Raw genomic sequence first — 51,361 nt, 5'->3', positions numbered from 1 at the left:
GTAAAAAGGAGGAGTAACGATGGCGAAGGCAAAATTTGAGCGGGTAAAACCGCACGTAAACATTGGGACGATAGGTCACGTAGACCACGGGAAGACCACCTTGACCGCAGCAATTACTACGGTGCTGGCGAAGAAGGGATTAGCCCAGCAAAAGAGGTACGATGAGATTGACAATGCTCCGGAAGAAAGGGAAAGAGGAATTACCATTAATACAGCGCATGTGGAGTATGAGACCGAGAAACGGCACTATGCCCACGTAGACTGTCCGGGACACGCGGACTACGTAAAGAACATGATAACTGGAGCGGCGCAGATGGACGGAGCTATCCTGGTTGTGTCTGCAGCCGATGGTCCGATGCCGCAGACGCGGGAGCACATTTTGTTAGCCCGTCAGGTAGGAGTTCCCTATATTGTAGTATTTTTAAACAAAGCGGACATGGTAGATGATCCTGAGTTAATGGAGCTTGTAGAGATGGAAGTGCGGGATCTTTTAAGCACGTACGAGTTTCCCGGGGATGAAGTACCGGTAGTAGCGGGGTCGGCGTTGAAGGCATTGGAGTGCGGTTGCGGGAAAGAAGATTGTCCGTGGTGTGGGAAGATATTGGAGTTAATGGACAAGGTAGACGAATACATTCCGACACCGCAGCGGGATGTAGATAAGCCGTTCTTGATGCCGGTAGAGGACGTATTTACCATTACCGGACGTGGAACGGTTGCGACCGGTCGTGTAGAGCGGGGACGGATAACTATAGGAGAAGAAGTGGAGATAGTAGGATTGATGGATGCTCCGCGGAAGACGGTAGTAACGGGACTGGAGATGTTCCGGAAGGTATTAGACGAAGCGGTAGCAGGGGACAACATAGGAGCGTTATTACGGGGAGTAGACCGGAAGGAAATCGAGCGGGGGCAGGTATTGGCGAAGCCTGGTACGATAAAGCCGCACCGGAAGTTTTTTGCGGAGGTATACGTATTGACGAAGGAAGAAGGGGGACGGCACACACCGTTCTTTAATGGATACCGGCCGCAGTTTTACTTCCGGACGACGGACGTAACGGGAGTAATCCATTTACCAGAAGGTGTAGAGATGGTAATGCCCGGGGATAACGTAAAGATTCATATTGAGCTTATCACACCGATTGCTATTGAAGAAGGATTGAGATTTGCTATTCGGGAAGGTGGCAGAACTGTAGGCGCGGGCGTTGTTACCGCGATCGAAGAGTAATAAAGCCTCTCCCGGCAAAAAACAGGAGGCGGGGGAATTTATTCCCCTTCCTCCGGTGTTTTATGTAAAAGGGAAATAAAAGGAGGGGTAATGCGTGAATAAACAAAAAATCAGAATTAAACTAAAAGCTTTTGAGCATACCATCTTGGACCAGTCCGCTGCGAAAATTGTTGAAACGGCCAAGAGGACGGGTGCGAGCGTATCGGGACCTATTCCGCTTCCCACCGAAAGAAGCTTGTATACCGTGCTGCGTTCGCCCCATATCGATAAAGACTCCAGAGAGCAGTTTGAATTAAAGGTGCATAAACGCTTAATTGATATTATCGATCCCACCCCAAAAACTATCGATGCGTTAATGCGGATCGATTTGCCGGCGGGAGTAGATATTGAGATTAAGCTGTAGGAGGTGAAACAAATGCCGAAAGGAATTTTAGGAAGAAAAGTCGGAATGACCCAAATTTTCACCGAAGACGGCAGGGCAATACCGGTGACGGTGATTGAAGCTGGGCCTTGCGTGGTTGTGCAGAAGAAAACAATAGCTAATGATGGCTATAATGCTATCCAGCTTGGTTTTGGGGAAATAAAGGAAAGCAAGGTAAATAAGCCATTAAAGGGGCATTTTAATCGGGCGAATGTTAAGCCCATGCGGTATTTAAGAGAGATTCGGGTAGAAAACATTGATGCTTATGAAGTAGGACAGGAGATAAAGGTAGACATTTTTACCGTTGGCGAGAAAGTTGATGTTACTGGAATATCAAAAGGTAAAGGGTTTGCCGGTGGGATTAAACGGCATGGTTTTCACCGGGGACCAATGGCTCACGGTTCAAAATACCACCGTCGGCCCGGTTCACTGGGTGCAAAAGGACCGGCTCGGGTATTTTTAGGCCGGAAGTTGCCCGGACGACTTGGTATGGAGAGGGTAACCATTCAAAACTTAGAGGTTGTTAAGGTAGATCCAGAGAGAAATTTACTGGTTATAAAAGGTTCGGTTCCGGGTATTAGAGGAAGCCTTTTAATCATCAAAGAAGCAGTAAAAGGAAAATAGAAGTTTTGGTTAAGAAAGGGGGATAAAGATGCCCAAAGTTCCGGTTTACAACATGGAAGGAGCCCAGGTTGGAGAAATTGAACTAAAAGACGAAATTTTCGGGGCTCCGGTGAACAAAGCGGTCTTATATGAAGTTTCATTAATGTACCTGGCAAATCAAAGAAGGGGAACTCACGATACAAAAACTCGGGGTGAAGTATCTGGCGGTGGCAGAAAGCCCTGGAGACAAAAAGGAACTGGCCGTGCCCGGCATGGTAGTATTCGGTCACCCCTTTGGCGGAAGGGTGGTATCGTTTTTGGTCCACATCCCCGCGATTACAGTTATTCGGTACCTAAAAAGGTACGCCGGGCGGCGTTGAAGTCAGCGCTTTCCGACAAAGTAAATGAAAATAACCTTATAGTAGTAGATAGTTTAACTTTTGCTGCACCAAAAACCAAAGAAATGATTAGAGTATTAAATAACCTCAAGGTGAACGGCAAGACTTTAATTGTCACCGCAGGTTATGATGAAATAGTGGAAAAATCGGCCCGCAATATACCGGGAGTTTCTGTAATGACAGCTCCCAGCCTCAATGCATTAAGCCTCCTTAATCACGACAAGCTGATCATGACCCGTGATGCGGTCCTAAAAGTGGAGGAGGTGTTTTAGGTGAAAAATCCAAGGGATATAATCATTAGGCCGTTAATAACCGAAAAATCTATGGATTTAGCCCAGGAAAACAAATATACTTTTATTGTTGATAAAAATGCCAACAAAATTGAAATTAAAAATGCAATTGAGGAACTATTTAAAGTAAAAGTTGAAAAGGTAAATACCATCAGGGTTAAAGGAAAAATGAAACGGGTTGGTCGTTTTGTTGGCCGGACCCCTGAATACAAAAAAGCAATTGTTAAGTTAAGAGCCGGTGATAAAATCGAACTGTTTGAAGGCGTATAACCGGTAGTAGATAAAAGGAGGGAAAAGGATGGCTGTAAAAACTTACAAACCCACCTCCCCCGGTCGGAGATTTGTTACCGTTTCGTCCTTTGAAGAAATTACCAAAACCGAGCCCGAAAAATCTTTGATAGTTCCCTTAAAGAAGCATGCGGGACGGAATAATCAGGGACGGCTGACGGTTCGGCACCGGGGCGGCGGTCATAAACGGATGTATCGAATAATTGATTTTAAGCGAAATAAAGATGGGATTCCGGCAAAAGTTGTGGCGATTGAATATGATCCCAACCGGACTGCTCGAATTGCGTTGTTAGCATACGCTGATGGCGAGAAGCGTTATATAATTGCTCCCCATGGATTAAAAGTGGGCGATGTTTTAATGTCCGGTCCGGATGCGGACATCAAAGTGGGTAATGCCCTGCCGCTTGCCAATATTCCGGTAGGTACTTTAGTTCATAACATCGAGCTTTATCCGGGAAAGGGTGGACAGTTGGTGCGCGCGGCTGGAACGGCGGCGCAGCTCCTTGGTAAAGAGGGCAGGTACGCAATTTTACGCCTTCCCTCGGGCGAAATGCGGAAAGTCCTTTTGGAATGCCGGGCAACCATCGGACAGGTGGGTAATTTAGAGCACGAAAATATTACCATTGGTAAGGCTGGAAGGGCTCGCTGGCTTGGAATTAGACCTACGGTTCGCGGTGTTGTTATGAACCCGGTAGACCACCCGCATGGCGGTGGTGAAGGTCGTTCACCGATTGGACGTCACCCGGTTACTCCTTGGGGTAAACCTACCTTGGGGGTTAAGACACGGAAGAAAAATAAAGCAAGCTCTAAGTTAATTATTAAGAGACGGAAGTAACCATGAAGGGAGGTAGCCAGCTTGGGTCGTTCACTCAAGAAAGGACCATATTGTGATCCAAAACTTCTGAAAAAAATTGAGGAGTTAAATGCTAAAGGTGAAAAGCGGGTCATTAAAACCTGGTCAAGACGGTCTACTATTTTTCCACAGATGGTAGGCCATACCATTGCCGTATATGATGGAAGAAAGCACGTTCCGGTTTATATTACCGAAGAGATGGTTGGACATAAGTTAGGGGAATTTGCTCCTACCCGTACCTTCAGGGGACATGGAGACCATACGGAAAGGTCTACTGCCCTCAAGTAGTCAAGAGAGGAGGGATTTTCATGGAAGCACGTGCAGTGGCAAAATATATCCGGATTTCACCGCGAAAAGCCCGGCAGGTAATTGATTTAATTCGGGGCAAGGATGTGGAGGAAGCGCTGGCGATTTTGCGGTATACCCCGAAAAAAGCTTCGTATTTTATTGAAAAGGTTTTAAGGTCGGCAATTGCCAACGCCGAAAACAATCATGATATGTCTAAAGAAAATCTTTATGTAGCCAAAGCCTATGTGGACCAGGGACCGACATTAAAGCGTTATAACCCGCGGGCTCAGGGTCGCGTGGATCTCTGGCGGGTAAGGACCAGCCATATAACTATTGTCGTTGCGGAAAGGAAGGAGGGCTAAGGTGGGTCAGAAAGTTCATCCAAAAGGACTGAGAATAGGTATTATCAAAGACTGGGATGCCAAGTGGTTTGCTGATAAGAAACATTACCAGGAGCTTTTGCATGAGGACTTAAAAATTCGTAAATACATTAAAACCAAATTTTATCAAGCTGGAATTTCTCGAATTGTAATTGAGCGGGCTTCCAACCGGGTGAAAGTTACTATTCATACTGCCCGGCCAGGTATGGTGATTGGTAAAGGCGGAACAGAAATTGAAGTATTGCGGAAAGAGTTAGAAAAGATGACCGGCAAGCAAATAAATATCAATATCGCCGAGATCAAAGTTCCGGAAATTGATGCCCAGCTTGTAGCAGAAAATATTGCTGCCCAAATTGAAAAGCGGATTTCCTATAAGCGGGCAATGAAACAGGCGGTATCCCGGGCTTTGAAAATGGGTGCCCAGGGTATTAAAGTAGCTTGCAGCGGTCGCTTAGCCGGCGCGGAAATCGCCCGTTCCGAATGGTATAGCGAGGGCAAGGTACCCTTAACAACCCTGAGGGCGGATATTGATTACGGTTTTGCCGAAGCGTTAACCACCTATGGAAAAATTGGCGTAAAAGTGTGGATTTATAAAGGTGAGGTATTGCCTGAGGTTAAGAAGGAGAGCGTTAGTACAGAAGGAGGCGAATAACCATGTTAATGCCAAAACGGGTTAAATATAGACGTCCCCACCGCCCCAGCCTCAAGGGTAAGGCCAAAGGAGGAACCCAGCTTCATTTTGGGGAATACGGCTTACAGGCAGTAGAAGGGGCCTGGATTACCAGCCAGCAGATTGAGGCTGCGCGGGTAGCTATTTCCCGTTATATCCGCCGGGGCGGTAAAATCTGGATAAACATCTTTCCGGACCACCCGATTACCAGAAAACCTGCTGAAACCCGGATGGGTAGTGGTAAGGGTGCCCCGGAATACTGGGTGGCAGTAGTAAAGCCCGGTAAGATTATGTTTGAGCTTGCTGGGGTATCGGAAGAAGTTGCGCGTGAAGCGCTGAGACTTGCTTCCCATAAACTGCCCATCAAAACCAAATTTGTGAAACGGGAAGTAGGTGGTGAAGCCCATGAAAGCTAAAGAATTAAGAGAATTAACCGATGCGGAATTAGTGGAAAAATTGGCGAGTTTAAAAGATGAGCTTTTTAAACTTCGGTTTCAGCTTTCCACCGGTCAATTGGATAATCCATCCCGAATCCGTGAGGTGCGGCGGGATATAGCACGGGTTAATACCATTATCCGGGAAAGAGAAATTGCCAGACAAAAAGTGGAGAAGTAGAAAGGGGGCGTAGAAGATGGAAAAGAAAAAAGTCCAAAAAATAAAAATCGGACGGGTCGTTAGCGATAAAATGGATAAAACGGTGGTAGTTGCCGTTGAGGAGTTGGTCAGCCACCCCCTTTATAAAAAGACCATTCGCCGAACAAAGAAGTTTAAAGCCCACGATGAACATAACGCCTGCCGGACTGGCGACATAGTAAAAATTGCCGAGACTCGGCCCCTCTCCAAGGAAAAGAGATGGAGAGTTGTGGAGATTATCGAGCGGGGCAAAGTGTTAGGCGAAGAGGAAAATCTTGAAACTATTGAAGGTTAAGCAGGTTCTACCTGAAAGGAGGTAGTAGCAAGTGATTCAAGTACAAACCATATTGAATTCCGCCGATAACACCGGCGCGAAAAAATTAATGTGCATCCGGGTTTTAGGAGGATCCAACCGGAGATATGCAAGTTTAGGTGATATAATCGTTTGCTCCGTTAAGGAAGCAACACCCGATGCCGTTGTGAAAAAGGGAGAGGTGGTTAAAGCAGTAGTTGTTCGGACCAAAAAAGAAGTGCGCCGGCCGGACGGTACGTATATTAAATTTGACGAAAATGCTGCAGTAATTATTAAGGACGATAAGAGCCCACGGGGTACCCGAATTTTTGGACCGGTAGCCCGGGAACTGCGGGAAAAGGATTTCATGAAAATCATCTCCCTGGCTCCGGAAGTCCTTTAAGGAGGTGGGATTATGCCAAAATTAAAGGTTAAAAAGGGCGATACGGTCTTAGTCATTGCAGGTAAAGACAAAGACAAAAAGGGAAAAATTGTGCAGGTTTTGCCCAAGGAAAATAGAGTTGTGGTTGAGGGCGTAAATATCGTTAAAAGACATACCCGTCCCAATCCCAAACTTCCCCAGGGTGGTATTGTTGAGAAAGAAGCCCCGATTCACGTAAGTAACGTGATGGTGATCTGCCCCAGCTGCGGCAAGCCCACCCGGGTCGGGAAGAAGTTTTTAGCGGATGGCAAGAAGATTAGAGTTTGTAAAAAATGCGGCGAGAGCCTTGACAGGTAAGCCGTGGCGAAAGGAGGTTATACCGTGCCCAGACTTAAGGATAAATATCAAAACGATGTAATACCGGCAATGATGGAAAAGTTTGGATATAAAAATAAAATGCAAGTGCCAAAACTTGAAAAAATAGTGATAAACATCGGCTTAGGCGAAGCCCTGCAAAATCCTAAAGCTGTGGATGCTGCAGTTGCCGATCTTATGGCTATCACCGGACAAAGACCGGTCCTTACCAAAGCCAAGAAATCGGTGGCCGGTTTTAGAGTGCGGCAGGGAGCTACTATTGGCGTAAAAGTTACCCTGCGCGGTGACCGGATGTATGAATTCATGGACAAATTTGTCAATATAGTACTTCCCCGGGTTCGGGACTTCAGGGGTTTATCGCCAAAATCCTTTGATGGTCGGGGAAATTACTCGGTAGGTTTACGGGAGCAGCTTATTTTCCCGGAAATTGACTATGATAAAATTGATAAAGTTCGGGGTATGGAAGTTACTTTCGTTACTACCGCTAAAACCGATGAAGAGGCTCGGGAATTGTTACAATTAATGGGAATGCCCTTCAGCAGATAAGGAAAGGGGGACGTTTATGGCCAAGAAATCGATGATTGCCAAAGCGCAAAGGCCGCCAAAATTTAAAGTAAGAAAATACAACCGGTGTAAAATCTGTGGAAGACCGAGAGCGTACTTGCGTGATTTTGGCATGTGCCGGATTTGCTTTAGAAAACTTGCCCACCAAGGAGAGATTCCGGGCGTTAAGAAAGCCAGCTGGTAAAGAAAGGGGGTAAATACCATGGTTATGACCGATCCCATTGCTGATTTTTTAACTCGGATTAGAAACGCAAATATGGTCTATCACGAGAAGGTAGAAGTGCCATCCTCCAAGGTAAAAAGGGCAATTGCGGAGATTTTAAAAGAGGAAGGCTTTATTAAGGATTACGAGTACATTGAGGACGGCAAGCAAGGGATTTTACGGATATTTTTGAAGTACGGCCCCAATAAAGAGAGGGTTATTTCAGGACTAAAGCGTATTTCCAAGCCCGGACTTCGGGTATACGCTAAGAAAGACGAACTACCCAGGGTTTTGGGGGGTCTCGGGATTGCTATCATTTCGACACCGAAAGGAATAATGACCGATAAAAAAGCCCGCAAAGAAGGCTTAGGCGGCGAAGTTATTTGCTATATTTGGTAGTAAAATCCAGGGAGGTGATTTTGTGTCCCGCATAGGCAGAAAACCAATCCCGGTTCCACAAGGGGTTGAAGTAAAAGTAGAAGGAACCACGGTTACCGTAAAGGGTCCGAAAGGGAGCTTGACCCGGGAATTTCACCCGGATATGAAAATAACTTTTGATGGCTCGCAAATCCTGGTAGAAAGACCTTCCGATGAAAAAGAACATAAAGCCCTCCATGGCCTTACCCGGACTTTAATTAATAACATGATCATTGGCGTTACCAACGGCTATCAAAAAAGCCTTGAGTTGGTTGGGGTAGGCTACCGGGCGGCAAAACAGGGACGTAAACTGGTTTTAATGGTCGGTTATTCTCACCCGGTGGAAATGGATCCGCCCGAAGGGATTGAGATAGAAGTTCCCGCTCAAAACCAGATTATTGTCAAGGGAATTGATAAAGAACTGGTTGGTAATTTTGCAGCAACTATCCGTGCTGTCCGGGAGCCTGAACCGTACAAAGGAAAGGGAATTAAGTACACCGACGAAGTAATTCGGAGAAAGGCTGGTAAAACCGGCGGTAAAGGCAAGAAGTAAAACGTTTTTAGAAAAGGGGGGTAGTCGATGATTACCAAAACCAACCGGAATCTGGAAAGAAAACGGCGGCATTTACGGGTTCGGAAGAAAATTCATGGAACTCCGGAAAGACCGAGATTAAACGTATATAGAAGCTTAAAACACATTTATGCCCAGATTATCGATGATGTCAGCGGGCGTACCCTGGTTGCAGCTTCCACCCTCGATCCGGAATTGCGAGGGAAAATTGGGTACGGCGGCAATATTGAAGCAGCAAAAGCTGTTGGCCGGCTGATTGCTGAGCGGGCCAAAGCGAAAGGGATTGAAAAGGTCGTTTTTGACCGGGGCGGATATCTTTATCACGGACGGGTTAAAGCTTTAGCGGAAGCAGCCCGGGAAGGTGGCCTGCAATTTTAAGGAAAAGGAGGGATGACGATGGCAAGAATTGATGCCAGTCAACTGGAGTTGAGCGAAAAAGTTATTGCGATCAACCGTACAGCGAAGGTTGTTAAAGGTGGACGGCGTTTTTCCTTTAGCGCCTTGGTGGTAGTTGGCGATCAAAAAGGGCATGTGGGCGTGGGCCTTGGTAAAGCTCCGGAAGTTCCTGATGCTATTAGAAAAGGCATTGAAGATGCCAAGAAAAATCTGATCAAAGTTCCTATTGTTAATACTACAATTCCCCATGAAATTATTGGTGAAGCCGGTGCGGGTAAGGTGTTATTAAAGCCAGCAGCACCTGGTACCGGCGTTATTGCCGGTAGCGCAGTACGGGCAATATTGGAAATGGCAGGTGTGCGGGACATCCTAACCAAATCCTTGGGTTCCAATAATCCCCACAATATGGCCCATGCTACCATTGAAGCACTGAAGTCGTTAAAAACCGTGGAAATGGTAGCAAAACTTCGTGGAAAAACCCCGGCCGAAATCTTGAAGGGCTAGGAGGGATAACTCATGGAAAAGAAGCTGAAAATTACCTTGGTAAAAAGCGTTATTGGACAAAGTGAACGGCAGAAGGCAACGGTAAAGTCCCTGGGATTGAGAAAACTCAACCAGTCCGTTATCAAAGCCGATACTCCTGAAATCCGCGGGATGATAAATAAAGTGAGCCATTTATTAAAAGTTGAGGAAATTTAGGAGGTGGGAAAATGCGGTTACATGATTTAAGGCCTGTGCCTGGTTCGCGGCAAAAACCCACCCGGAAAGGTCAGGGAATAGGTTCTGGCCTTGGAAAAACTGCTGGACGTGGACAAAAAGGACAAAAGGCACGTTCGGGCGGCGGCGTCAGACCAGGCTTTGAGGGTGGCCAGATGCCCCTTTACCGGAGATTACCCAAACGCGGCTTTCACAATAAATTTGCCAAAGAAATCATTGCCATTAACGTGGACCGCTTAAATAAATTTGAAGATGGGACAGTGGTAACTCCAGAACTCCTGCTGGAAACTGGTATAATAAAGAAAATAGGGGACGGTGTAAAGATTTTAGGCGGCGGCGAACTAAAGAAAGCGCTTACCGTTAAAGCACATGCCTTTAGTGAATCGGCAAAAGAAAAAATTACCGCTGCCGGCGGGCAAGCGGAGGTGCTGTAAATGCTTGATGCCCTCCGCAATGCCATGAAGGCTAAAGAATTAAAGAGTAGATTGCTCTTTACCTTATTGATGCTTTTGGTCTTTCGTATCGGAGCTCATATACCGGTACCGGGAATTAACCTGGCCCGCATGGAAGAATTAATCCAATCGGGTACAATTTTGGGGTTTTTCGATGTTATTTCCGGTGGTGCCTTTAAGAAATTTACCATTTTTGCCATGAGTATTACCCCGTATATTAACGCTTCGATTATTATGCAACTTTTAACGGTGGTAATACCATACCTGGAAAAGCTGGCTAAAGAAGGGGAAGAAGGTCGGCGGAAAATTACCGAGTACGTTCGGTATGGAACCGTCATCTTAGCCTTTATTCAAGGCTTCTTCATGGCAATTGGTTTAAGATCGGCCTTAAACAACCCCGGAATCTTAACATATTTATACGTTGCCCTTGCTCTTACCGCGGGAACAGCGTTTTTAATGTGGCTTGGGGAACAGATTACCGAAAAGGGCATCGGTAACGGGATATCGCTAATAATTTTTGCCGGGATTGTTTCCAGGATCCCTGGTTCCATTAAAACGATTATTGATTACGTTTCTGCCGGTACGGCAAACATTTTAAACGTTTTAATCTTAGCCGTAATTGCTGTAGCCGCAATTTACGCCGTTGTGGTGGTTAACGAAGCCCAGCGGAGAATTCCGGTGCAGTATGCAAAAAGGGTTGTCGGCCGCCGGGTTTACGGCGGGCAAAGCACCCACCTGCCCATCAAGGTTAATCAGGCAGGGGTTATTCCGATAATTTTTGCTTCTTCACTTTTGATGTTTCCGATTACTATTGCGGGATGGTTTCCCCAAAACGGTTTTGCCCAGTGGGTTTTAAAATATTTTGGCTGGGGAACTGTAATTAACACCATTTTATACGCTTTACTAATTATTGGCTTTACCTATTTTTACACTGCGATTATCATGAACCCCTTGGATATTGCCGAAAACCTTAAGAAATACGGGGGCTTTATCCCTGGAATTCGTCCTGGAAGACCAACGGCAGAATATATCGATAAGGTCATGAGCCGGGTAACCTTTGCTGGTGCAGTATTCTTGGCCTTTATTGCCATACTGCCCAATATCGTGATGGCAATAGCCCGGATTCCCAATGTAACCTTTGGTGGTACTGCTCTCTTGATTGTTGTTGGTGTGGCGCTGGATACTATGAAACAGTTAGAATCTTACCTTTTAATGAGACATTATCAAGGTTTTATTAAGTAGCTGGTGAGAAAATTGATTACCGTTAAAACAGAAAAAGAATTAAGGCTTATGCGGGAGGCGGGGCGAATTGTCGCCCTGACTCTTCAGGCCTTGGAAAAAGTGATTGAACCGGGGATAACTACCTTAGAACTTGATAAAATTGCAGAAGAAACAATTAAAAAATTAGGCGGAAAGCCAGCTTTTAAAGGCTTATATGGTTTTCCGGCAACTATCTGTGCTTCAATTAATGAAGAAGTGGTTCACGGAATCCCTGGTTTAAGAAAATTGCGGAATGGAGATATTATTAGTATTGATATTGGAGCTGTTGTGGACGGATATTATGGCGATGCTGCAAAAACCTGGCCAGTGGGGGAAGTTTCTCCCGAGGCTAAAAAGCTCATTGAAGTGACCGAAGCATCGCTTTACGCCGGGATTGAGGCAGCCGTGGTTGGCAATAGGGTTTCGGACATTTCCCATGCGGTCGAAAGCTACGTGGTTCGCCACGGGTTTTCCGTGGTGAGACAATATGCGGGACATGGAATTGGCAAAGCGCTGCATGAGGAGCCGAACGTGCCCAACTACGGTAAGCCGGGTCGTGGTGCTCGGTTGGTCCCGGGAATGACATTAGCAATCGAACCGATGGTTAACATTGGAACCTATGAGGTCTTCACCCTTCCGGACAAATGGACGGTGGTAACCCGGGACGGTAAATGGTCAGCCCATTTTGAACACACCATTGCTATTACCGAAAATGGGCCCATGATTCTAACCTTGCCGTAAAAAGGAATGGGTGGTGAAGGTCATGCATTTAGACAAAATCCGTCCCGGCCAAGTAGTGCTGTCCACAGCCGGCCGTGATTGCGGAAACTTCTACATTATCTATCGGGTTATTAATGACCGTTATGTTGAAGTGGTTGATGGTCAGCACCGTCGTATTGAAAATCCCAAAAAGAAAAACGTCCGTCATTTGAAATTTTTAAACTACCGTTTTCCAGACGAGGGTAAACTGAGCAATCCGGAGATCCGGAAATTTCTTAAATCGTTTGACGAAAAGGGCGAAGAACTGGATGGGTGAGGAGGTTGATTGCTTAATGTCGAAAGATGATGTCATTGAAGTGGAAGGCACGGTAGTGGAGCCCCTTCCAAACGCAATGTTTCGGGTCGAGCTGGATAATGGGCATAAAGTGTTAGCCCATGTTTCCGGGAAAATACGCATGAATTTTATTCGAATCTTGCCAGGTGACCGGGTAACCGTTGAATTATCACCCTATGATTTGACCCGGGGTAGGATTATCTACCGGCACAAGTAGGGAAATAAAGGGGGTTTAAACATGAAAGTCAGACCCAGCGTTAAACCGATCTGCGAAAAATGTAAGATTATCCGCCGGAAAGGGCGAGTAAGGGTTATTTGTGAAAATCCCAAGCATAAGCAGAAGCAGGGATAATTTCTTAGGAGGTGCGGTAATGGCTCGGATTGCTGGTGTGGATCTTCCGAGAGATAAAAGGGTCGAAATTGCCTTAACTTATATTTACGGTATTGGTCGACCAACAGCTAATGTTATCTTAAAGAAGACCGGTATTAACCCCGATACTCGGGTTAAAGATTTGACCGAAGAAGAAGTGGCAAAGCTTCGGGATGAGATTGAAAAGAACTACAAGGTCGAAGGAGAATTAAGACGGGAAGTTGCGTTGAATATTAAACGGCTTATTGAAATTGGCTGCTACCGGGGTATTCGTCACCGGAAAGGCTTACCGGTTAGAGGACAGAGAACCCGAACCAACGCTCGTACCCGGAAAGGGCCCAGAAGAACCGTTGGGGTAAAACGGAAGAAGTAAGCTTAAAGGAGGGATATGATGGCTCGCCGGACAAAAGCCAGAAAAAAGGAAAAAAAGCATGTTGAGCAAGGAGTAGCCCATATCAAGTCTACATTTAACAATACAATTGTTACCATAACCGATCCCCAGGGGAACACCCTTTCCTGGGCAAGTGCGGGAACCGTTGGCTTTGAAGGAACCAGGAAAGGCACTCCCTTTGCCGCACAGTTAGCTGCGGAAAAAGCTGCTAAAGAAGCGATGGAATTTGGCGTAAAGACTGTTGAGGTTTATGTGAAAGGACCAGGCGCAGGTCGGGAAGCGGCAATCCGCTCGTTGCAAGCTGCTGGCCTGGAAGTTAGCCTTATTAAGGACGTAACCCCGATTCCTCATAACGGGTGTCGTCCACCGAAACGTAGGAGAGTATAGGAGGTAGATAACGAAATGGCGAGATATACGGGTCCTGTTTGCAAGCTTTGCCGCAGGGAAGGAATAAAGCTTTTCCTGAAAGGAGATCGCTGCTATACCGATAAGTGTGCCATTGCCAGGAGAAATTATGCTCCCGGTCAGCACGGACATACAAGGAAAAAGCCCACCGAGTATGCCCTGCAACTGCGGGAAAAGCAGAAAGCAAAGCGAATTTACGGAGTATTGGAAGCGCAGTTCCGGCGTTATTTTGAAATGGCCGAAAGACAGCCGGGGATTACCGGTGAAAACTTGTTGGTAATTTTGGAAAGACGGCTCGATAACGTGGTTTATCGGCTCGGACTGGCTGCGTCCCGCGCTCAGGCCCGGCAGTTGGTACGGCATAATTTCTTTACGGTAAATGGACGGAAAGTTAACATACCATCCTACCTGGTCAAAGTTGGCGACGTAATTGCTTTAAAAGAAGAAAAGAAGGACTCTCCGATAGCCAAGGAAATTATGGAACGGGCCGCCAGCAAAACTTTACCGGCTTGGCTTTCCTACGATGCCAACAATGCTGTCGGTAAGGTTGAAGCACTGCCAAAACGGGAAGATATCGATATCCCCGTCGAGGAGCATCTCATTGTTGAGCTCTACTCCAGATAAGAGCTTGACGGGTATTCCCTTTAAAGGAGGGTCCCTTTGTGCTTGAAATTGAAAAACCGAAAATTGAAACCGAGGAGTTAAACGACCGTTACGGCCGTTTTGTGGTTGAACCTTTGGAACGGGGGTACGGGATTACCCTCGGCAACTCAATGCGGCGGATACTTTTATCTTCCCTCCCGGGAGCTGCTGTTACTTCCATAAAGATTGAAGGGGTACTCCATGAATTTTCAACGGTTCCCGGGGTAGTGGAAGATGTAACGGAAATTATCTTAAACATTAAAAATCTTACGCTGAAGCTTCACGGGGATGAGGAACAGGTTTTGAGAATCGAAGCTGAAGGTGAGGGTGTCATTACCGCCAAAGATATAATTGCCCCACCGGAGGTAGAAATTTTAAACCCCGACCTTGTAATAGCCCATATAGCAGAGGGCGGTCGTCTTTTTATGGAAATGACTGTAGCCCGGGGTCGGGGTTATGTACCGGCGGAGCGGAATAAAAAGGGCGAGCATGTTATTGGCGTAATACCGGTAGACTCCATCTTTTCTCCAGTGCTCAAAGTGAACTTCCAGGTAGAAAATACGCGGGTTGGTCAGATTACCGATTATGATAAGCTCACCCTGGAAGTTTGGACCGATGGAAGCATTCGACCCGATGAGGCGGTAAGCCTTGCCGCTCGCATCATGGTTGAGCACCTGCAGCTTTTTGTTAACTTAAATGAACGGGCTACCGGTGTGGAAATTATGGTTGAAAAAGAAGAGGACGCCAAGGAAAAATTAGCGGAAATGCCCATTGAAGACCTGGATTTATCGGTACGCTCGTATAACTGCTTGAAACGGGCAGGAATCAATACGGTAGGCGAACTAATTCAGAAGACCGAAGCGGATATGATGAAAGTTCGCAATTTAGGGAAAAAGTCGCTTGAAGAGGTTATTTCCAAACTCAACTCCATGGGCCTTTCCTTGCGGAAAGAGGAAGAATAAGGGAGGGAAGCAGATGTACCATTATAAGCTTGGCAGAAGGAAAGACCACCGGGAAGCGATGCTAAGAAACTTGGTGACTTCCCTCTTAAAAGAGGGGAAGATAATAACCACCGAGGCCCGGGGGAAATCTGCTAAAGCGGTAGCGGAAAAGCTTATCACTTTAGCTAAAAACGACACCCTGCATAATCGCCGTCAGGCTTTAGCTTATTTATACGAAGAAAATGTCGTAAGAAAACTTTTTAAAGAAATTGGTCCAAAGTATGCCGATCGTCCCGGGGGCTATACACGGATAGTGAAAATTGGACCCCGGCGGGGCGATGGTGCAATGATGGTTTTGGTGGAGCTCCTTTAATTATGGAAACGGTCATTGTAACCAATAACTTGAGCTATCATTATGCTGCAGAAAAGGAGAGGTATGCGTTACAAAACGTATCCCTCTCCTTTTTGCAAGGGGAACTGGTAGCCTTAGTTGGACCAAATGGCTCCGGAAAAACTACCTTTATAAAATTGTTAGCCGGGCTTTTGGAGCCTAATGAGGGTTATGTAGAAGTTTTAGGTAGAAATCCCAAAAAGCTAAAAGAGGAAGGACTCTTAGGAACCCAGATTGGTCTTGTTTTTCAAAATCCCGACAACCAGATTGTAGCGGCGGTGGTAGAAGAGGACGTGGCCTTTGGGCCGGAAAACCTGAATTTGCCGACCGGGGAAATAAAAAAGCGGGTGGAGGAAGCACTTAAGTTAACGGGGCTCTGGGAACTTCGACAGAGGGCTTCATATGCTTTATCGGGAGGACAAAAGCAAAGGCTGGCTATTGCTGGAGCCTTAGCTTTAAAGCCGCGGATTTTGCTTTTAGATGAACCCACCTCCATGCTTGATCCGGCGGGTAGGCAGGAAGTTTTAAATTTATTATTAAAGCTCAACGAAGAGGAAAAACTTACGATTATTTTTATAACCCATTACATGGAAGAAGCTTTAAGGGCAAAACGCCTAATAGCCTTTGACCGGGGAAGGGTTGCTTTTGACGGAACACCCAATAACTTCTTTAGACAAAAACCTTTAGTTCGGCGATTAGGGCTTGATATACCCCCACTTTATAAACTTCTGGAGCGGCTTTGGGCGGAGAAAATTTTCGTACCCGATACGGTGACAACCCCGGAAATGCTGGTGGAGGAAATATGCCGATTACGTTAAAGGATGTAACTTTTGTTTATAATCCCGGAACGCCAATGGAGGTTATTGCCTTAAATACCATTAACTTAAACTTTAACGAAGGAATTATAACTGGGATTATCGGGCCAACGGGTTCCGGAAAATCAACGCTTCTCATGCTTTTAAACGGTCTTTTAACCCCAACCCGGGGTAACGTGGTGGTAGACGGTCTTGTAACTTCCAAAAAAGCAAACTTAAAAACAATACGCCAGAAAGTGCAGCTTATTTTTCAGTACCCGGAACATCAGCTTTTTGCTGAAACGGTATTTGATGAACTCACTTTTGGCCCAAAAAATTTTGGAAGGGAATTAACCGAAGGGCAAGCGGCGGAACTATTAAGACAAGTAGGTTTGGATGAAACCTATTTAAAAAGGTCGCCTTTTGAATTAAGCGGTGGCGAAAAACGAAGACTGGCGATAGCTTCGGTTTTGGGTATATCCCCCAAATACCTGATCTTAGATGAACCGGCGGCTGCCCTGGATCCGGTGGGGAAAGAAACCATTTACCGGCTTTTATTGTCTCTAAAAAAGCAGGGGGTTACGGTAATTATTGTTTCGCACAACATGGAAGAAGTGGCCTATCTTTGCGACCAGATTTTAGTTTTAGACCGGGGCAGGATAGCGGCTTTTGGAGAAAAAAACGAGGTATTTCATAAGCTTATGGAAAAAAATATACCCGGGTTAAGCTTACCGGTGTATGCCCAGGTCATAAAACTTTTGCAAAGCCGGGGTCATAAAGTAAAGATGACCGCTTCTTTGGAGGAAACTGTGGGGGAAATAATAAGGGTGGTGCGGGGCGATGCTTAATGTCAATACCATTGGTCAATACATTCCCGGGAATAGCTTCATCCATCGTTTAGACCCGCGCACCAAATTCTTTAGTTTGCTTGTGGCGGTTTTCCTGGTGTTTTTTTTAGACAACTTACTGTTTCTCGGGTTTTTGCTCTTCGGGGTAATATTGGTTACCTTTTTAGCAGGTATTAAACCGAAAATGTTTTGGCAGGCGCTAAAGCCTGTAGTTTTTATCTTGGTTTTGGCGTTAATTCTTCAGCTTTTTTTTACGCCGGGCGAAAAGTTAATTACCTTAGGTCCTTTGAAGATAACCCGGGAAGGATTGGTGAACAGCGGTATAGTATTTTTACGCTTGGTGGTAATGCTGCTATCGGCATATCTTCTGACCGCTACCACCTCACCGACGGAGTTAACTAATGGATTGGAAAGCCTTTTAAAACCTTTTGGCCGATTTGGTTTGCCGTATGGAGAAATTGCATTAATGTTAACCATAGCGCTCAGGTTTATACCGACGCTAACGGCGGAGGCGGAGCGGCTAATTAAAGCCCAGGAGTCCCGGGGAGCTGATTTTAACACCCGGGGGTTTTCTAACAAAGCCAAAATGATGCTTCCCCTAATTATTCCCCTATTTATTAATGCTTTTAAACGGGCCGATGAGTTAGCGGTAGCGATGGAGGCCAGAGGTTACCGCATAGGCGCCCCCCGCGGGAAATTAAAGCCGTTAAAATTTGCGGCCAAAGACTATCTTTTTCTGTTTTTAAATCTTTTACTTACCGTGCTATTTGTAATTTTAAAGCTCTGGGGTGGTTTTCCTGCCAAATTTTAAGCTAACCATTGCCTACGACGGCACTAATTTTGCAGGATTTCAAAAGCAAAAAAATACCCCGCAGACGATTCAAGGCATTTTAGAGGAAAAGCTTCATAAAATTTTAAAAGAACCGGTAAAAGTAATTGGGGCTGGGCGAACCGACGCTGGAGTTCATGCTCTGGGGCAGGTGGTAAATTTTTCGGCGCCCTGGAAAGCGCCGGTAGATAAAATTCCGGAAATTTTAAATAATACCCTTCCAACCGCAATTCGAGTTTTAGAAGCTGAAATAGTACCGGACGATTTTCATGCACGATATTCAGCCCGAAAAAAGGAGTACAGGTATTATTTGTATTACGGTCCTCCTTCACCCTTTTATGAACGGTATGCCTGGGCTTTGCCCCAAAAACTTGACCGGGAAAAGGTAGCTGAAGCCCTGGAATATTTAATCGGTACCCATGACTTCTCCGGCTTTGGAGCAGCGGGAAGTAGCGGTAAAAACCCGATTAAAACCATGTTTGAGGCAAGTTACCGGGAGGACGGTTTTTTAGGGTATTTTACGTTTGTGGCCGATTCTTTCCTGTATAAGATGGCCAGAATTTTAACCGGTACGCTGGTTGAAATTGGCTTAAATGGCCATCCGGAAAGGGTTAGAGAAATTTTAACCACCGGAAATAAAAAGCTTGCCGGTAAAACTGCCCCAGCCCACGGTCTTTTTCTTGTGAAAGTTTTTTATTGAAAGAGGGGAAAGCCTTGACGTATCTGGGGGGCCTGTTAATTTTTAATCTTTTGCTTATTTTAGGGGGAGCATTGACTTTTACCAATGCGGTGGAATGGTTTGGCCGCCGTTTTGGTTTTAACCAGGGAGCGGTGGGAAGCATTTTTGCGGCGGTAGGGACAGCGTTGCCGGAAACAATGGTTCCGGTTATTGCTATTTTTTTTGGCAGTCAAACGGACCACAGCACTGAAATTGGTATTGGAGCGATTTTAGGTGCACCGTTTATGCTTATTACCATTGGTTTTATGGTAACCGGCACCGCTGCTTTACTTTTCAGTCGCCGGCGGACTTTCGGGAGCGAGGTTGTTTTGGAACGTGGGCTTTTTCTAAGGGATATCAAAAGTTTTCTTTTATTTTATACCCTTTCGTATTTGGCGGCTTTTGTACCCCATAGTTTTATGCAAAGATCTATTGCTTTAATATTAGTTTTTGGCTATTTAATTTATGTCTATAAAACGGTTAATGAAGATAGCGGTGAGATCGGGGAAGTGGATCCGTTAATCTTTACTCCCCAGAGGACAATTCCCAGGATTCGGGCGATACTTTTGCAGCTGATAATAAGCCTCTTGATGATTGTGGTGGGGGCTAAGTACTTTGTAGCTAATTTGACCCAATTGGCTCACTTAATAGGAATATCGCCAATGGCTTTATCTTTAGTTATTACACCCATAGCTACGGAACTTCCCGAAAAGTTCAACAGTGTAGTGTGGATGAGAAGCGGGAAAGATACTCTGGCGTTAGGAAACATTACCGGGGCGATGGTTTTTCAAAGCTCGGTTATAACCTCAATTGGGATAATCTTTACTTCGTGGCGTTTATCGACGGATGTAGTTTTAAGCGGTATATTGGCTTTTTTTGCGGCGGTCGCGGCGCTTTTTCTGGTTAATTTCCGGCGGAGATTAAGTGCCTGGACTTTAATATTTAACGGCTGTATTTATATTTTTTACTTAATTTACATTTTTAATCGAAGAATTGCTTGACAGGCCAGGGGTATTCCCATAAAATTATAATGGTATAGGTATTTGCCAGTGACGAGCCCCCATTGGCAATACCGCGATAGTTACGGCAAAAGGAGGGAACAAGGTGAGAACCACATACATGGCTAAGCCCAATGAAGTGGAAAGGAAATGGTATGTTATAGATGCTGCTGGAAAACCCCTCGGACGGGTAGCCAGTGAGGCTGCTAAGCTTTTAAGAGGTAAGCACAAACCGGAATTTACTCCTCATGTAGATACTGGTGATTTTGTTATTATTATTAATGCCGAAAAGGCTGTTTTAACCGGGAAAAAGTTAGAAAAGAAAATGTTTTACCGTCACAGCCGCTATCCAGGCGGTTTAAAAGCTATTCCCTACGGAATCTTAATGAAAACTAATCCGGTCCTGGCTTTTGAAAAAGCTGTAAAAGGGATGCTTCCTCACAACCGGCTGGGAAGAAAGCTTTTTAAGAAGCTTAAGGTATATGCCGGGGAATCACATCCGCATCAAGCTCAAAAGCCGGAAATCTGGCAATTTTAGATACGGGCGAAGGGAGGCGTTTTAGATGGCAGTAGTTAATTTCTACGGTACGGGCCGGAGAAAAGAAGCGGTCGCCCGGGTTTTTGTGGTTCCCGGCGAAGGGAACATTACCATAAATGGCAAATCCTTGGAAGAATACTTCCCGAGAAAAACCCTGCAGATTATTGTTAAACAACCCTTGGAACTCACCAATACTGTTGGGAAGTTTGATGTTAAGGCAAAAGTTCATGGTGGCGGCATTTCCGGTCAGGCAGGTGCCGTGAGACTTGGTATTGCGCGGGCCTTGGTTCAGGCTGATCCTTCGTTAAGACCGACGCTGAAAAAAGCAGGCTTTCTTACCCGGGATCCCCGGATGGTCGAGCGGAAAAAATACGGTTTACGGAAGTCCCGGAGAAGACCTCAGTGGACCAAGAGATAATGGGGAAAAACCAGGCAAATCTGCCTGGTTTTTTTATGTTTTTTCTTGATTGCAATTTTAAAATTTGCCAAACAGGTTACTTAAGGGTATATAGTTAAAATATTCATAAAATCAATAAAAATAGGTAATGGAGTTTTTCGATAAAGTAAAAGGGAAGGGTTAACCTTCCCTTAAGCTTTTTAAGGCATCCTTAAATAATTTTAAATGCAATTCCTCATCTTCAATAATTCTATAGAGAACTGGCCGGGCGTAAGGATCATCAATAATTTCTGCATGCTTCTGATAATTGACGATTGCGGTTTTTTCTGCGTGAATATCGGCTATCAATTGTTCTCGTATATTTTGGGAATAATTAACGTAGTGTCCGCTCCAGTAAGCGAAATTATTACCAAAACTACCCCGATAGGTAGGATTTCCGCCAAAGGCGATAATCAGCTTTGCGAGTATTTCAAGGTGGTGCATTTCAACTAAGGCTACCCCTTCAAAAAGTTTAGCAATTTGCGGATTTGTTTTTTCGCTTTCAAAGTGATGATACAGGTACTGGGTAATGGCGGTAAGTTCTCCGGCGGTACCTGCATAATCGTCCATTAAAATTTCAGCATACATGGTATTGGGATTTTTAACCTTCACCGGAGGATAAGGGGAGTTTAGCTGAAAGTCGTTATTTTTGTGATTCATTTTATCCCTCCTTTTTCCTGCTATTATATTTTATGGTTAAAAAGGGTTTTTGGATAAAGGAAAGACGGTTTTATAAGCTAATTGCACCGGGATAGGCGGACTTTATTGAAATTTACATTAATAATGCCTTTCGGCTTGGCATATAATTTACAAGCCGGAGGTGCATAGAAGATGATTATTTTTAAAGTATATCGCATAACTCGGCAAAAAGTTCTGGCGGTAATGGTGGGAATTATAATTTTAACGGTATTAAGTTCAGTTTTTAGAAATATTTTGTTAAATAAGGAAGTACGGGTCTTAGCGGTGGCGGTTGCCAATAGGATTATTGTCATAGATCCAGGGCATGGAGGTCAGGACCCTGGGTGTAAAGGGCAACAGGGGGCGGTGGAGAAGGATATTACCCTTGATATAGCTCGCCGGGTGGCGGCTAAATTACAAATGGCAGGTGCCCAGGTTTATCTTACCCGTTCTGGTGACTATGATTTGGCTGATCCGGGGATTCGGGGGTATTCGATCCGGAAAAAACAAGACTTAGCCCGGCGCATCCAGTTTGCCGAAGAAAAACATGCGGAGGTATTAATAAGCATTCACGTTAATAGTTTTCCGGAGCGCAAGTACCGCGGTGCTCAGACTTTTTATCAGGAAGGAGATAGTGGAGGAAAAAGGTTGGCGGAGCTTATTCAGGACAGCTTTAAAACAATTTTGGCAAATACCAACCGGGTGGCTAAATCCGGCGATTATTTTATAAACCGTAACTCCCAGATGGCTTCGGCAATTGCCGAGGTAGGGTTTTTATCAAATCCTGAAGAGGAACGGCTTTTGTTAGACCCCGATTACCGGGAAAAAGTAAGCTTTGCCATTTATTTAGCTGTTTTAAAGTATTTTAAATAGGGACAGTCCCTATCTTTAAACTTTAACGGTGGTTTAAGGGACTGTCCTATTTTATACTTTAAGAAAAGATTGACGGATGATATCGAAAGTGTATAATTTATACTGTGTACATACAAAAATTGCAGGATGGCGAGCCACGGCAGGAGTAAAAAATTAATGCTTGGTTTAAACTAACAAAAAACATTGAAAAACGGAGGTAAGAGTTGTGGAAAAGAAAGGTTTATCCCACACTGCGTACGGTGGTATTCCGGGAGACCAGTATGAGCCTTATGTTCCACCTACTACAAGGCTTCCGGAAATGACCGTTGTCTCACTTATCATGGGTATTTTACTGGCCTTATTATTTGGTGCTACCAATACTTATTTGGGACTTAAGGTTGGTATGACTGTTTCAGCCTCAATCCCCGGGGCGGTTATTGGAACGGCAATTATCCGGGGACTTTTAAGGAAGCAAAATATTTTAGAAACTAACATTATTCAGGCAATTGGTTCCGCCGGGGAAAGTATTGCCAGCGGCGTAATGTTTACTTTACCGGCATTAATTATTTGGGGGTTTAAAGACCAGTTTACTTTGGCCAAGATTGCAGTGGTGGCAACCCTTGGTACGATTCTCGGGGTTTTATTTGTGGTACCTTTAAGAAAGAATCTAACTGTGGACGAGCACGGTATCCTTCCTTATCCCGAAGGTATGGCCACCGCAGAAGTGCTGGTAGCGGGGCAGGTTGGTGGCCAATCGGCTTCCGGGATTTTATGGGGAGGTTTAATTGGCGGTATTTATAAACTATTATCCGGAGCTTTTGGCCTTTTTAAAGAAGAAATCGAATGGAATATTCCGGGATTTAAAAACGGAGTTTTTGGCTTCGATATTTTAGCCTCTCTAATGGGTGTTGGCTTTATTGTAGGTTTAGAAATTGGTCTTTACATGTTTGCGGGGGGATTACTGGCCTGGTTTGTTTTAATTCCGCTTATTTCTTACTTTGGAGCCGGTGTACCTAACCCCATTTTCCCGAGTACCGTACCCATTGCCCAAATGGATGCCTGGGCCATTTGGTCCAAGTATATCCGCTATATCGGTGCCGGGGCGGTGGCTGCGGGAGGTTTTATCAGCCTTGGCCGGTCCCTTCCCATGATTATTAACTCTTTTAAAGCTGCTATGGGAGGATTGGCAAAAGGCCAAAGTGGTGAGCAAAAGCGGACCAACCAAGATATTAGCGTAGTGGCTATTTTCTTCGGGGTTTTAGGGGTCTTCATCACAGCTCTTATAGTTCCCCAGATGAAAGTTACCTGGATGGGTGCCCTTTCCATTGTGCTCTTTGGCTTTTTCTTTGCAGCAGTTTCGGCGCGGATTGCCGGTTTGGTTGGGGTATCTAACTTGCCTGTTTCCGGCATGACCATAGCAGCCCTTCTGGCCAGCACCCTCTTATTAAAGGCAATTGGTATAGTGGGAACAAAGGGTATGATTGCGGCGATTACCACCGGCGCAACAATTTGCGTAGCTATTTCTATTGCCGGAAGCTTGGCTCAGAACTTAAAAACAGGATACATTATTGGCGCTACTCCCAAATACGTCCAGATTGGCGTCTTAATTGGTGGTATTGCCAGCACTATCGTTGTTGGCTGGGTAATCTTAATGTTGAACCAGGCTTACGGCCTTGGGACCGATAAAATACCCGCACCTCAGGCAACCCTCATGTCGATGGTGGTAAAAGGGGTCATGACCGGAACCCTTCCCTGGGCACTGGTTTTGTCGGGAGTAGTGATTGGGATCATTTTAGCGGTATTAAAGCTCCCTATTTTACCGGTAGCTATTGGTCTCTACTTGCCGTTACACCTTAGCACCGGTGTTCTGGCAGGTGGGGTTATCCGCTGGTTTATTGATCGGGCTTTCTCCGGAGAAACTTTAAAAGAAAAAGTGGAAAAAGGCATCTTATTTTCTTCCGGTTTAATAGCCGGCGATGCGCTGATGGGAATAGTCATTGCCTTTTTAGCCTATAAAGGCCTTTCGGAAAAAGTTGCCATCTTTTCTAAGCTACCAATAGCAGGTAACCCCTGGTGGGGCCTGGTCATGTTTGTGGTCTTGGGGTTAATTTTATATCGCTACGTTGCAGGCAATAAAAAAGAAGCATAAGGAAAGTTCAGGGAGGCTGTCGCAATAGACAGCCTTCTTTATTTTATTTTTGGCTAAAATTACATATAATAAAATTTAAGAAAACTTTTATGGAGTGGTGATATGCCGAACCTTTGTTTGTCCTGTGTTTGCTTTGATTGTGCCGAATACGGCAGTTGCGAACTGTGTGAGGGATATTGCCAGGAACCAAAGGATTATTGCCTCAAGGAATTAGAGTGGGAGGATTAATTATGCATAATCTTTATGGAATTGTAGCTCCGCACCCGCCGATAATTATCCCGGAAATTGGGCGGGGAGAAGAAAAGACTTGTGAAAAAACTATAAGCGCTTTAAAGGAACTAAGCGAAAAAGTAAAAAATATAAATCCGGAAACATTAATAGTAATTTCTCCCCATGCTCCGCTTTTCAGCGATGTGGTCGCGGTTAATATTAATGAGAAGCTGAACGGAAATTTCGGAAGTTTTGGTGCACCCCATATCACCTTTTCCTACCAAAATGATCTCGAATTGGTTCAAGCTTTACTTACAGCAGCTAAGCAAGAAGGGCTGGCGGTTGCCGGGATTGATGAGAGCCTGGCTCGAGCAGTGCGGGTTCCCGCTTCTCTCGACCACGGAACAATGGTACCGCTTTATTATTTAGATCCGGAGCAAAAGTATAAACTTGTCGTGATAAGCCAGGGGCTTATACCTTTTTCCGAGATTTACCGTTTGGGCACAATAATTAGAGAAGTAGCTGCAGAACTTAAGCGCAAAATTGTTATCATAGCATCGGGGGATTTATCTCACCGTTTAACTTTGGATGCCCCAGCTGGTTACGATCCTTCAGGGCGTTACTTTGACCGGCTGATGGTAGATATTTTTACCCGTGGTGACCCTTGGGAACTTTTAACTATTGATAAAAGCTTTGCCGAGCAAGCAGGAGAGTGCGGTCTTCGTTCCTTTATTATGTTATTTGGTGCTTTTGAAGGATATCAGGTAAGAAGCAGGGTGCTTAGCTACGAAGGGCCTTTTGGGGTCGGTTATATGGTGGCGGAAGTCGAAGCCCGGGGGGAAGATAAAGAGCGCTACTTTTATCCCAAATTAATTGCCAAAAAACAGGAGGAAATAAAAAAGCGCCGGGAAAAGGAGTCTCCCTATGTGCGGCTTGCCCGGGAGGCTTTAGAAACTTACGTACGTACCGGTAAAACCATAACTCCGCCGGATCCACTACCGGAGATTTTTAAGCGGAAAGCGGGGGTCTTTGTTTCCATTAAAAAAGACGGAGAACTGCGGGGATGTATCGGTACGATAGCGCCTGCCACCGAAAACCTGGCAGAAGAGATTATCAGAAACAGTTTGGAAGCCGGACTAAATGATCCGCGATTTGAGCCGGTGGAAGAACACGAATTGGATGAACTCACCTACTCGGTGGATATTCTTTATCCTCCCGAAGAAGTTAGGGATTTATCGGAATTAGATCCCAAAAAATACGGAGTGATAGTTTCTAAAGGATTTCGTCGCGGGCTATTACTTCCCAATTTAGAAGGCGTGGATACGGTAGAAAAACAGCTTGCAATTGCCAAAAGAAAAGCAGGGATAGCGCCGGACGAGCCGGTGAAAATTGAAAGGTTTTTGGTAGAGCGGTATTTTTAGAGGTGGCCTTATGAAAGAAGCTGTTTTTTACGAGGTAATATGGGATTCTTTAGTTCAATGCCGTCTTTGTCCGCACCGTTGCCGCATAGCAGACGGTAAAAGCGGGCGCTGTCGGGTGAGAAAGAACGTAAACGGGCGTTTATTTACCTTAAATTACGGCCAAATAACCGCTTTAAACATCGATCCCATTGAAAAAAAGCCCCTATACCATTTTTATCCAGGAAGTAGTATCCTTTCCGTAGGAACTTTTGGCTGTAATTTTCGTTGCGGTTTTTGTCAAAACTATGAAATATCCCAAATTGCCGAAACCGGTGAAAAACTTCTACCGGAAGATTTGGTAAAACTTGCTCAAAGATATAAATCTCAAGAAATGATTGGGGTCGCTTATACTTATTCGGAGCCCGTAGTCTGGTATGAATACATAGAGGCTTCAGCTCCTTTAATTAAAGAGCTTGGTTTTAAAACCGTTTTGGTAACTAACGGTTTTATCAATAAAGAACCTTTAAAAAAAATTTTACCTTTTATTGATGCCCTTAATATCGACTTAAAAGGGATAACCGAGGAGTATTACCGTGATATTTGTCAGGGGAGCGTTACTCCGGTTTTAGAGGCTATTGAAACATCCAAAGCTTTTGGAGCCCATGTGGAAATTACCACGTTGCTCGTTCCAGGGCTTAATGATGCGCCCGAACAGATTGAGGAATTGGCAAAGTTTTTAGCAAATTTGGACCGGGATATTCCTTTGCACTTTTCCCGGTACTTTCCGCGTTATAAGTTTAACTTACCGCCTACCCCGGTGGAAAGTTTAATCCGGGCCCGGGAGATAGCAGGGAAATATCTAAACTACGTTTACCTTGGCAATTTGCCCGATGCTTCCAATGATACTTTTTGTCCTCATTGTGGGGCATTATTAATTCGGCGGGATTATTTTGGGGTGGATACTCCTGGACTTTCAGGAGATACCTGCCGGCAATGTAAAAATAAAGTTAAAATTATTCTTTAGGGAAGGATTTTTTATGGATAAAGTTGTATTAATTAATAATAAACTTTGATTATATGAAAAACTTTACAACGTTGGAGTAGACTATGAAGGAACAGTCTTTGATTAAATCCTTTATTACTGCAGGAAAAAGTGCAAAAAAATTTTTAATATCCCAGCTATTTGTGAATTTTGGTTATGGTGTTTACCAGGTGTTATTTAATTTATACTTAAAGCAACTGGGCCTGGGGATGGATGTTGCTGGTCAGGTGGTGGCAGCAAGTTCTTTGGCCCAGGCGTTATTTATGATTCCGGCGGGTTATATCGGCGACCGGTATGGACGGCGCCGCTTTATTTTCTGGGGAAGTTTTGTTGCTGGAATAATGCTTATTTTCCAAGGAATCTTTGAAAAACCCGGATTAATTATTTTGGCGGCTTTTCTTTTTGGGTTGGGATTTTCGGTATTAGTGGTAAATGGTGTGCCTTATTTATCAGAAGTTTCCCTACCGGGAGAAGAAGTAAAATTAATAGGGCTTCACTATTCTTCAATTATGATCGCCTCAATGCTCGGCAATTTTGCAGGCGGAATGTTATCCGACCTTTTATCCGGAATGCTATCCCTTAAAGCCAGCTACCGGGCCTCGCTAATTTCAGGGGCTTTAATTTTTTTGGCGGGAAATTTATTTTTAACCCATCTGGAAAAGGGTCGCAAGTTAGAGATAAAAGATGATTTTTGGGCAACAATTAAAGGAATATCTGCGGATACTGAAGAATTTTCAGTGTTTAGAACAATTTTTATTTTTTCGCTTTTAATTGGTACCGGCTCGGGTCTCTTTATGCCCTATTTAAACCTGTATTTTGCAAACCGTTTTGGAGTTTCCAATACTTTTATTGGTCTCATTTTAGCCGGAGCCCAGGGGTTAACATCTTTAGCTATGGTAATGGGAACTAAAGCTTCCCGCAGGTTTGGTTTGGTGCGGGCGTTTGTTTTCTTTAACCTAATATCCTTACCGTTTGCCGTTTATTTGGGATATGTGCCCTACCTATCTTGGGCGGTACTTGTGTTACTAACGCGCCACGCTTTAATGAATGCGGGGACTCCCTTGTTTCAAGCATTAAACGTGTTGATAGTGGATCCGTCCCGGAAGGGACTTATTTTAAGTTTAAATCAAGCTACTTTTTCTTTGGGCTGGGCCATTGGGGGACCTATTAGTACGATTTTTTACCGGCTTGGCGGTTATCCGTTAATTTTTTGGGTGGTAGCAATATTGTATTGTTTGGGTACGCTTTGGTATTATTTTGAGTTTAAGAAATATTCGTACCTTGGGAAAGCGAGTTAAGGGAAAGGATTATTCCGGAAAGAAACTTTCCGGAATTTTTTTTAGCAAAAATATTGCATAAATATACAAAAGTATGTAATATTATAAATATATCGGAAAAGGAGGGGCAGCTTTGAAAGTTGCAGTGGTTGGTGCTACCGGTTATACCGGTGCTGAACTGATCAGGTTATTATCTATGCATCCGGAAGTTACCGGGCTCTTCCTCTTTAGCCGGGGAGAAGAGGTGGAAGTGGAGAAGCATTTTCTCGGCCTTGGTTTCGCCGGCAAGGTGAAGCCTTTAGAAGAACTTTCAGGCTTTAATCCTGATTTTGCTTTTTTAGCTTTACCTCACGGAGAGAGTGGCCGTTATGCTCAAGAATTAATCCGACGAGGGGTCCGGGTTATCGATTTGTCGGCGGATTTTCGCCTTCCTCTGGAAGTTTACGATAAATGGTACGGGCCGCATCCGGCTCCCGAGCTTTTGGAAATAGCAGTATATGGTCTTTCGGAATATTTTTGCGAAAAAATAAAAACTGCCAGGCTTATAGCCAATCCAGGCTGCTATCCGACGGCGTTTTTGCTGGCGGTTCTTCCTTTAGCCGAAAAGGATTTGCTTCAAGGTGTGATCATCAGCGATATGAAGTCGGGGGTTACGGGTGCAGGAAGATCGGCTAAAAGGGAGATGCTTTTCGGGGAAGTAGCGGAAAACTTTCGCCCTTACGGAGTTGGGGGTAAACACCGGCATCTGCCGGAAATGGAAAATTTCTTAAATATGTTTGCCAGAGGCTTAAGAGTTATTTTTACCCCCCATCTGGTTCCTATGAAACGGGGGATTTTAGGGACTATTTATCTGAATCTTACTACGGATTTTTCTTTGGAAGAGTTAAGAAAGATTTACCTGGCAAAATACCAGGACAAACCTTTTATAAAAATCCTTCCGGACGGCCAGTTACCGGAAACCCGGGCGGTTTACGGAACCAATAATGCCTTAATTGCCGTTAATAAGGAGCCGGGAGGAATGGTTATCGTGACCGTTGCCATTGACAACCTGGGCAAGGGGGCTGCGGGGCAGGCGGTGCAAAATATGAATTTGATGGCCGGACTTGACGAAACCTGCGGACTTAAAAATACGGGAATTTACTTTTAGGAGGGAGTTAAAATGAAGAAAATTCAAGGTGGAGTTACCGCACCCGAAGGTTTTTTGGCGGCCGGGGTTCATGCGGGGATAAAAAAGAGCAAAAAAGATGTAGCGGTGATTTTTTCCGAAAAACCGGCGGTAGGGGCTGCGGTTTTCACGACCAATAAAGTGAAGGCAGCACCAATACTTTTATCTATGGAAAATATCAAAGACCAGCTTATTTCAGCCATTGTAGTCAATAGCGGCAATGCCAACGCCTGTACTGGCGAAGAGGGAATGCTGGCCGCCCGCCAGATGCTTGATGAAACAGGAAAATGCCTGGGAATACCTATTTCGCAGGTACTGGTAGCTTCTACCGGGGTAATCGGCGTGCCGCTTCCTGTTAATAAGGTGCTTAATGGAATAAGGATGGCCTGCCAGGCTTTATCTAAAGAGGGAAGCGGAGCTGCGGCGGAAGCGATTATGACCACCGATACGGTTCCCAAAGAAATTGCGGTAGAATTTGAAGTTTACGGGAAGACGGTGAAGGTCGGTGGTATAGCTAAAGGTTCAGGAATGATTCACCCTAACATGGCGACAATGCTGGCGTTTATTACCACCGATATTGGTATGGAAAAAGAGCTTTTACAGGAAACATTGCGGGAAGTGGTAGACGAAAGCTTTAATATGATTTCGGTGGATGGCGATTCCAGTACCAACGATATGGTGGCGGTTTTAGCCAATGGACTTTCTGGAGTCTGGGTAGAAAGTAAAGAGGAAGAAGCTTACTTAAAATTTAAGAATGCTCTGGAATACGTGGCAATTTATTTGGCAAAAGCTATTGCCCGGGACGGGGAAGGAGCGACCCGGCTTATCGAGGTACGGGTGGTTAACGCTGAAAGCCTTCAGAAAGCCCGGAAAATTGCGCGAACAGTTACCTCTTCTAACCTCTTTAAAGCAGCGGTTTTTGGGGAAGATGCTAACTGGGGGCGGATAATTACTGCGGTTGGGTATGCCGGAGAAGAAATAACGGTGGAGAAAATCGATATTTACCTGGGTAAGGTAAAAGTATTGCAAAAGGGAGTGCCCCTTCCTTTTTCGGAGGAAGAGGCTAAAGAAGAATTGGCTCGCGAGGAAGTAATAGTAACCATTGATTTAAACGAAGGCGATGCAAATGCGGTAGCCTGGGGTTGTGATTTAACCTACGATTACGTGAAAATCAATGCCAGTTACCGGACTTAGAAGGTGGGAAAAAGATGGAAAAATACTTGGAAAAAACTAAAGTTTTAATAGAAGCTCTTCCCTATATTAAAAAGTTTTACGGCAAGACAATAGTCATTAAATACGGCGGTCATGCCATGGTCAGTGACCAGTTAAAAGAAGCGGTTATTAATGATTTAGTATTGATGAAATTTGTGGGGATTAACCCGGTGGTAGTACACGGCGGTGGCCCGGAAATCAGCCGCATGTTAAATAAGCTAAACATAAAGTCAAACTTCATAAATGGGTTGAGGGTTACCGACGAAGCTACCTTAGAAGTAGTGGAAATGGTGCTGGTGGGAAAGGTCAATAAAGAGATTGTTGGACTTATTGAAAAAGCCGGAGGCAAAGCGGTGGGCCTTTCGGGAAAGGATGCAGGACTCCTTAAAGCCCATAAAAAACTTGCGAAAAATCCGGAGCCCACGGGGGAAGAGTACCTTGATCTCGGTTATGTAGGGGAAATTTCGGAGGTAAATCCGGAAATTCTCTTAACTTTAATTGATAAGGGGTACATTCCGGTAGTAGCACCGGTGGGTTCCAATGGCAACGGGGAATTTTATAACATAAATGCCGATGAAGTGGCGGCTGAGGTGGCCGTAGCTTTAAAAGCCGACAAACTGATTGTTTTAACCGATACTCCCGGAATTTTGCTTAATGAAAAGGACGAAAATTCTCTTCTTTCCAAGGCCAGTATTGCTGAAGTGAAAGAGCTAATTAACCGGGGAGTAATCCGCGGCGGGATGATTCCCAAAGCCGAAAGTGCCATAAACGCTATAAAGCGGGGCGTTGGTTCGGTGCACATTATCGATGGCCGTATTGCCCATTCATTGCTATTAGAAATTTTCACCGATGCTGGGGTGGGCACAATGCTCACTCCCTGAAAATGGGAGGTAGCGATGGAGTACAAGGAGCTCATTGAAAAGGAAAGTAAATACTTAATGCAAACTTACCGGCGAAAACCGGTTTATTTGGTTTCCGGTAAGGGTTCCTATGTTTACGATGATGCGGGGAATAAATACTTGGATTTGGTTGCGGGCATTGCGGTAAATACCCTGGGTTATGCTCATCCCAAGTTAACGGCAGCGGTCGAAACGGCGGTTAAAACTTTACACCATACCAGTAACTTATTTTACACCCGGCCCCAGGTGGAACTGGCCCAAAAGCTTGTGGAAAATTCTCCCTTTGACCGGGTATTTTTTGCCAATTCCGGGGCGGAAGCGGTGGAAGGGGCCATAAAGCTTGCCCGCAAATACTGGTGGCAAAAAGGGGAAGAAAAATACGAAATTATTTCTGCCGTTAACTCTTTCCATGGAAGAACCATGGGGGCCCTTTCGGCTACCGGTCAGGAAAAATACCAGAAACCTTTTCGACCTTTGGTGCCCGGTTTTGTTTACGTGCCCTATAATGATTTGAATGCCCTGGAAAAAGCTCTAACTTCCAAAACTGCAGCGGTTATTTTAGAGCCGGTGCAGGGGGAGTCGGGAGTAAATCCGGCTGACCCCGCGTATTTGCAAAAAGTAGCAGAACTTTGCCGGGAAAAAAATATCTTGCTTATCTTTGATGAAGTACAGACGGGGGTTGGCCGGACGGGCAAATTATTTGCTTTTGAACACTTCGGGGTGGTGCCGGATATCATTACCCTGGCCAAAGGCCTTGCCGGAGGGGTACCCATTGGGGCGGTGTTGGCCAAAGAAGAAGTGGCCAAGGCTTTTGAGCCGGGGGACCATGCTTCGACCTTCGGGGGAAATCCCCTGGCCTGTACCGCAGCTTTGGCCGTTCTTGAAGAAGTTTTAGCGCCGGGATTTTTAGAGGAGGTTTTGGATAAAGGTAAGTTATTTTATAGCCTCTTAGTGGATGCACCGGGTATCAAAGAAGTGCGGGGATACGGACTTATGCTGGGAATTGAGCTGAATTTCCCGGGAGCAGGCCGGGTTTCTGATATACTTTTAGCCAAAGGAGTGTTAATAAATAACATTGGGGAGTGGATTTTAAGGATTGTACCTCCGCTAATAATTACCCGGGAAGAAATCCGGGAAGCTTCGGAAAAAATTTTGCTGGCCGTAAAGGAGGCGGGCACAGATGGAGCTTTATGATTTTGCCTTTGCCGAGAAATTAGAAAAGATGATAGCATCCTACCGGGGACGGGATTTTCTTTCAATGAACGATTTGACCGGGGAGGAGATAGAGGAAGTATTGGATTTAGCTTCGGAGTTAAAAATACGGCAAAAAAAGGGAATTTCGACTCCGATTTTAAAAGGGAAAACCTTGGCCATGATTTTTAGCAAAAATTCCACCCGGACCAGGGTTTCCTTTGAAGTGGGTATGGTGCAGTTAGGAGGATATCCTCTTTTTATAACCGCTACCGATTCGCAATTAAGCCGTGGTGAACCGATTGCCGATACTGCCCGGGTCTTATCCCGGATGGTGGATGGTATTATGATTCGAACCTACAGTCATAGCGAAGTAGAAGAACTGGCCCATTATGCCGATGTGCCGGTTATTAACGGTCTTACCGATTACGAACATCCCTGTCAAATCATGGCGGATTTACTGACAATTAAAGAACATAAGGGGCAGTTAAGAGGTTTAAAGGTGGCCTGGGTAGGGGATGGCAACAACGTCTGCCATTCGTTAATGATTGGTGCAGCCAAGGTAGGTATGGAAGTGGCCGTGGCAACCCCACCGGGCTATGAACCGGATCAAAAAGTAAGTTTAATTGCCCAAAAGGAAACCAGCAGGTGGGGAACAAAATTATTATTAACCCACGATCCGGTGGAAGCGGTTACCGGTGCCGATGTGGTGGTAACCGATGTTTGGGCTTCGATGGGGCAGGAGGCGGAAAGTGCTGAGCGGGTTAAAGTCTTTCAACCCTATCAGGTTAACGGTGAACTGGTAAGCCATGCCAAGCAGGACTTTATCTTCCTCCACTGCTTGCCTGCCCACCGGGGTGAAGAAGTGACCCCCGAAGTGATCGATGGTGAACATTCGGTGGTCTTTGCTGAGGCGGAAAACCGGCTGCACGCCCAAAAGGCTATCTTGACTTTACTCTTAGGATAATTTAGGATTTAATGCGTATAAAAATGCAACGGGAGGCATAAATATGGCGGAAAAAGTAGTTTTGGCTTATTCCGGTGGCCTGGATACCTCGATTATCATTCCCTGGCTTAAAGAAAATTACGGTTACGAAGTCATTGCCATGGTGGCCGATGTGGGCCAGGGGGAAGAATTAGAGCCTTTAAGGGAAAAGGCAATTAAGAGCGGCGCTGCCAAAATATATATTGAAGATGTTAAGGAAGAGTTTGTCCGGGATTTTGTTTTTCCCATGCTGAAAGCAGGAGCGGTGTACGAAAATAAATACCTTCTGGGAACTTCGGCTGCCCGTCCGCTTATTGCTAAAAAGTTGGTGGAGATAGCTGAAAAGGAAGGGGCGGTGGCGGTAGCTCACGGGGCAACCGGTAAGGGTAACGACCAGGTACGTTTTGAACTTACCGTTAAAGCGTTAAATCCGGATTTAAAAATCATCGCTCCCTGGCGGGAATGGGAGATAAAATCCCGGGAAGATGCCATTGATTATGCCGAAAAGAGAGGGATTCCGGTACCGGTTACCAAGAAGCAGCCTTACAGCATGGATAGAAACCTCTGGCATCTTTCCCACGAAGGGGGTATTTTAGAAGACCCGGCCGTTGAACCGCCGGAAGATGTGCTCTTACTTACCAACCCTCCGGAAAAAGCACCGGACCAGCCGGAGTATGTAGAAATAGAGTTTGTTAAAGGAGAACCGGTAGCGGTAAACGGGGAAAAACTTTCGCCGGTGGAATTAATTTTTAAGCTTAATGAGCTTGGCGGAAAGCACGGAATAGGTATTGCCGACATGGTGGAAAACCGTTTGGTGGGTATGAAATCCCGGGGAGTATACGAAACTCCCGGAGGGACCATTTTAACCTTTGCTCACCGGGAGTTAGAGAGCTTAACTTTAGACCGGCAGACCATGCACTTTAAGCAGATGGTAGCCTTAAAGTATGCCGAACTTATTTACGATGGCTTATGGTTTACGCCTCTAAGGGAAGCTCTGGAAGCTTTTGTGGATAAAACCCAGGAAACGGTTACCGGAAAGGTCAGAGTTAAGCTTTACAAAGGAAATATTTACCCGGCCGGTATAACTTCTCCTTACTCCCTTTATGTTAAAGATTTAGCTACCTTTGGTGAAGATCACCTCTATAACCAGAAGGATGCCGAAGGATTTATTAATTTATTTGGCCTTCCACTTAAAGTAAGGGCTATGACCCAGAAACCATACCAGAAGTAGGTAAAGGAGAGGAAAATGAAGCTCTGGGGTGGACGCTTTGAAAAGGATACCGACCGGGAAATGCGGGATTTTCATGCCTCAATCCACTTTGACTGGCGGCTTTACGAAGAAGATATCAGGGGGAGCATTGCCCATGTGACGATGCTGGCCCGGCAGGGTATAATCACCAATGAGGAAAAAGAGAAAATTATTGGGGCACTTACAGAAATTTTAGAGGAGATAAAAGCCGGGAAGGTGGATTTTTCCCCTGAGGCCGAAGACATTCACCTTAATATTGAAACGCTATTAATTAAGAAAATCGGGGACGTGGGGAAAAAAGTCCACACCGGTCGTAGCCGTAACGACCAGGTGGCTTTAGACACCCGGCTTTATGTAAAAAAAGAAGGTACGGCTATTATTGCTCTTATAAAAGAGCTCCAGGAAACTTTAATTAATCTGGCCGAAGGGCATTTAAACACTATCATGCCCGGTTATACTCACCTGCAGCGGGCGCAGCCGGTGACCCTGGCCCATCATCTTTTGGCATATTTCTGGATGTTTGACCGGGACCGAAGCCGTTTTTACGATTGTTTAAAAAGGGCTGACAAGTCGCCGCTGGGAGCCGGAGCACTGGCCGGTACCACCTTACCTTTAGACCGGGAGTTTGTTTCCGAACTTTTAGATTTTAATGGTGTCTGTGAAAACAGTCTTGATGCGGTATCGGACCGGGACTATATCTTAGAATTTCTCTTTGCGGCGGCCACTACGATGATGCATTTAAGCCGCTTTTCTGAAGAAATTGTTCTTTGGAATAGCAAAGAATTTTCCTTTGTGGAAATTGATGACCGGTATGCTACCGGCTCTTCCATGATGCCCCAGAAGAAAAACCCCGATGCGGCCGAACTTATCCGAGGTAAAACCGGCAGGGTATACGGCAATCTTATGGCGGTATTAACGATGATGAAAGGTTTGCCCTTAGCTTATAACAAGGATATGCAGGAAGATAAGGAGCCGCTTTTTGATACCGTCGATACCTTAAAGGGAAGCTTAAGGGTTTTTACCGGAATGCTGAAAACAATTAAATTTAACCAGGGGGCTATGTATAAGGCGGCCTTAAAAGGATTTCTTAATGCTACCGACCTGGCCGAATACCTGGTGGAAAAAGGAGTGCCTTTTAGAGAAGCTCACAGGATTACTGGAGAACTGGTGTTAAAAGCCGAAAAAACTGGAAGGGAACTGTTGGAGCTTTCCTTGGATGAGCTTAAAGAGATGTCGCCGTTAATCGAAGAGGATATTTACGAAAAGCTTAAAATTGAAAATGTCTTAGCTAAAAGGAAGCTTCTCGGGGGGCCTGCCCCTCAGGCGGTAATTGAACAGTTAAGACAAGCCCGGGAAGCATTAGCAAAATAACCACCCGCACGGGTGGTTATTTTTTTCTAAAAGATTTTCCGCTTTAATGTATGGCATTCCACGAGAAAGTGATTCCCCGGTATTTCCCAGTGCCAGTATGTAGGTGGGACAACATCTTCTAAAGGAGACTCTTCAATTAGCTGATCGTAGAGCCTGGAAGTTCTCCGGATATAAAGTCTGGGCCATTTAACTGCTTCTTCCGGGGGATAATCGTGCAGCGGATGGTCAACGGTAAAAATTGCTCGACCGTCATCCTTTAAAAGCCGGGAAATTAACTTGAGATGTTGACGAAAAAGACGGTCTCTTAAGAATTCCAACAAATCATGGATGGAATAAAAGCCGGCCATGAAATCGGCTGCTTTTAACGGATAAATTATCTGCGTAATAACACCGGCGGATACAACCAAATCAAAGCTCTGTTCGAATCCTTCGGGGAGTTTTGGATTATCGTTTACCGCTTTTAAGGCATTTAGGAGTGTGTCCAAGGAAGTATCCCGGATTACCAGTTGAATATTGGCTAAAATACCGGTTAAATCAAATTCTAAAATTTTAATTTTTTCCGGATAAATGGGTTTTTGCCTTTGTAATCCCAGTTCCATTGCCGTTACATCAATATCGAGAAGAAAAGTTTGGTCGAAGGTTTTACTGAGTTCATTTAAATCTATGTCATTGCAATTTCCTGCACCCAGGATAATAGCCCGTCCGGAAGATTTTGCCTTTAAGATTTCGGCCATCAGTTTTTCCCGGTGGGGAGCATATTCGTTAAAAAAGTTTCGCGTATCTTCATTGGCGATTTCTTGAAGCTTTTTGTAAAACATCAATTCTCACCTTGTAATGGGACTTTTTTAAAAATATTTTAAAATTTTTTGCGTACTTTTGGCAAAGATTATTTTTTTAAATCATATGATGAAATCTAATTAGGTTAACTTTAGCCTTTCCTACTCTCTTCGTAACCCTGCGGTATTATTTTTGGCTGTTGTTTTAATTATTACGGGTGGTTACTATTCGGTTCAGCGCTTAATGTTTCGGTAGTTTACCGGATACTGTTTTCTGTAACAAAATCGTAACAAATTCGGCACGGTTTGCTAAAGATTTGGTGGTAAATTTAGAAGCAGGAAATAAGAAACGGGAGGTGAAGTAATGAAGAAAAAAATTATAGCAGGCTTAATTGTTGTTTTACTGCTGGCCATAGCCGTTCCGGCAATTGCTGCAGTTACCAATCCGCAGTTAGAGGAACTTAAAGGATTGTACCGTCAGATGGCTGAGGTCCAGAAAAAGATGGTGGATGTGCGGGTGAAAGCTGGGCTATTAACTAAAGAGCAGGGTGAAGTGATTAAAAAGAACATCGATGCAAGACTTGACTATCTGGAGAAAAATCCTGCTGCTGTTACTCCCGGACCTGGTGCCGGTGGTTACGGCTTTGGCCCTGGAGCTGCCTGTCCTAACGCTTTAGCTGGATATGGCGGCTGCGGATTTGGCGGGGGCTTTGGTGGCTGCGGATTTGGCGGCGGTGCTTATGCTCCAACTACCCCTCCGGCAACCAATTAGTTTATTAGGTAAAGAGAGCCTTCCTTTACGGAAGGCTCTCTTTTTATGCTTAATAAAAAACCCGCCAATTTTGGCGGGAAAATTCGGGTTGTGTACATTAAGAAAAAGAAACGTTAAACTAAGGAAGCTTGCAGTGCATATTGTATACCAAAAACATCATAAATACCAGAGGGTTCTGGTAAAGTTTTTTTTAAAGTACGCTGAAAAGCAGGGGCCAAGCGCTAAAGTTTTAATGGTTTTTATTTATCAGGGCGAGAATTTCATAATAAAAAATTGTCATCGGTGGCACCTCCTGCTCTAAGTATATTGTATACAAAAAATCACTCAAAAACAAGTGCTCTTATTCACAAAAAGTGTTAAGGAAAAGTTAAAAGTTTTGCCTAAAAAGTTTGAAAATTATTCACAAACCCCTTATAATAATGAGGAAAATATGAGCAAAGGGGAATGAGGAAGTGGGCAACACGGTACTTTTTGAACAAAACGGCAAAGTGGGGATAATAACCTTAAACCGTCCGGATGTTGTCAATGCGGTTAATGAAGAAATGCAGGTGGAATTGGCCGAAATTCTCCTTCAGGTTAAAAATAACGAAAATATACGAGCGGTGGTCTTAACCGGTGCCGGTCCCGGTTTTTGTGCCGGTGGCGATGTGAAAAGGATGCTTGCTAACTTTGCCAAAACACCTGCGGACCAGCGGGTTACTTTAATGGAAAACTTGGTCCACAACTGGCTGACCCTTCTTATAAATCTGGAGAAGCCGGTAATATCGGCAGTTCATGGCTATGCCGTAGGGGCAGGACTTAGTATAGCTCTTGCCACCGATATTATTATTGCTGCCCGGTCCACGATTTTTTCCATGGCTTTTTCCCAGGTGGGGCTTCTGCCGGATTTATCGGGGCTGTTTTTCTTAGCCCGGACTCTGGGGGTACACCGGGCGAAAGAGCTAATCTTTACTGCCGACCGGTTTTCAGCAGAAAAAGCTTATGAACTGGGGATAGTAAACCGGGTGGTGGATGATGACCTTTATTTGGATGAGGCGATGAATTTAGCGAAGCAGTTAGCCGATGGTCCTACCCGGGCCTACGGCTATGCGAAAAAGCTTTTGCATTTAGCTCCCTCACTGGATTTAAACACCTTCTTTGAATACGAGCGGCTTTATCAGTCTTTAGTGGCGGAAACCGAAGACTTTCGGGAAGGGGTTAATGCCTTTATTGAAAAAAGACCTCCCAAGTTTAAAGGAAGATAAACTAAAAATTTATAAGGGCGGGGGATTAGGCATTGTTTTATATTGCTTTACCGCTTGTTTTATTTTCTTTTGGATTTTTTCTGGGATATTTTAAGTGGTCTTCTTTTTTAAACCGCTTACTTATAAAAATGTTTAGTCTTTCTTTATTTGTCCTTCTTTTTGTGATTGGAGCAAAACTTGCCACCAACCAGGAAGTTTTAAAAAACCTTATGGTTCTTGGACTTAAAAGTTTTGGGATTATGCTTTTTGCGGCTTTGGGAAGTATGCTTTTAATCTACCTTTTTGAAAGAAAAGCTCAGGTAGAAGGAGTGGAAGAAAATCTTTCTGCGAACCACGATGACCTTAAATTTGTAGGCATACTGGTTTTAACGGTAGTTTTAGGAGGAGTAGGGGGAGCGTTTCTTTTACCGGAAAAATTTCTTAACCTAAGTGACAGTATCATTACCTTTGCCCTTGCTTTTTTGTACCTGGGAACCGGCGTTAGCTTTGGCGGAGACCGGGAGCTCATAAAAAAGGTTCGCGAAAAAGGGGTAAAAATAATTTCCTTTCCTCTATTAGCTCTTTTAGGAAGTGTTGCTGGGGGAGTGGCTTTTGCCCTGATATTTAATATAAATCCAGGAATCGCGGTTTCCTCGGCAGCGGGGATGGGGTTTTACAGCGTAACTACCGCCATTTTAGCCAAAAACCTGGGGATTGAAGCCGGGACGATTGGGTTTTTAGCCAATGTTTTACGGGAGTTATTTACCATCCTTTTAACCCCTTTTTTAGCACGCCTTTTTCCGTACTTTCCGCTTGCGGTGGCCGGAGCTACTTCCATGGATACCACCTTGGGAGTAATTACCCGGGTCCAGGGACCCTATTACGGGGCTATCGCCCTTTTATCAGGGACGGTATTAACAATTATTGTGCCAATAGTCCTGCCTTTTTTAACCCTGCTTTAAAATTTAAATAAATTTCACTTTCAAAGGGGTATTTAAAAATGGCTCAGCAAACTTCCCCTCTTTGTCCTTACTGCGGTTTTTTAAATGAAGAGGGAGTTAAAATTTGCAAAAACTGCGGCAATAACCTTGATCTAAACCAGGTAATCATCGACCCGGTGGCTGTGATGTGGCAAGGGGTTCAAGTCAGCCGGCGGCTTTTGGATAAACCTTTACCCGATAAACCGGGGATTATTTTAGGATTAATTTTTACAGGGATACTCTGGCTTATTGTTTGTATTTTTACTCTTTACCAGTTTATTAAGAGCTTTAGAGAAATGATCGCCGCAGGGGAATCGCTAGAAATTATTTTAAGTGAAGGACTTAACGGCTTTATGCTCTTAGGAGTGACTGTTCTTATTACTTATTTTTGGTTAAGAGTGGTGAAAAAAATATTTACCGGTAAGAATAAAAAGGGATTTACAGAAAAATGAAGAATATAATCTAAAAAAGGAATTCAGGAGGTTTTAAAAATGCATCTTGGAAAACTAAGCTTAGGAGAAGTTTTAGAATTTGCCGTAAGTGTGGAAAGAAACGGCCTTGCCATGTACCGGCAGTTTGCGGTTACCTTTGCCGGAACGGAGTTAGAAAAACTTTTTGATGAGCTGGCCGATGAAGAAGTAAAGCACGAAGAAGATTTTAAGCGGATGTTTGGGGATGTCAAAGCGGAAAACCTGCCGGAGACCTACTTTGATGAGTACCGGGAGTACATGGAAAGTATAATTAACCTGCATCTCTTCCAGGGTAAAAAAGTAGAAGAGGTGGCAGCGAAAATTACCGATGCCAACGAAGCTTTAAAATTTGCTTTGGAGTTTGAAAAAGATAGTTTGTTGTTTTTCCTGGAACTTAAAAATTTAGTTGATGATAAAGATAAAGCGATGGTTGATAAATTAATAAACGAAGAACGGGGACACGTGTTAAAGCTAAGTAAAAAGCTGATATCTTAAAATCCTTGGCAGCAGGATTGTTAATCTTTCCTGCTGTTTATTTTTTCACCTAAAGGAGGGCGAAATATGAAATTTACTTTGAAAAATTTTTTCCGTTATTACTGGTTTTCTTTGCTAATCCTCATCGCCATTTTTGGCGTAAGTTTTTACTTATATCCAATGCTTCCGGCTAAAATTCCGACCCATTGGAATTTATACGGGGAGGTTGACGGCTGGAGTTCTAAAGGTTTTGGGGTTTGGTTTTTACCCTTTTTTACCCTTGGGTTATTTCTCTTATTTATAGTCATTCCCTTTATTGACCCCCGGCGGGAAAATTACGAAAAGTTTTTTGGGGCTTATGTTTTATTTATTAACGGTTTTCTAATATTTATGGGGGCTATGCATGTTGCGACGCTTTTGGTAGGTCTTGGCTATCAGTTGCCGATTGGGAAACTGGTGCCGATAGGTATTGGCCTGTTATTTATTTTAATTGGCTTTACCTTTGGTCGGGTTAAATCCAATTATTTTTTTGGCATCCGTACCCCCTGGACATTAGAAAGTCCCACGGTCTGGGAAAAAACCCATAAAGCTTCTGGCAAATTTTTTATAGCTTCCGGAATCATAATGGCTTTAGCAGCTTTTTTACCGCCGATGGTGGAGTTATTAATGTTTATTTTACTACCCCTTTTTACCACGGTAGCGGTAATGATTTATTCCTATCGGCTTTACGAGCAGGAAAAAAAGAATAACAAATAAACGGCGGGAAGTAAAGCCGTTAACAATGGTAATGGTTTTGCGGTTATTGCTTTCTTAATGGTAACTAATACAGGGGGAGTTCGGGTGAATTACCTGTTATTTGTTTTTGTTTCGCTAATAATTACTCCTGTTGCGTACCTTATCGGATATCGCTTAAGGCCGGTGATCCCAAAAAGAAAAAGGCTATCAGTAGGATTTATGCTACCTGTTATTGTTTTAATTGTAATAGGTATAATAGACTTTTTATTTTTTCAGTCCCCTAAAATTACTCAAACAGGCATTGGTAATTCTATCGCTGTAGGTTTTCCCCTGGGTTTGGCTGGACCGCCGTTTACAGAAAAAAATGGGAAAATTATGTGAAAATTAAAGGAAATAATTAATATAATGTGGAAATAAGGTATTTGGGGGTAGGACGATGGCAGATATCGAAAATAAAAAAGTCTTTACTAATACCAAAAAGAGTCACCAATTACGACAATTCGTGTGGGCCTTACAGGTGATAGTGACTGTGGAAATTTTAATAGTGGGAATTGCTATTTATATGATGATGACCAAAGGCTGGCTATTTTACCTGGTACTTGCCCTAATGCTGGCGTTATATCTTTATGTTTCAAACTTAAACCGTCTAATGCTTGGGTCGGCGCATGTTTTAACTCCTGATGAACTTATTATTTGTCTGGGTCCGAGGTTTAAATGTCGTTTGCCGCTTTCTTTGGTGATGGAGGCTAAGGCGGTATCTTTGGCTTCAGCTCCTCAGGGAGATTTATTAAATGTAAGTGTTTTCCGGGAAGATGAGCGGCTGTATTGTCTTTCACGCAATAGTGATGTCATCCAATTAAACCTTTCGGAGCTAATTATGGTTAAAGCCCCATCTTCTGGTCCTGATAAAAGCCGGTGGGGGTTTATACGAGAAATTTTAATTAACGCCGATGAGCCGGAAGGGTTTTTAGAAACCATTACAAAGATTGTCCGCCCGGAGAAAGAATTAGACCAAATTAAGTCCCGCCAGGATACGCTTAAATCCGTCCAGGATAAAACCCGGCAAATAATATCTCTTACACCTCCAAATCTTAAATCAAATAAAATCCCAATTCTGGAAATTAAACATTTAACCAAATATTACGGTGATTACCCGGCGGTTTTGGATTTAAACTTGGAGGTGTATCCCGGGGAGATTTTTGGCTTTCTTGGAGCTAATGGGGCAGGGAAGTCAACTACCATCAAAATGATGACGGGCCTTTTATGCCCTTCGAAAGGCACGATTCTGGTGCGGGGGGAAGATTTGTGGAAACCTGGAGCTTTAGTGCGGCGCCAAATTGGCTATATACCCGACACCCCTTTGGTTTACGAGCGGTTAACGGCAAGGGAGCTTCTTATTATGGCGGGGCGACTTTACAACCTGCCCGAGGAATGGACCAAAAAGAGAGTGGAGGAGCTTTTAGCGATTTTAGACCTGGAAGCTAAAAGTGACTATATGGTTAACACTTATTCCCTGGGAATGCAGCGAAAGGTATCGGTAGCTCTTGCCCTTCTTTCCGATCCGGAAATTATTATAGTGGATGAGCTTACCAATGCTTTTGATGCCCCAACTTTAGCGAAAATTAAGGATATTCTTTTAAATCTAAAAAGCCAGGGAAAAACCGTATTTCTTTCAACCCATGTGATGGATGTGGCGGAAAAACTTTGCGACCGGGTGGGAATAATCCATCGGGGTCAGCTTAGAGCCCTGGGGACGGTGGAGGAGCTGTGTGAGTCGTTTGCAGTTTCTGGCGGCCTGGAGCCTTTATTTTTAAAGCTAATTGGTGAAGAGACCACTGGTTAAAGGAGTAGAGGATTAATGGTGCTTTGGCGGACTTTAGTCGAAATAAAACTAAGGGAAACCTGGAATGACCGGATTCGGTTTAATCGCTCGGGTCTTTTAATAATATTGTTGGAATTAGTAACCCTGATTTCAATATTCGTTGGCATGAGAGTTTTTCTTAATGATGTGGGGTATGGTTTAAAGTCGGAAGGGGATTTAGTGGCCCTTGCCGCCTTGACTTTGCCCATAACCTTTGGAAATGGTTATCTTTTGGCGGAGCGGATGTTGTTTGGCTTTAAAGCCCGGGTGGACCGTTTGATAGTTAGACACCCGCAGGAGATTATTAAAGCAACGGTCGTTACTGCTTACCTGGCTAATCTACGTCCTACTTTACAAACTCCCACCTTAATGGCCCTGGCCCTGGCCCGGGTCTGGTTTCCCCATTGGCATTTGGAGCTTTTGGTTTTGTACTTTCTTATTCCCCTTATTGGTACCGGCTTGGCCCTTTTAGTTTTACTGGTGGTTAAACGGTTTTTTTTGAGGCTTAGCGGTCTTTTGTTAATAGTTACTCCTTTTCTGCAAATTGCCGGGCTGGCGGTGGCCCTGTGGCTTGGCACAACCCTGGTAAAAGGGAAAAGGGTGAAAGTATGGGCGTTTTTAAATTTGCCGGAACTAATATGGTGGATACCAATTCTTCTGGTGGTCGGGGGAGTTATTCTGTATATGGGGTTAAAGTCGGCAGCTTTATGGGAAAAAGCTTTTTTAGAACAAGAAGAGCGGGGAACCGGGAGGTTTGGGAAAAAGCAAACGGAGTTCATCCTGAAGTTGCTTTCGGTCTTTCGCTTACCCGCTCCTACTCAGGCGGTAATTTTAAAAGAATGGCTTTTTCTCTGGCGAAATCCTTTAACCACGATTCGAATTCTGGCCTTGCTAATTTTATCCCTGCTGCCTCTTATAAATTCCTGGCTTGGGGCCATGGTAAATAGTTTATCTCCCTTGATAACAACTTTTGCCATCTGGTATTTTTGCTTTGGGGAGTTAATTGCGACTGCCTACCAGGCCGAGGGCCGGCGGGTAGGGCTATTATGGCTTGCGGCTATTGCTCCCGGACAATTAGCTACCGGAAAGTTTTTGGCCTATCTTCCTTTGATCTTTTTTGCCGGAGTGACTGCGGGTCTTATGAACGGCGTAATTGGTTTAAAAGGACATGCGGCATTATTAAGCATAGTTTTCTCCATCATCGGAACTACCGTGGGTCTCGCCCTGTCCCTGGTTCCTGCGGGCCTGACCATGAACAAAGTTGATTATGCCGGAAGTTCGCTAACCGATATGGCGATGGAGCAGGTTCCGTTAACGTTTTATAGTTTACTTTCAGCAGTGATGATGGGAGGGATTTTAGTTGCTTTTTATTTTATTGTTAGTTTAACTCCTTGGCCGGAGGCCGTTTTAGGAGCTGCTGTTGCGGGAATTTTGGGGATGGCTATGACCGGGCTTTTCTTAAAACGAAGATATAGCTTATAGATTATGACAGGATAGGAGGTGGTAATTGGCCTTTAGAAAACCCCAAGGTATGGTAAAAGACCTTTAAGGAAAAAAGGAAAAGTTAAAGGCAAAGGAGTGGAGGAATATGGGCTTAACTAATTTAATTAAAGTCATTTATGCTCCCGGGGAAGTTTTTCAGGAAGAGTGGCAGAAAACAAATTTTTGGTTAAGTGGAATTATCATTGCAGTGTTAAATGTGTTTGCGGCTTGGCTTATTATGCCAGTCATGCTTGAAACCACGAAAAAAATGTTAGTAGATAGAATACCGCCGGAACAACTTACCGTAGCCCTTCAAGGGGCAAAGATTAGCGGATTAATTGGAGCTGGAATAACACCGTTTCTTATCTGGCTTTTAATTGGGCTGGTTTTATCTTTATATTCCCAGTTTGCGGGAGTAGAAGGGAAAATGGGGCTTTATCTTAAAATTGCGGTTTTAAGCTGGGTTCCGATCTTAATCGGAAATCTTGTCCGGGCCGGACTTATTTACTATCTGAAGCCTGAAAATTATCTTGATGTAAAAACTTCGTTTTTATTACTTTTGCCGGGAGAAGTAAAGATGGATTTTATCCACATATTTCTGTCTAAAATTGACTTTTTTACCCTTTGGGGTATAGTATTGTTAGGCTATGGTTACGGGAAAGCTTTTAATACCGATACTAAAAAAAGCATCGCTTTTTGGTTAATAATTTTTATTTTAATTTCAATTATAAGCGCGTTTTTTGGCGGACAAAGTTTACAGAAAATGGCTTAGGAGGGCGTTATGAAGAAAAAAATATTAGCTATAGTTGTAATCGTCTTGTTTATTGGCGGGGTCGCAGGCTTAAATGTTGTTAAAATTAAAAAAAATCCGGGAATAGCCGTTAAGACTACCAAAGTAGCCGAAGGGGATATTGTCAAATATGCTTTTGCTGAAGGTACCATTGAACCTAAAACAACGGAAAACATCTATGTTTATACACCGGGCACTGTAAAAGAGGTCCTGGTAAAACCGGGGCAAAAGGTAAAGGCGGGGCAGGTGGTTTTAAGACTTGACGATACTGAACTTAAAAATCAGTTAAAAGAAGCCGAAAACCAGGTAGAATTACTTGAAGTCCAGCTAAGTGACGCCAAAAAGGCCGAAAAACTTCCGGGGATGAACCAAACCTCTACCAAAAGCTTGGAAGTCCAGCTAAAGTCGGCCCGCGATCGGGTAGAGATGTTAAAGGAGAAAATTGCCCAGACCCAGCTTAAAACTAAGCTTTCGGGGGTAGTCTTAGCGGTAAATGTGGAAGCGGGACAAACCGCCAATCCAGGTGTTCCAGTAATTGTGGTGGGGGATTTATCAGGTTTTAAGGTAAAAGGAATGGTAAACCAATTTGATGCTGCCTTAATTTCCCCGGGGCAAAAATTTACCGCCCAAGCGGAAGGTTTGGAGCGGGAGTATACCGGGATAATTGAAACGGTAGAACCGCAGGCGGTAAAGACGGTATCGGCCCAGGGGGAAGAGATTAAAGTAGGGTTTAACGGTAAAATCACCGGGGATATTACAGGGCTAAAGCCAGGCTATAAGGTAGACTTAAAAATCGAAGCGGGGCGGAAAAACGGAGTTTTAACCCTTCCCTTTGAAGCCATTGTGGAGCGGGAGACGAAAAAATATGTGTTTATAGTGGTGGGAGATAAGGTAAAACTTCAAGAAGTAAAGCTGGGGCTTAGCGATGATTTAAAAGCCCAAGTTTTATCCGGAGTCAAAAAAGGTGACCTTGTAGTGGTAAACCCGCCGGCTGAGCTAAAAGATGGGGATAAGGTGAAAGTTAAATGATTCGGGTCGAAAACTTAACTAAAGGCTATCTTCTCGGCAAAAGTCGGGTAGAAGTTTTAAAAAACATTAACTTTACCGTAAGCGCCGGCGAGTTTGTGGCCATCATGGGACCGTCGGGTTCGGGTAAATCTACCTTAATGAATATTCTGGGGTGCTTGGACCGTCCGGATAGCGGAAAATACTATTTAGACGGGGTAGATGTAGGAAGTCTCTCCGATAATGAGCTGGCGGAAATCCGGAACCGAAAAATTGGCTTTGTGTTTCAAAACTTTTATCTTCTACCGCGGGAAAACGTCTTAAAAAATGTCGAACTACCTCTTCTCTATCAAGGAGTAAAACCTGGAATAAGGAAAGAAAAAGCTATTGAAGCTCTAAGAAAGGTTGGACTTTCCCATCGTTTAGAGCATAAGCCCAATGAAATCTCCGGCGGTGAGCGTCAAAGGGTGGCCATTGCCCGGGCGTTAGTTACCAATCCTTTATTAATTTTAGCCGATGAACCAACGGGAAACTTAGATACTAAATCCAGTACGGAAATTATGAATATTTTAACCGGTTTAAACCAGGAAGGGGTAACAATTATTTTGGTCACCCACGAACCGGATGTGGCTTCCTTTGCTAAAAGGTTAATTAGAATTCGTGATGGCGAAATTGTCGAAGACCGGGCAATAGAGAGGGGGCAAGGCGTTGGAGCTTAAAGAGAGTTTAAGGGTTGCGCTTTCTTCCCTATGGGCCAACAAAATGCGCTCTTTTTTAACTGCCCTTGGGGTAATTATTGGTGTGATGGCGGTGGTGGCGGTGCTGTCCATCGGTCAGGGAGGGAAAGAAGCAACTCTCGGGCAGATGAAAAGTATTGGTTCCAACCTGTTTATTATGTACGCCAAAACCATTGGCCAGGAAACAATCCGTCCGGATCAACGTTTGTCGTTAGATGACGTCCGCGCGGTAGAAGCGGGGGCCCCGGCAGTGAAAAGAATAGTTCCTTCCAGCTATGATATGGCCAAAGGAGCTTCTGGCAGCAAAAAAATTGACTTAATTGTGGTGGGGACGATTCCAGAGTATAAAGAGGTGCGGAATATTCAGTTAGTTAACGGTAGATTTTTAATTGAGGAAGATGTTAAGTATTTTCGGAAAGTGGCCGTAATTGATGAAAAAGGAGCAAAAGAACTTTTTGGTACCGCGGATGCTACCGGAAAAACCATTAAAATCAGAGGTTTACCTTTTACCGTGGTGGGTGTTTCTAAAACCGAAACATTAAGCTTTAATATGGGAATGCCCAATTACCGGATATATCTCCCGCTTACTTCCTGGCAGCGGCTTTTTAATACTACCCGGGTAGACCAGTTAGAAGGGGAAGCGGTATCGGCCGATAAGGTTAAGGAAGCTATTGAACAGACCAAGCGCATATTAAATAAACGCCACCGAACGGAAGATTTATACGAAGGTTTTAATATGGAAGAACAGCTGCAGGTGGCCAATAAAGTGCTGGGATTAGTTACCCTGATTATTAGCTCTATTGCCGGGATTTCCTTATTTGTTGGCGGCATTGGTGTTATGAATATCATGTTAGTATCGGTAACGGAGCGAACCAAAGAAATTGGGATACGCAAAGCCATTGGAGCCAAAAGACGGGATATATTAATCCAATTTCTAATTGAAGCGCTCCTTTTATGTTTGCTTGGCGGGATTATTGGATTAATCTTGGGGGTGATAATTGCTTTTGTTGTGGCAAAAATTGCCGGCTGGCCTTTTATCGTTACCTGGTGGAGCATGGTTTTGGCCGTATTTTTCTCGACGCTGGTAGGAGTGGTATTTGGTATATATCCTGCCAATAAGGCAGCTAAACTTGATCCCATTGAAGCGTTAAGGTATGAATAGAAAGCAAAACTGTTTATAGTATTTTGTATACTTTTTGTAAAGGCTAGACAGAAAAAGAGTTTTTAAGATAAAATTTTCTTAAAATTGCGGTAGAATGGAGGGATGGTAGTAAAGGGGTAAGTTGGGTTGCTTGCTTAAAAGATAAAGATTAAAAACACTACGGGAGGATGGAAGATGAAGAGAAAAGGATTTACAACTTTATTGTTGGTTTCCTTGCTGGCGTTTTTGTTAGTTTTTACGTCGGCATGTGGGACTAAATCTACCGGAGAAAAGAAAAGTGAGGATGTAATCAAGATTGGTGTAAACTTAGAGCTTTCGGGTAATGTGGCTTCCTTTGGTCAATCTGCCTTGAACGGGTTTACCCTTGCCCTGGATGAAATCAATGCTGCCGGGGGCATAAACGGCAAAAAGCTCGAAATTATCAAGTATGACAATAAATCAGATAACACCGAAGCGGCATCGGTGGCCACCCGATTAATTACCCAGGATAAAGTACCAATTATTTTTGGAGCGGTTACTTCCGGTAACACGATGGCTTTCATTAACATTGCGGAAGCTAATAAAGTGCCGGTGTTAACCGCGACGGCTACCAACCCCGATGTTACCGTAGATCCGAAAACCGGGAAAGTACGGGAGTATGTTTTTAGGACCTGCTTTATCGATCCCTTCCAGGGGACCGCAATGGCTAAATTTGCCACAGAAGAATTAAAAGTAAAAAGAGCTGCTATTTTAAAGGATAATACCTCTCCTTATTCGGTGGGCTTGGCTAAATTTTTCACCGAAGGCTTTAAAGCCGGCGGTGGTGAAGTTGTAGCCGATGAAAACTTTACTGTAAACGATCAGGATTTCCGCTCGATTTTAACAAAAATTAAAAATTTAAATCCGGATTTCATCTATGTTCCAGCTTATTACGAGCAAGTTGGTCAAATCGTGAAGCAAGCCCGGGAAATGGGAATAAATGTAGCCTTTGGTGGTAGCGACGGCTGGGATTCGCCCAAGCTTATAGAAATTGCCGGGAAAGATGCGTTGAAAAATTGCTACATTACAAACCACTACTCCCCGGATCGGGATGATCCCAAGGTAAAAGAGTTTGTCAAAAAATATAAAGAAAAATACGGCAACGTACCTGATGCCTTAGCGGCTCTTGGGTATGACACTGGCTATGTTTTAGCTGCGGCTTTAAAGAATGCGAAAGAAATTACCCCGGAAGCTATTAAAGATGCTCTCAAAAATGTCAAAGATGTAGAAGGGGTAACGGGTAAAATATCGATTGATGAGCAGCACAATGCTAAAAAAGGTTTAGTGATTTTAGAGTTTGTTGATGGTAAGCAAACTTATAAGAAATTTATTGAACCTTAAGATAAAGGCCGGCATTTGCCGGCCTTTAAATGTAAATAAAGAAAGGAGTAGCGGAAAAAATGTTTAACGCAGTAAGATACTTACTTTGGATAGAGTATTTAATTCACTTAGTTGCGGTGTTCATGCTTGTTGCAGCGGTTGGAGGAATTGTCTTAAGTACTTTAACCGGTTTTTCGATAACTAAAAATGTTTTGCTACTTATTGGAAATGCATTATTAATTATGATCATTAAAGAGGTTTTATGGACGGTCATAAAATTTTTTAAAAAAGAACGCTTTAGCATTGCTTCATTTATTATGATAGGTATTATTTCTGCTATCAGACAAAACCTTTTTGTAGAAGCGCAAATTTCATTAAATAAAAGTCATGGTTGGGATCCGTTGCTTGAGATAGGTGCGAATACTTTGATTATCTTGGTGTTGTCTGTAGCTTATTACATTGTTAAAAAAGCCGAAGCCTGTTCAAATGATTAGTAAAGAAAATGTATTTCCAGAAATTAGCTCTTGAAAAAAGGTAAAGGAATTTGGTATATTAAAAAAGCGTCACGGCATCAGCGGCAAGGACCGGAAGCAAAAAAGCAGGTAAAAACCGCTTGACAGGGGACGCAGAGATATGATAAATTAAGAGACGTCGCTGACGGCGGGAAACGCCGAAAGCGACAGGTACCTTGGCAAGGGAATAACGGCAAGCGGCCCGTACTCGGTAAGGGTACGGAAGGGAATAAAAGCTTGGATTGACCCTTTCATAGGACCTGACCTGTGCAAACAGGTTTTTATAACGGGGTCCCCAAAAAATCGCAAGATTTTTTGGGGTAAAACTTCGGGGT

The 51,361-nt window shown here is 44.1% G+C and carries 68 protein-coding genes; 66 read left to right on the top strand and 2 right to left on the bottom strand.

Annotated elements, in window-relative coordinates; genetic code table 11:
* The first annotated feature begins 19 nt into the window (after positions 1 to 19).
* The 39 genes from tuf to rpsI all read left to right on the top strand — a co-directional run bounded on the left by tuf (position 20) and on the right by rpsI (position 21,011).
* Positions 20 to 1,222: an elongation factor Tu gene (tuf, locus tag CARFE_RS0109860; protein WP_011345209.1), complete on the top strand. Its 1,203-nt coding sequence runs from the start codon at positions 20 to 22 to the stop codon at positions 1,220 to 1,222.
* Positions 1,223 to 1,316: 94 nt separating this feature from the next.
* The gene (gene rpsJ / locus CARFE_RS0109855; protein ID WP_011345192.1) at positions 1,317 to 1,625 is read left to right on the top strand and encodes a 30S ribosomal protein S10; all 309 of its coding nucleotides are present in this window, start codon (positions 1,317 to 1,319) and stop codon (positions 1,623 to 1,625) included.
* 12 nt (positions 1,626 to 1,637) lie between these two features.
* Positions 1,638 to 2,267, top strand: a complete 630-nt coding sequence (rplC, locus tag CARFE_RS0109850) for a 50S ribosomal protein L3 (RefSeq protein ID WP_011345191.1) — start codon at positions 1,638 to 1,640, stop codon at positions 2,265 to 2,267.
* A gap of 28 nt (positions 2,268 to 2,295) precedes the next feature.
* Positions 2,296 to 2,916 (top strand): 50S ribosomal protein L4, encoded by a 621-nt coding sequence (gene rplD, locus CARFE_RS0109845; RefSeq protein WP_011345190.1) that lies wholly within the window; start codon positions 2,296 to 2,298, stop codon positions 2,914 to 2,916.
* Positions 2,917 to 3,204, top strand: coding sequence for a 50S ribosomal protein L23 (gene rplW, locus CARFE_RS0109840; protein ID WP_011345189.1), 288 nt, complete (start codon positions 2,917 to 2,919; stop codon positions 3,202 to 3,204). It abuts the gene before it with no gap.
* Between the two features lie 28 nt (positions 3,205 to 3,232).
* Complete coding sequence (gene rplB, locus CARFE_RS0109835) at positions 3,233 to 4,057, top strand: 50S ribosomal protein L2 (RefSeq protein WP_011345188.1); 825 nt, start codon at positions 3,233 to 3,235, stop codon at positions 4,055 to 4,057.
* A gap of 21 nt (positions 4,058 to 4,078) precedes the next feature.
* Positions 4,079 to 4,363 carry a 30S ribosomal protein S19 gene (rpsS, locus tag CARFE_RS0109830; protein ID WP_011345187.1) on the top strand — a complete coding sequence of 95 codons (285 nt, stop codon included), beginning with the start codon at positions 4,079 to 4,081 and terminating at the stop codon, positions 4,361 to 4,363.
* Positions 4,364 to 4,383: 20 nt separating this feature from the next.
* On the top strand, positions 4,384 to 4,725 hold the full coding sequence (gene rplV / locus CARFE_RS0109825) for a 50S ribosomal protein L22 (RefSeq protein WP_011345186.1): 342 nt from the start codon (positions 4,384 to 4,386) through the stop codon (positions 4,723 to 4,725).
* A gap of 1 nt (position 4,726) precedes the next feature.
* Entirely contained in the window at positions 4,727 to 5,395 is a 669-nt protein-coding gene (rpsC, locus tag CARFE_RS0109820) for a 30S ribosomal protein S3 (protein ID WP_011345185.1), read from the top strand.
* 2 nt (positions 5,396 to 5,397) lie between these two features.
* Complete coding sequence (gene rplP / locus CARFE_RS0109815) at positions 5,398 to 5,829, top strand: 50S ribosomal protein L16 (protein ID WP_011345184.1); 432 nt, start codon at positions 5,398 to 5,400, stop codon at positions 5,827 to 5,829.
* Entirely contained in the window at positions 5,819 to 6,028 is a 210-nt protein-coding gene (gene rpmC / locus CARFE_RS0109810) for a 50S ribosomal protein L29 (RefSeq protein ID WP_011345183.1), read from the top strand. The genes rplP and rpmC overlap by 11 nt, the downstream gene beginning before the upstream one ends.
* Before the next feature lie 16 nt (positions 6,029 to 6,044).
* Positions 6,045 to 6,341 carry a 30S ribosomal protein S17 gene (rpsQ, locus tag CARFE_RS0109805; RefSeq protein WP_011345182.1) on the top strand — a complete coding sequence of 99 codons (297 nt, stop codon included), beginning with the start codon at positions 6,045 to 6,047 and terminating at the stop codon, positions 6,339 to 6,341.
* Between the two features lie 31 nt (positions 6,342 to 6,372).
* A complete protein-coding gene (rplN, locus tag CARFE_RS0109800) occupies positions 6,373 to 6,741 on the top strand; it encodes a 50S ribosomal protein L14 (protein ID WP_011345181.1) in 369 nt (122 codons plus the stop codon).
* Positions 6,742 to 6,753: 12 nt separating this feature from the next.
* Positions 6,754 to 7,077 carry a 50S ribosomal protein L24 gene (gene rplX / locus CARFE_RS0109795; RefSeq protein ID WP_028052640.1) on the top strand — a complete coding sequence of 108 codons (324 nt, stop codon included), beginning with the start codon at positions 6,754 to 6,756 and terminating at the stop codon, positions 7,075 to 7,077.
* Positions 7,078 to 7,101: 24 nt separating this feature from the next.
* Entirely contained in the window at positions 7,102 to 7,641 is a 540-nt protein-coding gene (gene rplE / locus CARFE_RS0109790; protein WP_011345179.1) for a 50S ribosomal protein L5, read from the top strand.
* A gap of 16 nt (positions 7,642 to 7,657) precedes the next feature.
* The gene (locus CARFE_RS0109785; protein WP_011345178.1) at positions 7,658 to 7,843 is read left to right on the top strand and encodes a type Z 30S ribosomal protein S14; all 186 of its coding nucleotides are present in this window, start codon (positions 7,658 to 7,660) and stop codon (positions 7,841 to 7,843) included.
* 18 nt (positions 7,844 to 7,861) lie between these two features.
* Positions 7,862 to 8,260, top strand: coding sequence for a 30S ribosomal protein S8 (rpsH, locus tag CARFE_RS0109780; RefSeq protein WP_011345177.1), 399 nt, complete (start codon positions 7,862 to 7,864; stop codon positions 8,258 to 8,260).
* 22 nt (positions 8,261 to 8,282) lie between these two features.
* On the top strand, positions 8,283 to 8,831 hold the full coding sequence (gene rplF / locus CARFE_RS0109775; protein WP_028052639.1) for a 50S ribosomal protein L6: 549 nt from the start codon (positions 8,283 to 8,285) through the stop codon (positions 8,829 to 8,831).
* Positions 8,832 to 8,858: 27 nt separating this feature from the next.
* On the top strand, positions 8,859 to 9,227 hold the full coding sequence (rplR, locus tag CARFE_RS0109770) for a 50S ribosomal protein L18 (protein ID WP_011345175.1): 369 nt from the start codon (positions 8,859 to 8,861) through the stop codon (positions 9,225 to 9,227).
* 18 nt (positions 9,228 to 9,245) lie between these two features.
* Positions 9,246 to 9,749 carry a 30S ribosomal protein S5 gene (gene rpsE / locus CARFE_RS0109765; protein ID WP_011345174.1) on the top strand — a complete coding sequence of 168 codons (504 nt, stop codon included), beginning with the start codon at positions 9,246 to 9,248 and terminating at the stop codon, positions 9,747 to 9,749.
* 12 nt (positions 9,750 to 9,761) lie between these two features.
* Positions 9,762 to 9,944 carry a 50S ribosomal protein L30 gene (gene rpmD, locus CARFE_RS0109760; protein ID WP_028052638.1) on the top strand — a complete coding sequence of 61 codons (183 nt, stop codon included), beginning with the start codon at positions 9,762 to 9,764 and terminating at the stop codon, positions 9,942 to 9,944.
* An 11-nt stretch (positions 9,945 to 9,955) separates the two neighbouring features.
* Positions 9,956 to 10,396, top strand: a complete 441-nt coding sequence (rplO, locus tag CARFE_RS0109755; RefSeq protein WP_011345172.1) for a 50S ribosomal protein L15 — start codon at positions 9,956 to 9,958, stop codon at positions 10,394 to 10,396.
* Positions 10,397 to 11,656 carry a preprotein translocase subunit SecY gene (secY, locus tag CARFE_RS0109750; protein ID WP_028052637.1) on the top strand — a complete coding sequence of 420 codons (1,260 nt, stop codon included), beginning with the start codon at positions 10,397 to 10,399 and terminating at the stop codon, positions 11,654 to 11,656.
* A gap of 12 nt (positions 11,657 to 11,668) precedes the next feature.
* Complete coding sequence (map, locus tag CARFE_RS0109745) at positions 11,669 to 12,415, top strand: type I methionyl aminopeptidase (RefSeq protein WP_028052636.1); 747 nt, start codon at positions 11,669 to 11,671, stop codon at positions 12,413 to 12,415.
* Between the two features lie 22 nt (positions 12,416 to 12,437).
* Positions 12,438 to 12,710 (top strand): KOW domain-containing RNA-binding protein, encoded by a 273-nt coding sequence (locus CARFE_RS0109740; RefSeq protein WP_028052635.1) that lies wholly within the window; start codon positions 12,438 to 12,440, stop codon positions 12,708 to 12,710.
* A gap of 16 nt (positions 12,711 to 12,726) precedes the next feature.
* Entirely contained in the window at positions 12,727 to 12,945 is a 219-nt protein-coding gene (infA, locus tag CARFE_RS0109735) for a translation initiation factor IF-1 (protein ID WP_011345168.1), read from the top strand.
* Positions 12,946 to 12,966: 21 nt separating this feature from the next.
* Positions 12,967 to 13,080 carry a 50S ribosomal protein L36 gene (gene rpmJ / locus CARFE_RS0109730; protein ID WP_011345167.1) on the top strand — a complete coding sequence of 38 codons (114 nt, stop codon included), beginning with the start codon at positions 12,967 to 12,969 and terminating at the stop codon, positions 13,078 to 13,080.
* Positions 13,081 to 13,099: 19 nt separating this feature from the next.
* Positions 13,100 to 13,471, top strand: coding sequence for a 30S ribosomal protein S13 (gene rpsM, locus CARFE_RS0109725; protein ID WP_011345166.1), 372 nt, complete (start codon positions 13,100 to 13,102; stop codon positions 13,469 to 13,471).
* 15 nt (positions 13,472 to 13,486) lie between these two features.
* Entirely contained in the window at positions 13,487 to 13,876 is a 390-nt protein-coding gene (rpsK, locus tag CARFE_RS0109720) for a 30S ribosomal protein S11 (protein WP_011345165.1), read from the top strand.
* A gap of 15 nt (positions 13,877 to 13,891) precedes the next feature.
* Complete coding sequence (gene rpsD / locus CARFE_RS0109715; RefSeq protein WP_028052633.1) at positions 13,892 to 14,518, top strand: 30S ribosomal protein S4; 627 nt, start codon at positions 13,892 to 13,894, stop codon at positions 14,516 to 14,518.
* A gap of 38 nt (positions 14,519 to 14,556) precedes the next feature.
* On the top strand, positions 14,557 to 15,498 hold the full coding sequence (locus CARFE_RS0109710; protein ID WP_028052632.1) for a DNA-directed RNA polymerase subunit alpha: 942 nt from the start codon (positions 14,557 to 14,559) through the stop codon (positions 15,496 to 15,498).
* 13 nt (positions 15,499 to 15,511) lie between these two features.
* On the top strand, positions 15,512 to 15,850 hold the full coding sequence (gene rplQ, locus CARFE_RS0109705; protein WP_011345162.1) for a 50S ribosomal protein L17: 339 nt from the start codon (positions 15,512 to 15,514) through the stop codon (positions 15,848 to 15,850).
* 2 nt (positions 15,851 to 15,852) lie between these two features.
* On the top strand, positions 15,853 to 16,686 hold the full coding sequence (locus tag CARFE_RS0109700) for an energy-coupling factor transporter ATPase (protein ID WP_028052631.1): 834 nt from the start codon (positions 15,853 to 15,855) through the stop codon (positions 16,684 to 16,686).
* Positions 16,671 to 17,510, top strand: a complete 840-nt coding sequence (locus CARFE_RS0109695) for an ATP-binding cassette domain-containing protein (protein ID WP_011345160.1) — start codon at positions 16,671 to 16,673, stop codon at positions 17,508 to 17,510. Before CARFE_RS0109700 ends, CARFE_RS0109695 begins: the two co-directional genes overlap by 16 nt.
* The gene (cbiQ, locus tag CARFE_RS0109690; protein ID WP_028052630.1) at positions 17,503 to 18,321 is read left to right on the top strand and encodes a cobalt ECF transporter T component CbiQ; all 819 of its coding nucleotides are present in this window, start codon (positions 17,503 to 17,505) and stop codon (positions 18,319 to 18,321) included. The genes CARFE_RS0109695 and cbiQ overlap by 8 nt, the downstream gene beginning before the upstream one ends.
* Positions 18,299 to 19,039: a tRNA pseudouridine(38-40) synthase TruA gene (gene truA / locus CARFE_RS0109685; protein ID WP_034542010.1), complete on the top strand. Its 741-nt coding sequence runs from the start codon at positions 18,299 to 18,301 to the stop codon at positions 19,037 to 19,039. The genes cbiQ and truA overlap by 23 nt, the downstream gene beginning before the upstream one ends.
* 14 nt (positions 19,040 to 19,053) lie before the next feature.
* Positions 19,054 to 20,058, top strand: a complete 1,005-nt coding sequence (locus CARFE_RS0109680; RefSeq protein ID WP_028052628.1) for a sodium:calcium antiporter — start codon at positions 19,054 to 19,056, stop codon at positions 20,056 to 20,058.
* 118 nt (positions 20,059 to 20,176) lie between these two features.
* The gene (gene rplM / locus CARFE_RS0109675) at positions 20,177 to 20,593 is read left to right on the top strand and encodes a 50S ribosomal protein L13 (protein ID WP_210432952.1); all 417 of its coding nucleotides are present in this window, start codon (positions 20,177 to 20,179) and stop codon (positions 20,591 to 20,593) included.
* 25 nt (positions 20,594 to 20,618) lie between these two features.
* On the top strand, positions 20,619 to 21,011 hold the full coding sequence (gene rpsI, locus CARFE_RS0109670; protein ID WP_028052627.1) for a 30S ribosomal protein S9: 393 nt from the start codon (positions 20,619 to 20,621) through the stop codon (positions 21,009 to 21,011).
* A 159-nt stretch (positions 21,012 to 21,170) separates the two neighbouring features.
* Here the strand turns inward: rpsI and CARFE_RS0109665 are convergent, their stop codons facing one another.
* The gene (locus CARFE_RS0109665; protein ID WP_011345154.1) at positions 21,171 to 21,689 is read right to left on the bottom strand and encodes a ferritin-like domain-containing protein; all 519 of its coding nucleotides are present in this window, start codon (positions 21,687 to 21,689) and stop codon (positions 21,171 to 21,173) included.
* 171 nt (positions 21,690 to 21,860) lie between these two features.
* Between CARFE_RS0109665 and cwlD the strand changes: the two genes are divergently transcribed.
* The 12 genes from cwlD to argH all read left to right on the top strand — a co-directional run bounded on the left by cwlD (position 21,861) and on the right by argH (position 36,709).
* Positions 21,861 to 22,580, top strand: a complete 720-nt coding sequence (gene cwlD, locus CARFE_RS0109660) for an N-acetylmuramoyl-L-alanine amidase CwlD (protein WP_028052626.1) — start codon at positions 21,861 to 21,863, stop codon at positions 22,578 to 22,580.
* Positions 22,581 to 22,785: 205 nt separating this feature from the next.
* Positions 22,786 to 24,708 carry an OPT family oligopeptide transporter gene (locus CARFE_RS0109655; RefSeq protein WP_028052625.1) on the top strand — a complete coding sequence of 641 codons (1,923 nt, stop codon included), beginning with the start codon at positions 22,786 to 22,788 and terminating at the stop codon, positions 24,706 to 24,708.
* Positions 24,709 to 24,938: 230 nt separating this feature from the next.
* Positions 24,939 to 26,339 (top strand): AmmeMemoRadiSam system protein A, encoded by a 1,401-nt coding sequence (gene amrA, locus CARFE_RS0109650; RefSeq protein WP_028052624.1) that lies wholly within the window; start codon positions 24,939 to 24,941, stop codon positions 26,337 to 26,339.
* Positions 26,340 to 26,349: 10 nt separating this feature from the next.
* Positions 26,350 to 27,342: an AmmeMemoRadiSam system radical SAM enzyme gene (amrS, locus tag CARFE_RS0109645; RefSeq protein WP_028052623.1), complete on the top strand. Its 993-nt coding sequence runs from the start codon at positions 26,350 to 26,352 to the stop codon at positions 27,340 to 27,342.
* Between the two features lie 83 nt (positions 27,343 to 27,425).
* Positions 27,426 to 28,658 carry an MFS transporter gene (locus CARFE_RS0109640; protein ID WP_028052622.1) on the top strand — a complete coding sequence of 411 codons (1,233 nt, stop codon included), beginning with the start codon at positions 27,426 to 27,428 and terminating at the stop codon, positions 28,656 to 28,658.
* Between the two features lie 112 nt (positions 28,659 to 28,770).
* Entirely contained in the window at positions 28,771 to 29,784 is a 1,014-nt protein-coding gene (gene argC, locus CARFE_RS0109635) for an N-acetyl-gamma-glutamyl-phosphate reductase (RefSeq protein WP_028052621.1), read from the top strand.
* Positions 29,785 to 29,796: 12 nt separating this feature from the next.
* Positions 29,797 to 30,996, top strand: a complete 1,200-nt coding sequence (argJ, locus tag CARFE_RS0109630; protein WP_028052620.1) for a bifunctional glutamate N-acetyltransferase/amino-acid acetyltransferase ArgJ — start codon at positions 29,797 to 29,799, stop codon at positions 30,994 to 30,996.
* 14 nt (positions 30,997 to 31,010) lie between these two features.
* Positions 31,011 to 31,895, top strand: a complete 885-nt coding sequence (gene argB / locus CARFE_RS0109625) for an acetylglutamate kinase (protein ID WP_028052619.1) — start codon at positions 31,011 to 31,013, stop codon at positions 31,893 to 31,895.
* Between the two features lie 15 nt (positions 31,896 to 31,910).
* Entirely contained in the window at positions 31,911 to 33,107 is a 1,197-nt protein-coding gene (locus tag CARFE_RS0109620) for an acetylornithine transaminase (protein ID WP_028052618.1), read from the top strand.
* Complete coding sequence (gene argF / locus CARFE_RS0109615) at positions 33,094 to 34,071, top strand: ornithine carbamoyltransferase (protein WP_051250273.1); 978 nt, start codon at positions 33,094 to 33,096, stop codon at positions 34,069 to 34,071. Before CARFE_RS0109620 ends, argF begins: the two co-directional genes overlap by 14 nt.
* Positions 34,072 to 34,108: 37 nt before the next feature.
* Entirely contained in the window at positions 34,109 to 35,320 is a 1,212-nt protein-coding gene (locus tag CARFE_RS0109610; RefSeq protein WP_281170187.1) for an argininosuccinate synthase, read from the top strand.
* Positions 35,321 to 35,335: 15 nt separating this feature from the next.
* Entirely contained in the window at positions 35,336 to 36,709 is a 1,374-nt protein-coding gene (gene argH / locus CARFE_RS0109605) for an argininosuccinate lyase (protein WP_028052615.1), read from the top strand.
* A 26-nt stretch (positions 36,710 to 36,735) separates the two neighbouring features.
* Here argH and CARFE_RS0109600 read toward each other — a convergent pair whose 3' ends face one another.
* Positions 36,736 to 37,527: a hypothetical protein gene (locus CARFE_RS0109600; protein ID WP_028052614.1), complete on the bottom strand. Its 792-nt coding sequence runs from the start codon at positions 37,525 to 37,527 to the stop codon at positions 36,736 to 36,738.
* 322 nt (positions 37,528 to 37,849) lie between these two features.
* On the opposite strand from CARFE_RS0109600, the gene CARFE_RS15685 reads away from it, so the two are divergent.
* The 15 genes from CARFE_RS15685 to CARFE_RS0109520 all read left to right on the top strand — a co-directional run bounded on the left by CARFE_RS15685 (position 37,850) and on the right by CARFE_RS0109520 (position 51,008).
* A complete protein-coding gene (locus CARFE_RS15685; RefSeq protein WP_028052613.1) occupies positions 37,850 to 38,257 on the top strand; it encodes a YckD family protein in 408 nt (135 codons plus the stop codon).
* Positions 38,258 to 38,709: 452 nt separating this feature from the next.
* Positions 38,710 to 39,501, top strand: coding sequence for an enoyl-CoA hydratase/isomerase family protein (locus CARFE_RS0109585; protein ID WP_028052611.1), 792 nt, complete (start codon positions 38,710 to 38,712; stop codon positions 39,499 to 39,501).
* Between the two features lie 32 nt (positions 39,502 to 39,533).
* Entirely contained in the window at positions 39,534 to 40,442 is a 909-nt protein-coding gene (locus CARFE_RS15680) for a lysine exporter LysO family protein (RefSeq protein WP_051250272.1), read from the top strand.
* A 38-nt stretch (positions 40,443 to 40,480) separates the two neighbouring features.
* Positions 40,481 to 40,912 (top strand): zinc ribbon domain-containing protein, encoded by a 432-nt coding sequence (locus CARFE_RS0109575; RefSeq protein WP_028052609.1) that lies wholly within the window; start codon positions 40,481 to 40,483, stop codon positions 40,910 to 40,912.
* Positions 40,913 to 40,951: 39 nt separating this feature from the next.
* Positions 40,952 to 41,425: a ferritin-like domain-containing protein gene (locus tag CARFE_RS14930; protein WP_051250271.1), complete on the top strand. Its 474-nt coding sequence runs from the start codon at positions 40,952 to 40,954 to the stop codon at positions 41,423 to 41,425.
* Positions 41,426 to 41,491: 66 nt separating this feature from the next.
* Positions 41,492 to 42,160, top strand: a complete 669-nt coding sequence (locus tag CARFE_RS0109565; RefSeq protein WP_034542006.1) for an SdpI family protein — start codon at positions 41,492 to 41,494, stop codon at positions 42,158 to 42,160.
* 84 nt (positions 42,161 to 42,244) lie between these two features.
* Positions 42,245 to 42,520 carry a hypothetical protein gene (locus CARFE_RS0109560; RefSeq protein WP_028052607.1) on the top strand — a complete coding sequence of 92 codons (276 nt, stop codon included), beginning with the start codon at positions 42,245 to 42,247 and terminating at the stop codon, positions 42,518 to 42,520.
* 55 nt (positions 42,521 to 42,575) lie between these two features.
* Positions 42,576 to 43,982: an ABC transporter ATP-binding protein gene (locus CARFE_RS15675; protein WP_051250270.1), complete on the top strand. Its 1,407-nt coding sequence runs from the start codon at positions 42,576 to 42,578 to the stop codon at positions 43,980 to 43,982.
* 15 nt (positions 43,983 to 43,997) lie between these two features.
* The gene (locus CARFE_RS0109550; protein WP_028052605.1) at positions 43,998 to 45,482 is read left to right on the top strand and encodes a hypothetical protein; all 1,485 of its coding nucleotides are present in this window, start codon (positions 43,998 to 44,000) and stop codon (positions 45,480 to 45,482) included.
* 106 nt (positions 45,483 to 45,588) lie between these two features.
* A complete protein-coding gene (locus CARFE_RS0109545) occupies positions 45,589 to 46,254 on the top strand; it encodes a YIP1 family protein (RefSeq protein ID WP_028052604.1) in 666 nt (221 codons plus the stop codon).
* A gap of 9 nt (positions 46,255 to 46,263) precedes the next feature.
* Positions 46,264 to 47,301 (top strand): efflux RND transporter periplasmic adaptor subunit, encoded by a 1,038-nt coding sequence (locus tag CARFE_RS0109540; RefSeq protein ID WP_028052603.1) that lies wholly within the window; start codon positions 46,264 to 46,266, stop codon positions 47,299 to 47,301.
* Entirely contained in the window at positions 47,298 to 47,996 is a 699-nt protein-coding gene (locus CARFE_RS0109535; RefSeq protein WP_028052602.1) for an ABC transporter ATP-binding protein, read from the top strand. Before CARFE_RS0109540 ends, CARFE_RS0109535 begins: the two co-directional genes overlap by 4 nt.
* A complete protein-coding gene (locus tag CARFE_RS0109530) occupies positions 47,986 to 49,176 on the top strand; it encodes an ABC transporter permease (RefSeq protein WP_028052601.1) in 1,191 nt (396 codons plus the stop codon). Before CARFE_RS0109535 ends, CARFE_RS0109530 begins: the two co-directional genes overlap by 11 nt.
* A gap of 174 nt (positions 49,177 to 49,350) precedes the next feature.
* Positions 49,351 to 50,535: an ABC transporter substrate-binding protein gene (locus CARFE_RS0109525; RefSeq protein ID WP_028052600.1), complete on the top strand. Its 1,185-nt coding sequence runs from the start codon at positions 49,351 to 49,353 to the stop codon at positions 50,533 to 50,535.
* A 59-nt stretch (positions 50,536 to 50,594) separates the two neighbouring features.
* The gene (locus tag CARFE_RS0109520) at positions 50,595 to 51,008 is read left to right on the top strand and encodes a phosphate-starvation-inducible PsiE family protein (RefSeq protein WP_028052599.1); all 414 of its coding nucleotides are present in this window, start codon (positions 50,595 to 50,597) and stop codon (positions 51,006 to 51,008) included.
* Positions 51,009 to 51,361: the final 353 nt, after the last annotated feature.

Origin of the sequence: Carboxydothermus ferrireducens DSM 11255 (assembly GCF_000427565.1) — a bacterium.
Lineage (GTDB): Bacteria > Bacillota > Z-2901 > Carboxydothermales > Carboxydothermaceae > Carboxydothermus > Carboxydothermus hydrogenoformans.
Note: the sequence above shows the minus strand (reverse complement) of the source record. Positions and strands in the feature narration are given on the sequence as shown.

Coding starts and splice junctions, on each gene's coding strand:
- CARFE_RS0109550 (WP_028052605.1), top strand. CDS start 43,998: ATGGTGCTTTGGCGGACTTTAGTCGAAATAAAACTAAGGGAAACCTGG.
- amrA (WP_028052624.1), top strand. CDS start 24,939: ATGCATAATCTTTATGGAATTGTAGCTCCGCACCCGCCGATAATTATC.
- CARFE_RS15675 (WP_051250270.1), top strand. CDS start 42,576: ATGGCAGATATCGAAAATAAAAAAGTCTTTACTAATACCAAAAAGAGT.
- CARFE_RS0109540 (WP_028052603.1), top strand. CDS start 46,264: ATGAAGAAAAAAATATTAGCTATAGTTGTAATCGTCTTGTTTATTGGC.
- argJ (WP_028052620.1), top strand. CDS start 29,797: ATGAAGAAAATTCAAGGTGGAGTTACCGCACCCGAAGGTTTTTTGGCG.
- rplP (WP_011345184.1), top strand. CDS start 5,398: ATGTTAATGCCAAAACGGGTTAAATATAGACGTCCCCACCGCCCCAGC.
- CARFE_RS0109665 (WP_011345154.1), bottom strand. CDS start 21,689: ATGAATCACAAAAATAACGACTTTCAGCTAAACTCCCCTTATCCTCCG.
- CARFE_RS15685 (WP_028052613.1), top strand. CDS start 37,850: ATGAAGAAAAAAATTATAGCAGGCTTAATTGTTGTTTTACTGCTGGCC.
- rplC (WP_011345191.1), top strand. CDS start 1,638: ATGCCGAAAGGAATTTTAGGAAGAAAAGTCGGAATGACCCAAATTTTC.
- CARFE_RS0109525 (WP_028052600.1), top strand. CDS start 49,351: ATGAAGAGAAAAGGATTTACAACTTTATTGTTGGTTTCCTTGCTGGCG.
- argH (WP_028052615.1), top strand. CDS start 35,336: ATGAAGCTCTGGGGTGGACGCTTTGAAAAGGATACCGACCGGGAAATG.
- rplM (WP_210432952.1), top strand. CDS start 20,177: ATGGCTAAGCCCAATGAAGTGGAAAGGAAATGGTATGTTATAGATGCT.
- cbiQ (WP_028052630.1), top strand. CDS start 17,503: ATGCTTAATGTCAATACCATTGGTCAATACATTCCCGGGAATAGCTTC.
- rplX (WP_028052640.1), top strand. CDS start 6,754: ATGCCAAAATTAAAGGTTAAAAAGGGCGATACGGTCTTAGTCATTGCA.
- CARFE_RS0109700 (WP_028052631.1), top strand. CDS start 15,853: ATGGAAACGGTCATTGTAACCAATAACTTGAGCTATCATTATGCTGCA.
- CARFE_RS0109565 (WP_034542006.1), top strand. CDS start 41,492: ATGAAATTTACTTTGAAAAATTTTTTCCGTTATTACTGGTTTTCTTTG.
- CARFE_RS0109535 (WP_028052602.1), top strand. CDS start 47,298: ATGATTCGGGTCGAAAACTTAACTAAAGGCTATCTTCTCGGCAAAAGT.
- amrS (WP_028052623.1), top strand. CDS start 26,350: ATGAAAGAAGCTGTTTTTTACGAGGTAATATGGGATTCTTTAGTTCAA.
- tuf (WP_011345209.1), top strand. CDS start 20: ATGGCGAAGGCAAAATTTGAGCGGGTAAAACCGCACGTAAACATTGGG.
- CARFE_RS14930 (WP_051250271.1), top strand. CDS start 40,952: ATGCATCTTGGAAAACTAAGCTTAGGAGAAGTTTTAGAATTTGCCGTA.
- secY (WP_028052637.1), top strand. CDS start 10,397: ATGCTTGATGCCCTCCGCAATGCCATGAAGGCTAAAGAATTAAAGAGT.
- argF (WP_051250273.1), top strand. CDS start 33,094: ATGGAGCTTTATGATTTTGCCTTTGCCGAGAAATTAGAAAAGATGATA.
- rpmC (WP_011345183.1), top strand. CDS start 5,819: ATGAAAGCTAAAGAATTAAGAGAATTAACCGATGCGGAATTAGTGGAA.
- rpsQ (WP_011345182.1), top strand. CDS start 6,045: ATGGAAAAGAAAAAAGTCCAAAAAATAAAAATCGGACGGGTCGTTAGC.
- CARFE_RS0109600 (WP_028052614.1), bottom strand. CDS start 37,527: ATGTTTTACAAAAAGCTTCAAGAAATCGCCAATGAAGATACGCGAAAC.
- CARFE_RS0109620 (WP_028052618.1), top strand. CDS start 31,911: ATGGAGTACAAGGAGCTCATTGAAAAGGAAAGTAAATACTTAATGCAA.
- CARFE_RS0109695 (WP_011345160.1), top strand. CDS start 16,671: ATGCCGATTACGTTAAAGGATGTAACTTTTGTTTATAATCCCGGAACG.
- cwlD (WP_028052626.1), top strand. CDS start 21,861: ATGATTATTTTTAAAGTATATCGCATAACTCGGCAAAAAGTTCTGGCG.
- rplB (WP_011345188.1), top strand. CDS start 3,233: ATGGCTGTAAAAACTTACAAACCCACCTCCCCCGGTCGGAGATTTGTT.
- rplR (WP_011345175.1), top strand. CDS start 8,859: ATGATTACCAAAACCAACCGGAATCTGGAAAGAAAACGGCGGCATTTA.
- infA (WP_011345168.1), top strand. CDS start 12,727: ATGTCGAAAGATGATGTCATTGAAGTGGAAGGCACGGTAGTGGAGCCC.
- CARFE_RS0109740 (WP_028052635.1), top strand. CDS start 12,438: ATGCATTTAGACAAAATCCGTCCCGGCCAAGTAGTGCTGTCCACAGCC.
- CARFE_RS0109545 (WP_028052604.1), top strand. CDS start 45,589: ATGGGCTTAACTAATTTAATTAAAGTCATTTATGCTCCCGGGGAAGTT.
- CARFE_RS0109575 (WP_028052609.1), top strand. CDS start 40,481: ATGGCTCAGCAAACTTCCCCTCTTTGTCCTTACTGCGGTTTTTTAAAT.
- rplD (WP_011345190.1), top strand. CDS start 2,296: ATGCCCAAAGTTCCGGTTTACAACATGGAAGGAGCCCAGGTTGGAGAA.
- argB (WP_028052619.1), top strand. CDS start 31,011: ATGGAAAAATACTTGGAAAAAACTAAAGTTTTAATAGAAGCTCTTCCC.
- rpsE (WP_011345174.1), top strand. CDS start 9,246: ATGGCAAGAATTGATGCCAGTCAACTGGAGTTGAGCGAAAAAGTTATT.
- rpsD (WP_028052633.1), top strand. CDS start 13,892: ATGGCGAGATATACGGGTCCTGTTTGCAAGCTTTGCCGCAGGGAAGGA.
- rpsK (WP_011345165.1), top strand. CDS start 13,487: ATGATGGCTCGCCGGACAAAAGCCAGAAAAAAGGAAAAAAAGCATGTT.
- rpmD (WP_028052638.1), top strand. CDS start 9,762: ATGGAAAAGAAGCTGAAAATTACCTTGGTAAAAAGCGTTATTGGACAA.
- CARFE_RS0109785 (WP_011345178.1), top strand. CDS start 7,658: ATGGCCAAGAAATCGATGATTGCCAAAGCGCAAAGGCCGCCAAAATTT.
- CARFE_RS0109640 (WP_028052622.1), top strand. CDS start 27,426: ATGAAGGAACAGTCTTTGATTAAATCCTTTATTACTGCAGGAAAAAGT.
- rplQ (WP_011345162.1), top strand. CDS start 15,512: ATGTACCATTATAAGCTTGGCAGAAGGAAAGACCACCGGGAAGCGATG.
- rpmJ (WP_011345167.1), top strand. CDS start 12,967: ATGAAAGTCAGACCCAGCGTTAAACCGATCTGCGAAAAATGTAAGATT.
- rpsM (WP_011345166.1), top strand. CDS start 13,100: ATGGCTCGGATTGCTGGTGTGGATCTTCCGAGAGATAAAAGGGTCGAA.
- rplO (WP_011345172.1), top strand. CDS start 9,956: ATGCGGTTACATGATTTAAGGCCTGTGCCTGGTTCGCGGCAAAAACCC.
- rplV (WP_011345186.1), top strand. CDS start 4,384: ATGGAAGCACGTGCAGTGGCAAAATATATCCGGATTTCACCGCGAAAA.
- CARFE_RS0109520 (WP_028052599.1), top strand. CDS start 50,595: ATGTTTAACGCAGTAAGATACTTACTTTGGATAGAGTATTTAATTCAC.
- rpsH (WP_011345177.1), top strand. CDS start 7,862: ATGGTTATGACCGATCCCATTGCTGATTTTTTAACTCGGATTAGAAAC.
- rpsI (WP_028052627.1), top strand. CDS start 20,619: ATGGCAGTAGTTAATTTCTACGGTACGGGCCGGAGAAAAGAAGCGGTC.